This window comes from Ureibacillus manganicus DSM 26584 (assembly GCF_000772945.1).
Taxonomy (GTDB): Bacteria; Bacillota; Bacilli; order Bacillales_A; family Planococcaceae; genus Ureibacillus; species Ureibacillus manganicus.
Window position 1 is genome coordinate 1 of sequence record NZ_JPVN01000006.1, and the last position, 57,671, is coordinate 57,671.

Consider the following 57,671-nt stretch of genomic DNA (forward strand, 5'->3'; position numbering starts at 1 on the left):
ACGGTTTGATGAGGGGGTGGCCATGAAAATGGTCACCCTACTCTATTATTTTGTATCTAAAATTAACTCAAGAAGTTCATCGCGATTAATCAAGTATACATCATTCGATTCTGCTAATCGCTCTGCTTGTTTTGTAAAGTAACTGTTTGTCACAACCCATGCTTGTGTTGCTTCGTACATTTTCAATGCACCGATAACCTCTTGAACAGCTTTGACTCCAACTGTCCCAGAATACCTTTTTGCTTGAACTGCAATTGTATCTTCTGGATCGCTCAATATTAAATCTGCACCGTAATCAGATGATGCTTTCGTATAAGAAACCTTGAAACCTCTTCTTTCAAATAATTCCCCAAGATACTGCTCGAATTCTTCACCTGTCATTTCATCAATATGATAAATGCCAGCTTTTCTAAATTTAGCGGAAGCGCGAGATTTTCTCCATAGCTTGAAAAAGATATATAGGAGCAGTGCAACGACGATGGCAACTGCTATTCCTTCTAATGTCTTTGTGTAATACCAACCGGTACCACCTATGAGAATTAAAAGGAATAGAGGGAAGCGTCGAAACCGTTTTTTTCTATTCACTTTTTGTTTTCGCAAATCTATATACCCCTTTATGAAATACACTAAAGCTATTGTAACATAAAAGGGTACATATGTTTGTATATATTAAATGTAACTGTTTTTTGAACTAATTAGTGCAGATACAAATAATAAAATTGAGACAATAATAAATAAAGTAATTGGTAAAGACCAGCTGTATGTAACATCATGTAGATAGCCAAATAGTACAGGACCAGCTGCTGCTAGTAAATATCCAGTAGATTGAGCGAAGCCCGAAATTTGAGAAGCTTCATATGCTGTCCTTGTACGCAATATAAATAACATCATACATAAACCGAATGATGCCCCGGAAGCAATTCCTAAACTAATCATCCATACTAAAGTTAAATTTGTTATTTTGAAATAAATTCCTATAAAGGCAATAAGATAAAAAATCGAAAACATCCAAACGATGGAGCGTTGTGACTTTAGCTTTTCAGCAAAAATAGGGATTAGAAAAGTCATTGGAATTTGAGAGTATTGTGAAATGGATGTCATCCATCCTGCACTTTCTGCACTAAATCCTTGTGATATTAATATTTCTGGTAACCAAGTTGTTGTACAGTAAAAAAGTAGTGATTGGAATCCCATTGTTAAAGCAATTGCCCATGCAAGTGGTGATCTCCATAACTTTTTATTATTATCTTTAACACTTGTATTATTGACATTATTTAAGTCTATCTTTTTACCTTTTAGTTGCGGAAACCAAACAAGTAAAGTGATTATAGTTAATACAGCGGTAGAAGCAAGTGCACCTTGCCAACCAAACGTTGGATTAGAAGCAATTGGTTGACTAATCCCTAAACCGATCCCTGCTGTAACGTTCATTGAAACTGTATATATCCCTGTAAACAAGCCAGTCTGATTAGGATATTTTAATTTAAGTAACCCCGGAATTAATACATTCCCAAATGCGATAGCTACACCTATTAAGATTGTTCCAATAATAAGATTGGAAGTTGATCCTAAAGAGCGGACTATAATTCCGAATGTAAGCAATATAACAGAGTAGAATAATGTAAATTCCATACTAAGTTTACGGGCTATTTTAGGAGCAAAGGGTGATATAAGTGCAAAAGCAAGTAGTGGAATTGTTGTCAAAAATCCAGCCAGGACATTTGAAATGCCAAGACTTTCTCGAATATATGAAATAATTGGTCCAACACCTGTTAATGGCGTTCGTAACGTTGAAGCGAAAAAGATTATTGCAATAATAAATAATATTGTTGAAAAGGTTATTTGTAGCTTTTTTTGTTGGTTTGTTGATTTATAAGAAGCCATTAATTTCCTTGCCTCCAGAAGAATGATAATAACTATATATTAGAGTACACTTGACCAAATTAATATTACAACCTATTTGTTGATAATGGATAAAATTTATACTAAAACATTTTTCTAATAGTGAAAACAAGTTATAATATTTGTTTGGAAAAATGATATTAACATCATCCAGATGTCAAAAGCTCAGCACAAAGGTGCAAATGCGCATTTGATTTAATGAAAACGTTATACTACTATACATAGGTGACATCAAAGGAGATTACAACATGAGTGAACATGAAATTGGCACAAAAGCCAATCAACCAAAATTAAAAAGAAACTTAAAAAGTCGTCATATTGCAATGATTTCATTGGGTGGAACTATTGGGACAGGCCTATTTCTTGCAAGTGGTGCTTCTATTGCCCAAGCAGGTCCTGGTGGTGCTTTAGTAGCGTATGCCGTAATTGGAATCATGGTATATTTTTTAATGACTAGTTTAGGTGAAATGGCAGCTTATATGCCTACATCAGGCTCTTTTAGCACGTACGCTACGAAATTTGTAGATCCTGCATTTGGTTTTGCAATGGGTTGGAACTATTGGTACAACTGGGCGATAACAATTGCTGCTGAAATAGCAGCAGTAAACTTAATTATGAAATATTGGTTTCCAGATACTTCATCTGCACTTTGGATTGTTCTTTTTATTGCAGTTGTTTTAACATTTAACTTACTATCTGTGAAAGCGTATGGGGAAAGTGAATATTGGTTTGCGATGATTAAAGTAATTACAGTTATTGTGTTTATCATCGTTTCATTTTTGATGATTATCGGTATTTTAGGCGGAAATGACCCTGTTGGATTTGAGAATTTCTTTATAGGAGATGCTCCATTTAACGGAGGATTTCTCGCGATTTTTGGAATCTTTTTAGCTGCAGGTTTTTCATTCCAAGGAACTGAATTATTAGGAATAACAGCAGGAGAAACAGATGATCCAGGAAAAAATATACCAAAAGCCGTTCGTTCTGTCTTTTGGCGAATTTTACTTTTTTACATTTTAGCAATTTTTGCGATTGGTCTATTAATTCCTTATACTGATTCAAGATTATTATCAGAAGATATTGCAGTATCACCATTTACTCTTGTTTTCGATAAGCTAGGCATTGCATTTGCTGCATCTGTAATGAATGCCATTATTTTAACAGCAATGCTTTCTGCAGGGAATTCGGGTCTTTACGCATCTTCTCGAATGCTTTGGCAGCTTGCTGTGGATGGTAAAGCACCTAAGATTTTTGCAAAGTTAAGTAAAAATGGAGTACCGTACTTTGCATTACTTGCAACTTTAGCGATCGGCTGTTTAGCATTTTTATCATCTTTCTTTGGTGATGGGGTAGTATATATGTGGCTATTAAATGCATCCGGCTTATCAGGCTTTATAGCATGGGTTGGAATTGCCATTAGTCACTATCGTTTCAGAAAGGCCTTTATAAAACAAGGGCGAAAACTAGAAGAACTTCCATATATAGCACGATATTACCCATTTGGTCCGCTTTTTGCTTTTATCGTTTGCTTAATAGTCATTGCTGGACAAAATTATACAGCTTTTATTGGCGGTACTATTGATTGGTACGGAATTGCCGTTTCTTATATTGGAATACCACTATTTTTAATTCTTTGGTTTGGTTATAAAATAAAATACAAAACTAAGGTCGTTCCATTAGAGCAATGCGATCTGAATAATGATTAATATAATAAATCAACAAAATTCAAATGATTGGATTTTGTTGATTTTTTTTTGGCTATTCTCATAAGTAAGAAATGAAGTACATGTTTAGGGTTGAACCGCATTTACGTAACATACACTGATGGAGGTACGTAATGTTATAAACAAATGTCACTTGCTATAATATACTTAGGGAAAGTAAGTGTGAATCTTAAGAATTAGATGAATAAAGGATGTTGAGAATATGGCTGTGTCAGCGGGATTTTATAAAAAAATTGAACAGTGGGTACTAAATCCACAGTTAGATGAAATATCGTTCCAACCATTCCAAACAAATGGGAACCCATACAGGTCAAATGTGTTTTTAATCGGTGAAACACCTGAACCATATCTACAAATAGATGCCGATGATTTGGATTTATATGCTCAATCATTGGTGGACCGTGAAGTATTTCAAGAACTTTTTTATGAAGAGTTAAAATCAGCTTCTCGTGAATATAGAGGCTGTATTCATTTTATGGATTGGATGAAGGAAAATTATAATGAAGTTGTTGTTTTCTCTTATTTGAACTGCCTACATGTAGAAGACCCTAACTACTATAAAGAATTAAAAATGCGACAAGATCCTTTGTATGCTAAAGGTATGGAGATTCTACCTGAATTGTTGGATGAATTCGCTCCGAAAATGGTCATTGTGCAAGGCGCTGCGAATTGGAAACAGTTCATTGAACGTTTTGAAGAACAGTTAATTGATGTAACAGATATAAAGCAGTCTGTACAACAACTTGAATCAAAAGGGGTTTTAGCTAAGCTACCTTTAACAAGTGGTGAATCAGTAAGTGTCTTAGCCTGCCGTAGTATGGGTAATTTCGGAAAAACAGGCTCTACTTTTGGAGAATTAAAACAAATAATAAACCAATTATTAAATAATGGTTCGAATTCAGAATAGTTAAAAAGCGAACATTATATAACTACTTTTCACTTATTATTAACAATTTCCGAATGATTAATTAATAATTTTTAAAAATAATGTTGCATTCGACATAATTCTTATTTTATAATGAGTCTCGTTCAGTATAAACTTGTTACAACTAAAATTTAATAAAACACTCATATAATGGCGGGGATATGGCTCGCAAGTTTCTACCGACTTACCGTAAATTAGTCGACTATGAGAGACAATATAAATAGATAGTAGTTTTACTATCTATTAACTTTCGTATATTCACCCGAAAGCTTGTTGACTCATAGAGGAAATAAGCTTTCGGGTTTTTTATATTATTCGGAATTGTTATTAGAAGGGTTGGTAATTTACTTTGAAAATATTGAAAGAACAAATTATGAATGAAGGAAAAGTTTTATCAGACACAGTCTTAAAGGTAGATTCATTTTTAAATCATCAAATCGATCCACAGCTAATGAAAGAAATTGGAGAAGAATTTGCAAATCGTTTTTCAAACGAAGTGATTACAAAAATATTAACAATTGAGTCGTCAGGAATTGCACCTGCAACAATGTTAGGTTTAACAATTGGTGCTCCTGTAGTCTTTGCACGTAAAAGAAAATCTTTAACTCTTTCAGGAAACTTATATTCCTCAAAAGTTCATTCGTTTACAAAAAATGAAACAAATGAAATTTCTGTTTCAAAGGATTTTTTAACTCCAGACGATAATGTCCTAATCGTTGATGATTTTTTAGCAAATGGAGAAGCAGTAAAAGGGCTATTAGATATTGCTGAACAGTCTGGTGCAATGGTTGTTGGTGTTGGAATTGTTATCGAAAAAGGTTTCCAAACAGGTGGACAAATTCTTAGGGAACAAGGAATACGAGTTGAATCATTAGCAAGAATCAAATCGTTAGCAAATCGCCAAGTTGAATTTTATGATACGGAGGATGCTTCTAATGAATAAGGCAAAGGAGTTTACATTAGGTTTACAACATCTGCTTGCAATGTATGCCGGTGCAATACTAGTTCCTATCATCATCGGTGGTGCTTTACAATTTTCGACTGAACAAATGACCTATCTAGTTGCAATTGACATTATGATGTGTGGGATTGCGACCATCTTACAAGTTATTCGAGGGAAAATGTTCGGTATAGGATTACCGGTTGTATTGGGCTGTACGTTTACAGCTGTAACGCCAATTATTGCTATAGGTACCGATAAAGGTGTAGGCGCGGTGTACGGAGCAATTATTGCTTCAGGATTAATTATCGTACTTATTTCAGGTGTCTTTGGTAAGCTAGTTAAATTCTTCCCACCAGTTGTAACTGGATCAGTTGTAACGATTATTGGGATTTCGCTAATCCCTGTAGCTCTTAATAATATGGGTGGGGGACAAGGATCAGAAGACTTCGGTTCTGCCTTTAATATTTCATTAGCTATGATTACATTAATCGCTATTCTATTAATCTATCGATTTACAACTGGTTTTGTACGCTCGATTTCCATTTTATTAGGACTTGTTATTGGCACAGTAATTGCATCATTCTTAGGGAAAATTGACTTTTCACCGGTTGCAGACGCTGGCTGGCTACATATGGTTCAACCATTTTATTTTGGAACACCAACGTTTGATCTAGGTGCTATTATCACTATGACATTAGTTGCTATGGTGTCATTAGTAGAATCATCAGGTGTGTACTACGCATTAAGTGATATTACAAAAAATAAATTGGATTCAAAAGACTTAGCACGTGGCTATCGTTCGGAAGGTCTCGCATCGATTATTGGTGGGATTTTCAATGCTTTCCCATATACAACTTTCTCTCAAAATGTAGGGTTAGTAAAAATGACAGGTGTTAAGTCACGTCGAGTAATTATGATTACTGGTGTTCTTCTTGTAGCATTAGGATTCTTACCAAAAATTGCAGCATTAACTCAAATTATCCCTGTACCTGTATTAGGTGGAGCAATGCTTGCGATGTTCGGAATGGTAATTACACAAGGAATTACGATGTTAGCTCCAGAAATTATTCGTTCTTCTGAAAATGCTATGATTGCTGCTATCGCAGTTGGATTAGGTGCAGGAGTAGCGTTTGTTCCTAATATCTTTGCTATACTTCCAGAATGGGCCTCAGTATTTACTTCAAACGGAATTGTTTGTGGATCTGTAACTGCAATCATTCTAAATATCTTATTTAATATGATCGGACCAAAAAGAGAGAAGTCAACACATACAGAAGTTGTCCCTGTAAAATAAATAAAGAAAACAGGCTGGGAGATAAGTGAAAGGGTACAATCCATCAATTTGGATTGTACCTTTTTGATATAGTGACGTTCGTTTCCGATGCATGCTTCGCTTTCCGCAGGGAAGCCATGAGCCTCCGTGAGCTAAAGCTCTCCGGGGTCTCATGACTGCTTCTACGTCCTGCAGGACAAGGAATGCTTCCTTGAATAATCAGCGCAACGAGAAAATGCTTTAGCATTTTCGAGAGAGTCTTCGCATGCCTCTCCAACGAACGACTTTCTAATATAGCGTTAGCAGATTTTTATTATACGTAATACTGACTCTTGGTTGAAAGCTCTTTTGTCCCAGCCTCTTTCTTTTATTCTGCGTTAGGATAAATCATTTTTTTCGGGTCTACATATTCTTTAAATTGTTCTTCTGTTAGTAGTCCGAGGGCTAGAGCTGCTTCTTTTAAAGTAGTTCCTTCTTTATGAGCCTTCTTAGCAATCTTAGCAGCATTTTCATAGCCGATATATGGATTAAGTGCTGTTACAAGCATTAATGAGTTTTCTAAATTTCTTTCTAACACTTCCATATTTGGTTCAATACCAACTGCACAGTGATCATTAAATGACTCCATTCCGTCTGCAAGTAAACGAGCAGATTGTAGGAAGTTATAGATGATTACCGGTTTAAATACGTTTAACTCAAAATTACCTTGGCTAGCTGCAAATGCAATTGTTGCATCATTTCCCATTACTTGCGTAACAACCATTGTCAACGCTTCGGATTGAGTAGGATTTACTTTCCCTGGCATAATAGAACTTCCCGGCTCGTTTTCAGGAATTGTAATTTCACCAATCCCACTTCGTGGACCGCTCGCTAACCAGCGTACATCGTTAGCAATTTTCATTAAATCCGCGGCCAGGGCTTTTAATGCTCCGTGTGCAGAAACCATTTCATCATGGCTTGTTAAAGCATGGAATTTGTTTTCGGAAGAAGTGAAAGTTTTACCTGTTAAATTGCTAATTTCTTCAGCAACCATATCTCCAAATTTAGGGTGAGCATTAATACCAGTACCCACAGCAGTACCACCAATTGCTAGTTCCTTTAAGAACTCAGTATTCAACTGAATCATTTTTTCGGATTTTACAAGCATATGGTGCCAACCACTGATTTCTTGGCCTAATGTTAATGGCGTAGCGTCTTGTAAATGAGTACGTCCAACTTTAATAATATCTTTAAAACTTTCCGATTTATCTTTTAATGTCTTTTTTAGTACCTGAAGACGAGGTAACAAGTAATCTTCAATTATTTCCACTGCCGCAACGTGTAAAGCAGTTGGGAAGGTATCATTTGAACTTTGTGATTTATTTACGTCATCATTAGGATGAATGCGTTCAGTAGAGCCTTGTTCTTCAAGTAGTTGATTTGCACGGTATGCAATTACCTCGTTCACATTCATATTAGACTGTGTCCCACTACCCGTTTGCCATACAACAAGTGGGAAGTGTTCATCCCATTTACCATAAAGAACTTCATCCGCAGCTGTTACAATAGCATCTGCTTTTACAGGAGCAAGTTTACCTAAATTCTTGTTTGTAATAGCTGCTGCTTTTTTTAATGTTGCAAATGCGCGGATAATTTCAATTGGCATTTTTTCTTGACCGATTTTGAAATTCTCTTTACTTCTTTGTGTTTGAGCACCCCAGATTTTATCCGCTGGTACGCGAACTTCACCTAATGTGTCTTTTTCAATACGATAATCCATTCGATCAACTCCCCTATATTGTTATATATTTAGTTATACATCAATAATGAACACTATATCTAGTGATTTGACTTTCGGAGACCTTGTCCATAGAAAAAGACAAACACCACTTTATCCATATAAGCAGTAGCCCTACAGGAAGAAGCGGTGTTCTAATAAGTATTCAATTAATGTCACCTCATGGTTAAATAATCTTTACATAAAAATCTTTACCGTTATTGATCATCGGAACAATGGAGGAGTTTTCATTTTGATAATAAATTGCAATTGTACGTGCTAATCCAGAATAACCATTCAAGTAAGTTCCCGGCTCAAGTGGCTTTCCGGGATTATGAAAATCAAAATAGAGACGAATTTCTTCGGTCATACAATCCATAATTTCTAAGAAATCTTTCATTGGAATATGGACCCCTCGAATATAACGGCATTCCCTTCTATAGGTATCATGCGAAACGTTAATAGGCTTAGATTCTAGTACGATTTGAACTTTTACCATATAACCAACCCCTTATACATATGTTGAAAAGTACTTTCGACTATTATATCAAAACTATTAACTTATTGTGGAAATATTTTGTAAAAATTGTAAAAACAATATAAGGAATGTTAAAGTTATATAACTTACCAGTTCGACTGTTGCATTTCTTCTGCAATGATTTGAAGATCATATGCGTTTATTGTAATTATTTTATAATTATGATTTTCAACATATTTATCTACTAGCTTTTTTAGATATTTGGGAGAGCCTTCATTTTCCTCATCATAAATTAATAATAGTGCATCAGTATTTTGAATGATAAATTTATCCTTTTCGGAAAATTGCCATGGAGCTTCATAGGGTCTTTTCGTAACAGATGTAACAAAATCTGCTTGGGTTACTATATTAACGTACTTTTGTTGTTTAACTTCATTCCAATTTTTCTCTTGCTCTAAAAATGGTGTAATAACTGAATATTTTAGTTCAGTAAATTCCTTGCGAAGTTCAATAACTACCTCGGCTGCCCAGGTTTCAACCCCTTGTCCGCCACTAATGACAACCCATTCAAGGCCATCATCAAGCAGTTTCCTTAATTCGTTTTCAATAGCTTTTTTAATAATTGGAATGCCTGGATGTTTATCATTAAAAATGCCTAGTTCATGTGCACGGTAACCAGATATGTAAAGGGTTTTAATCATAATAAAACCTCCTTAAATATTTTCTTAACTTTACTATAATTGATTTTAGAACGAAATACGAAAAAGAGGTGATTTGAAATTTGTTCGAATCACCTCTTTTATATTTAATTATGCAAATACTTTTGTAATTCTCTCAAGCGCCCAGTCTAGTTCTTCTTTAGTGATTACTAAAGGTGGGGCGAAACGAATAACGAAATCATGTGTTTCTTTACATAGTATACCTAAATCCTTTAATGCTTCGCAATATTTACGAGCAGGTACAGTTAATTCTACACCTATAAATAAACCTTTCCCACGTACGTCTTTGATAACAGGGTTATTTATTGCACGTAATTGTTGTTGGAAGTAGTTTCCTAACTCTAAAGAACGGTCTGTTAAATTTTCTTCTTCAAGAACTTCTAACGAAGCAATAGATACAGCACAAGCAAGTGGGTTTCCACCAAAAGTTGAACCGTGTGAACCTGGATTTAATACACCTAGGATATCACTGTTTGCACAAACCGCAGAGATTGGCATTACTCCACCACCTAGTGCTTTACCAAGAACGATAATATCAGGCGTTACATCTTCCCATTGGTGTGCAAACATTTTACCTGTACGAGAAAGACCCGTTTGAATCTCGTCAGTGATGAATAATACGTTGTTTTCTTTACAAAGTTGTTCCGCCTGTTTTAAGAATCCTTCTGGTGGAATGACAATTCCCGCTTCCCCTTGAATAGGCTCAACTAGGAAAGCTGCTGTATTCGGTGTGATTGCAGCTTTTAGTGCTTCAATATCACCATAGGGGATCAGTTTAAAACCTTCAAGCATTGGCCCGAAACCACGTTGATAATCGGCTTCTGATGATAAGGAAACTGCTGCCATCGTACGACCGTGGAAGTTTCCATTACAGCCAATGATTTCAGCTTTATTTGCTTCCACACCTTTTACATCATAAGCCCAACGACGGGAAACTTTAATCGCTGATTCGACAGCTTCAGCGCCAGTGTTCATAGGTAAAATCATGTTTTTCCCAGTTAGTTTAGTTAACTTTTCGTACCATGGACCAAGTTGATCGTTGTGGAAAGCACGGGATGTTAATGTAACGCGGTCTGCTTGATCTTTTAGTGCTTGAATAATTTTTGGATGACGATGGCCTTGGTTTACAGCAGAATAAGCAGAAAGCATATCCATATATTTATTGCCTTCAGGGTCTTTTACCCAAACCCCTTGGGCTTCTGATACTACGATTGGAAGTGGATGATAATTGTGAGCACCGAACTTTTCAGTTTGCTCGATTAGGTTAGTAGATGTTGTGTTAGTCAAAGTAATTCCTCCCTATAATTAGTAAATGTCTTGTATCTGAAAATGTTTGGACCCCAAATGAGCCAACAACAGACAAAGCATTAAAGTACCCCTTACTCATTTAGTTCTAAACGGTAAATAAAAAACCCTTTAAAATAATTAAAGGTTATGAAATAAATATCATAAATTGAGTTAAACAATTTACGCACATATAATTCCTATTTAGAATCCAACTGTGGCTTCCTTCCAACAATGTTAGAAATATTACCGATAAAGTTTAATATTTGGTAATGAATTTCCGCTAAATCTTGGACAGTTTTCCCCTCATAGTCTTCCAACCATTCTTGAAAAAGTCCTAAAATAGCAGAAGTGAAAAAAGCCGAAAAGTACTTATTGAATTCTTTTTCAGAAAGAATTGGTGAATATTCGGCTAAACGTGAAACAAGCGTATTTCTTAAGATATCCTTTACCTTATTTGAAAAGGAAGGATCGCCGTGGTTTCCAAGAATGGCTCTTATTGTAACGGCATTATCTAGTACAAATTCATAGATTCCCATAAATGGCGTATAAATCTTTTGTTGTTGAATGGAGATAAATATTTCAGATGGAGCTATATTTCTTATTTTTTCTTGTAGCTCATCTAAAAGCTGATTTTGTATTTTTTCCATACAATCAAATTTATCTACATAATGTAAGTAGAAAGTTCCGCGATTTATACATGCACGTTCTGCAATTTTTTTCACAGATACATTTTGAAATCCTTCTTTATGTACTAAGTCAATAAAACACCTTTGAATTTCAAGCTTTGTTTTCTGCGCCATATGTTCATGAACTGTTCCCATAATTTCGCTCCATTCACTTAACATTAATTGTAATTATGTTTATTGTATTTGCCAATATGCTACTCTAAAATGATTTTATAATCAACACGTTGTTCATTAATTGGTAGAGGATGTGAGAAGATGAATGTAATCAACCTTCAAAACGTTTCAAAAAGCTTTAAAAGGAAACATGTCATCAAACCTACTACGCTAAAAATCGAAGAAAAGAAAATCTTCGGTCTATTAGGACCTTCAGGTTGTGGGAAAACGACATTGATTAAATTGATTGTTGGCATGTTAAAGGCAGATTTAGGTGAAATAACAGTATTAGATAGACAAGTACCTAATGCTTCATTGCTAAGAGAAATTGGCTACATGGCACAATCAGATGCACTTTATACAGCATTAACAGGTGAACAAAATCTTGAGTTTTTCGCTAAATTATTTGGCTTTTCAAAAAGTGAAAGAAAAGAGCGAATCCAATATGCATCTACAATAGTACAACTTACAAAAGATTTAAATGTACCTGTATCGTCTTATTCGGGAGGGATGAAACGCAGGTTATCATTAGCGATTGCGCTTATACAAGATCCAAAAATTTTAATTTTAGATGAACCTACAGTAGGAATTGATCCATTATTAAAAAAGTCAATATGGACTGAGCTAGAACGATTAAAAGATGAAGAAGGTAAAACGATTGTCATAACGACTCATGTTATGGATGAGGCAGAGAAGTGTGATCATCTAGCAATGATGCGTGATGGAGAAATTATTGCGACAGGGAAACCTTTAGAGATAAAAGCACATTACCAAGTACAAAACTTTGATGATGTGTTTCTGAAAATCGGGGGTGGACTGTAATGAGAACACTTGCTTTAGTAAACCGCATCATTCAACAGCTCCGAAAAGATAAGCGAACTTTAGCATTGTTATTTGTTGCGCCTTTATTAGTACTGACACTTATGTATTTTATATTTGACTCAGAAACAAGCGAATTAAAGTTAGTCGTTACCGATATGAATGAAAGAGTAATCGAAATACTAGAAGAATCTGAGTTTGAAATATTCAAAGAAGACTATTACTCAATAGAGCAAATGACAAAAGATAAAGTTGATGGTTGGTTACAAAACGATGAGGATGAAATGGTGCTTACCCTATTAAATGATCAACCCTCACGTTCTAGTGCAGTAAAGATGTTATTAGCTCAAACCCTTAGTGCTGGGAACATGGCAGCAAATCCAAGCATAGACACTGAGTATATTTACGGAAATGAAGAAACAAAGATTTTCGATATTTTTAGCCCAATGTTAGTTGGATTTTTTGTATTTTTCTTCGTATTCTTAATCGCGGGGATTGCTCTACTTAATGAAAGAACAAGTGGAACATTAGAAAGATTACTGGCAACACCAATAAAGCGATATGAAATTGTTGCTGGGTATGTAGTAGGTTATGGTTTGTTTGCTTTAGTGCAAACGATCATCGTTGTTCTCTATTCCGTACATGTGTTAGATATTGTTTTAGAGGGTTCTATTTGGCTTGTATTACTAATCAATATTTTAGTCGCATTTGTTGCATTGTCACTTGGAACATTATTGTCTAGCTTTGCATCTTCTGAATTTCAAATGGTGCAATTTATTCCGTTAGTCATTGTTCCTCAAGTATTCTTTTCGGGTATTTTCCCTATCGATGGAATGGCAGAGTGGCTACAACAATTGGGGAAAATCATGCCTTTGTATTATGCCTCTAATGCACTAAATGGTGTCATGTATAAAGGATTTACCTTTAGTGATATAACTTTAGAATTATTTGTGTTATTCATATTTGCTATCGTCTTTATATCCTTAAATATAATTAGCTTGAAGAAGTACAGATCAATTTGAAGAATATGCTAAAACGGCAAAGGTTTCGCCTTATGCTGTTTTAGCTTTTTTCAATTCGTTGTTTTGCTCCTCGGAGTTGGTCCTGAATAAACAAGTCAATCATTTCAATCATTTTTTCAGGTGTTTCATCCATTTCGCCTAACACCCAACTTTCTACTAAGGAAGCGAGGGAAACTGTGAAAAAGTGGGTTAAAAATGACATATAATCTTTTGGTGCTTGAAATTTTTCCCCAAATTCATAAACGACGCGACCGATGATGCTAGAAATATCGGAATAAAAAAATCTTTTTAAATGACCCCGCCCAAGCGATTTCAATGCGCAGATTGAAATTTCTCGATTCTCATCTAAGTAATGAAACAATTGTAATAGCCCTTCCTGCCATACATCTACACTTTCATGGGCAGCTAATAACTGCAACGCTTCTTGTTGAAATGTCCACTTCAATAGATCATAAATATCCTCAAAGTGATAATAAAATGTTTGGCGATTAACAGCAGCAGTTTCTGTAATTTCACGAATTGTTATCTTTTCTAATGCTTTTATTTTCATTAATTCCTTTAATGAAGAAGCTAGGATTTTTTTCGTTTCGATGCTATTTTTCATTTTTAGAACCTCACAATTTTAAACATATCTCATTGATTGTCTATATTTTAATCTTTTTTGTAGTGTTAGGCTATTTATGTTGATTTAAGACATAGCGTTTAAACAGATAGAAAGGAATAGGTGGTAATCAGTGAGAAATTGGCTAAATGTACGTATAGCGTCAATGTTATTTTGGGTAATTGTATCAGTAGTCATGATTGTAACGATGCCAAATCTTGACCAATTAGTGCGGGAGAAAGGGAAAACAGAAATCCCCTCATACATGCAAAGCCAAGTGGCATCGAAGTTACTGGCGGAAATGGAAGATGAAGGTACAGAGACATACCAGTTTATAGCTGTCTTCAATAGTGGATCAGATAAAGTATTAGATGAAAACCAGTTAAAGGAAGTTAATACTGCAATTGAAACACTTCGAAAAGATAGTGATACTTTGGGTGTTACTAGTATAATCGCTCATACAGATAGTGATGAGACTGCCAAACAGCTAGTCTCTGAGGATGAAACGACCATTTTAACACAAATTGCAATTGATGAAAAAATGGGCACAGTTGAAGAAGTTGCAAAAATATTAGAAGAAAGAACAGAATTAAAGTCTGTTGAAACTTATCTAACAGGTACTGATATTGTCCTCGATGACTTTGCAAAATCATCACAAGAAGGAATACAAAAAACAGAAATCATTGCGATTATTTTTATTTTAATCGTACTTGTATTAGTTTTCCGTTCTCCTGTTGTACCGGTTATTTCATTAATAACTGTTGGAGTTTCCTATATAGTTTCCCTTGGTATTGTTACACAGTTGGTGGATCATTTTAATTTTCCATTTTCAAACTTTACACAAGTGTTTTTAATAGTAATTCTTTTTGGAATTGGTACGGATTATAACATCTTACTGTACACTCGATTTAAAGAGGAACTTGGTAAGCAAGGCCATATTCTTAAGGCAATTACAGAAACGTATCGCACTGCTGGCCGTACAGTTATTTATAGTGGAATGGCAGTATTTATAGGTTTTATGGCTTTATATTTAGCAGAATTTAAGTTATATCAAGCTACATCTGCTGTTGCGATTGGTGTAATGGTTCTTTTATTAGTACTTATTACTCTTAATCCATTTTTCATGGCTGTATTTGGGATCAAAATGTTTTGGCCAGCAAAAACAATAAATGGTCATAGTGAAAACAAATTATGGCATTTCCTATCGAAGCATTCGTTTTTCAGACCAATCGCGGCACTAGCAATAATAGCGATCATTTGTATACCATTTATTTTCGTTTATTCTGGTGAACTTAACTACAATGATTTGGTGGAAATTAGTGATGAATACGAGTCTAAACAAGGTATTACAGTAATTGAAGATCACTTTTCCGCAGGTTTTTCTTCACCTACAAATCTTGTCATTAAAGCTGACGAATCATTAGCAACACAGGATGGTTTGAAAGAAATTGACCAATTAGCAGATACAATTTCGAAAGTAGAAGGTGTATCTGAAGTTTTTTCGGTTACAAGACCAACCGGTGAGAAAATTACAGATTTATATATTGACGAACAAGTTTCTTCATTAAATAACGGTTTAGATAGTGCACAAGAAGGTTTAGGGACGATTAATGACGGACTTTCTGAAGCAGAAAATGAACTTGGCCAATTTGATGAAAGTAGCTTTGATAGTGTAAATGATTTAATAAGCGGTACAGAAGAAATGGGAACCGGGGTAAGCCAACTTGTTGATGCACTTAATCTTATTGTTGGTGGTCTTGAAGATGGATCAGAAGGTGCTAAAGAATTATCAACTAATTTAAGTTTATTAGAAGATAATGTAACGCTTCTAAAAGACTCTGCACTGGAACTTCAATCTGGATATGGCCAGCTTCAAACAGGTTTCAGCTCTTTTACACAACTGTTCACTTCAGTAAATGAAGCGTTAACGAGTATGAATGAAAGCTATGCTTCAATTGAGCAATCTATGAGATCTTTAATACAATCAAAGCCAGAATTAGAAGGGGACAGAAATGTTCAGACTGCCCTTCAAACTGCAGTGGCTGCACAGCAAAATTTAGCGCCACTTATGGAACAATTAGAGACATTAACTCCACAATATAATCTGTCTGTAGAATCATTTAAAGAGGCAAATGAATCATTATTAGCAGTTACAGCAGGCTTACAACAAATTGAAGATGGCGTATCTAAATTGCAAAATGGTGCAGAAGCCTTATCCCAAGGGTTAGAAACTGGGGTCAGCGGCGCAGGGCAAATAGCAACGAAATCTGAGGATTTAGAAACTGGATTGAAAGCAGTAAATGATGGCCAAAAGCAGTTGCAATCAGGATTAACTCAGCTTCAAGAAAAAATATCGCTATTACAGGACGGGTTATCTCAAAGTACGGACGGACTAACAGAAATTAATGACGGTTTAAATGAAGCGAAGGACTATTTGAACGGATTAGGTGCTTCGAATAAAGTATTTTATATTCCTCAAGAAGTATTGGATGGGAAAGACTTTGAAGAAAGTTTAGATATGTATATGTCTCTTGATCGTCAGACAACAAGAATGATGATTATTTTAGATGTAAATCCATACTCAAAAGAGGCAATGACTATTATTGAGGAAATAGATAAACAAGTTCAATCATTTTCAGCAAATTTAAGCTTTGAAAACGCTGAAATTGCACTTGGAGGAAAGTCTGCTGTTAATGTAGATTTACAACAAATGTCGAGTTCAGATTTCACAAGAACAATCACTATTATGTTAATTGGTATTGCAATTGTGCTATTAATAATTACAAGATCCATTTGGCAACCTGTTGTAATTATTGCATCTCTTATCGTTGCCTACTTTACAACACTGGGTATTACGGAACTAATCAGCGAATATATTTTGGGTCAAAGTATATTAAGCTGGAATGTACCATTCTTTAGCTTTATTATGATCGTTGCCCTTGGTGTAGATTATAGTATTTTCTTAATGATGAGATACCGTGAAGTGGAAGGAAAAGGTGCAGAGGGCATTGTTGAGGCCGCAAAACATATTGGTGGTGTTGTATTATCAGCAGCACTAATACTAGGCGGAACTTTTGCAGCACTAATTCCATCTGGAATAGTGACATTAATGCAAGTAGCTATATTTGTCATTGTAGGTTTAGTTCTATTGAGTATTATGATGTTGCCAATCTTTATGCCAGCTATTATGGGTGGTTCAACAAAGATTAGAAATGTATTTAAGAAAGAAAAATAAAAATACAAACGATTCCTATCGGACAAAAAGTCCATAGGAATCGTTTTGTTTTCTAAAATTCTTTTAAAAAACGAAGGATACCTATTAGCGGAGGTGTTCTAATAGGTATCTCCTTTAGAGGTGAATTTTTTTAAATGGTTTATGTGGTAGCAATCAACCTATTTGAAATTCAAACTACTTAAACTTTTTATAAGAATCTGCTTTTCTTTTAATCTTCTTTAAAGGAATTCCTTTATAGTAGTATTCCTTTGTATATTCGTATTTATCATTTTTATGATTGTAACTTTCTTCCCAATGTTTTCTCCTATTGCAATTGCAAGTTGGTTTGTTTGGGTGATGTTTACTTTTGTTCAATTGATCGAACAAGTTATCAAGATTTAATAGATTATGTTTATAAAGTAAAGATAGTACATCTGCTAACCAAATTTTGTCTGGCATTTCTGGTTCGTTTTTATGATTGTAATGTTGTTGCATTTCTTCCGAAGATGATGAATCTAACTCAAAATGGAAGTTTTTACGTTCATGACTTTTAAAATTTTCGTGTTTATTCATCTCTTTTTTAAAGTGATTGTATTCGTATTCAAAGCTAGAAGAAAAATCTGATAAAAAGTCTTCGTAGTGTTTAGATACTTTGGAAGAGTCTGGTTCTAATTCGAAATGGCGATATTTTTTTCCAGGTTCATTCTTCTTGCAATCACACTTATGCTTGGAAGAACTTTCATCATGCTTGTCGCCGTGTTTCCACCAGTCATGATTCTTTTTAGGGTGATTTTTACATTTACACTCATGCTTAGAAGAACTTTCATCATGCTTGTCGTCGTGTTTCCACCAGTCATGATCCTTTTTAGGTTTGTTTTTGCATTTGCATTCATGTTTGGAAGAACTTTCATCATGTTTGTCGTCATGTTTCCACCAATCATGGCCTTTTTTAGGTTCGTTTTTACATTTAAATTCATGTTTGGAAGAACTCTCATCATGCTTGTCGTCGTGTTTCCACCAATCATGGCCTTTTTTAGGTTCGTTTTTACATTTACATTCATGTTTGGAAGAACTCTCATCATGCTTGTTGTCGTGCTTCCACCATTCATATTTATCTTTATCTTTATCTTTATCATGATGATCCTTACACTTGCATTCATGCTGAGGGGCTTTAGGTTCTTTCTTCTCTAATTCAAATTTATTAAATAAAGTGATTAAAAATAGGAATAAACTTTTCATAGTTTGTGGGTCAGCCATAAGACTAGAAAAATCAAAGTTATTGAAAATTGTTTTTTCTTCTGCTGGTTTTGCTACCGGTTTTGGATCAACTTTCTTTCTCTTACCGCATGAAGTGCAAAGTGTATGATCGTGGTGATTTGAGTGATAACTAGAACTCATTTCTTCACCTCCTTTTCGTAATCATCATATTCACTTAATAGAGTGTGTGAATGGACGATAGCCACTGTAATAAAAATGTGCTATTGACTAATTGGGGGTTTTGAGGAAATAGTCTATTATTTAATTCTAATTAGAAGGAACTTTAAAATTAAAGAGTTTAAGTTAGAGACATTGAAGAAAGATAAAAAAATACAGCTAACTAAAAGAGCAGCTGTATTGGATAATTATTCATTTTGTAATTTTGTAATAGCACTTGCCTGCTTTCGATCACTAAAAACTTTTCCAAAAAGTAAAGTCGCAAGTGCAAAGATAACGATTATACCCGCAAATGTTAAAGGCGCTTTATAACTTTTAAACATGAATTCGAACCCACTTGCTAAGATCGGACCAACAATTTGTCCTAGAGCATAAGCGGTTGTTAAAACTGATACAACTGCACCGCTTTGCTTTGGAAAAAGTTGTCTAGCATAAGCTGTAGATAAAGAGACAATTCCAACAAAAGTAAAGCCAAAAAGTAATGCGGACAGAAGGACACTCCAAGCGGTTTGCGAAAATACAGGAAGTAGGATACCGATTATTTGTAAGATATAAGCAAAAGATAGAACTTTTACAGTAGACATTTTAGAGATCATTGCCATCCAAATGGGTGCTGCTGGTGTAGCGGCGATTCCGGCAATGACCCAACTGAAGCTTGCATAGCTTCTTAAACTTTCAATATTATAAATAATATCAACTAAAAATGTACCAGTAATAATGTAGCCTAACCCTTCTAGTCCATATGCAAGAACAAGCCATGGCATGAAACCTTTAAAAATTTTTGTTTCATTAGTTCTTTCAACTTTTTCCCCATCACGTATAGTAACTTTTCTCCACAAAGTCAAAGTAGTCATTAAGAACAATGTGGACAAAACTCCAAGCCCAATCCATGTGCCTTCCCAAGAAAACGAAGCTTCAATATAGGGAACGAGTAAGCCCGATATAGCAATCCCAAGCCCAATCCCTGAAAATAAATAACCTGACCAACGACTAAGAGAATGTTTTGCTAAGTAATCCATAATAATACTAGATGTTAAGACGAAAATATAACCAGCTGTTACTCCAGCAATAAAGCGTAAAATAATCCATATTAAATAAGAATGTGTGATCCCCATGCTTAAAATTGAAAATACATTTAGTACAACAGTAATAAGTAAAAAATTCTTTTTATGACGATAAATAAACCCTGCACCAAGTGCTCCGACAAAGTAACCGATATAATTACTAGAAGCTAAATATCCTGCTGCTTCAAATGACAAGCTTTCATCAATCCGCATAAATGGCAAAATTGGTGTAAATGCAAACCGACTAATCCCCATAGCAACAACTAATAATAGTACGCCCCCAAATATCACCCCAATATGTTGCCTTGACATAATACACCCCTTTGTAATAATACCATTCCAATTTTTGAATTATTCTATCATTTTATCACTATATTAAGATGAGGCAAGTTATTTAGAAAAAAGGAAAAGTACAAAATAGTATTGAGTGTTAATGTACAATGTAAAATGAGAAAAACATACACAATATGTATTTGTGATAAAAGAAAACATATCTATATAAAAGGGGCGCAAAGTTTTGAAAATAACAGAAATTACAATAAGACATTTAACAATGCACTTAAAAAACCCATTTACCACAAGCTTTGGAACATTTAAAGATAAAGAATTTTTATTAATAGAAACAATTGATGAAAAAGGAACAGTTGGCTTTGGAGAATGTGTTGCTTTTGAAACACCTTGGTATACAGAAGAAACAGTAAAAACGTGTTGGCATATGTTAGAGGATTTTTTAATTCCATTGGTATTAAATAAAGAGATTTCCCACCCAGATGAAGTGAGTGAAATATTTAAAAGTATTCGTAAAAATAATATGGCCAAGTCAGCAATAGAAGGTGCATTTTGGGATATTTATGCACAGCAAACAAACCAAACATTAGCGCAAGCGCTAGGTGGAAATAAGAAAAAGATAGAGGTAGGTATTAGTATAGGGATACAAGAAACCGTTGAAAAACAATTAGCAGTAATTGACCAAGCTATTAAGAATGGATATAAGCGAATTAAAGTAAAAATTAAGCCTGGTTGGGATTTAGAACTAATTCGTATTATAAGAGAACACTTTCCAAAGGTGCAACTAATGGCAGATGCTAATTCCGCTTATACATTAAATGACATCGAGTTATTTAAACAATTAGACCAGTACAATTTAATGATGATTGAACAACCATTAGCAACAGATGACATCATCGATCATGCAAAACTTCAAAAACAAATTACAACACCAATTTGTCTTGATGAGAGTATTACTTCTTTAGAAGATGCACGTAAAGCAATTGAATTAGGGAGTTGTGGTGTCATCAATATAAAAATTGGACGAGTTGGAGGCTTAACAGAAGCGAAGAAAATCCATGATTTATGTGAAACAAATGGTATACCTGTCTGGTGTGGAGGGATGCTTGAAGCTGGGATTGGTAGAGCACACAATATCGCCCTGACATCTTTATCGAATTTTGTTTTACCTGGTGACACAGCAGGTTCAAATCATTATTGGGAAGAAGATATTATTACGCCAGAAGTTGTCGCTCAAGACGGTTACATAGCAGTCCCACAAACTAGTGGAATTGGCTATAAACCAAATCGTGATGCAATCCAAAAATTTACGATTTCAACGAGACATTATAAATAAAATAACTAGTCCCTTAAATGATTTTGCGAAGATCTATTGAAATGAGGGAATGAATGAAAAACAGCTTTCGAATTGGACTAGCTTTTGTTGGTTTAGTAGTTGGAGGTGGGTTTGCATCTGGGCAAGAAATGATGCAATTTTTTACGAGTTTCGGAGTCTACAGTATCTTCGGTACGATATTAGCGACGATTGGATTCGCCTTTTTAGGAATGAACATTGCCCAGATTGGTTACCGATTAAACACATCTTCCCATAAAGAAGTTGTCTATTTTCTTTCAGGACGTACGTTAGGTTCTATTTTAGATATATTTATTACAATTTTTTTATTTTGTGTAACTGTTGCTATGTTTGCCGGAACTGCCTCTGCATTTAGACAAGTTCTAGGTTTTGACCCAGTCATCGGAAGCGCATTTATGGTGATTTTAACAGTACTTACTTTAATGTTAAATATTAAAAGTATTATTAATGTGATTGCGTTGGCAATCCCCTATTTACTAGGACTTATGTTAATAATTTCAGTATTTTCTATTCTAACTACCGACTTATCCTTAGCAGAACAAACTGTTTTGGCCGAACAACAGCGTTCCGCCGCTCCGAACTGGATAATGGGAGCATTACTTTATGTCTCTTACAATATTGCCTCTGGTGTAGCGATGATGACTGTTATTGGAAGTACAGCGTCTAGCAAAAGAGTAGCTGGCTTGGGTGGAATTTTAGGAGGACTTATACTAGGGGTACTGATTTTGTTAGTCAATATAGCTTTATTTGCCAAAATGGATGTGATCACGGGCAAAGATATGCCGATTGTAGAGATCGCTTTTAACATACACCCAATCATCGGGGTTTTAATGGCTATTGCTTTACTTGCGATGATTTATAGTACAGCTGTTGGGATGATGTACTCATTTATCGTGCGATTTATATCTCCAAAGGATAAAGTCTACCGACCAACCGTCGTATTTTTTGGGATTCTAGGATTCTTAGCGAGTTTTGTTGGCTTTACGACATTAGTAGGAAGCGTCTATTCACTAATGGGTTATTTAGGTTTTGCAATTATTGCTGCAATTACTCTTACGTGGCTGACAAAAAGAAATTAACTCCGGAAGTAATATACTTCCGGAGTTTTATTTTTTATACATTCGGCACATTTCTTAGGTCATAATCATTAAATAAAGTAGGTAATAAATCAGGGGCTAATCTACTAATTAGAAAGGGGAGTACAATGAATAACTATTGGCAACCTAGTGTAATGCCTCCTTTGTATATGCAAATTCCAATGGGACAAACAATTGTTACTTATAAATTGGGCGATGTGACAGGTGATGGTTTTCAAGACTTAATATATATAACAGCCGATAAGCAAACAGATAGTCCAATTTTTTTAATGAATATTAAGTTATTTGTAAGATACGGTAGAACAAATCGCACTGAAATGTTCCGATTACCCGAAAATGCCGGATACAATCCAACAATTTGGTTAGGTGATGTAACTGGAGATGGAATAAATGATATTTTGGTAGTCATAGATTCGGGTGGTAGTGGAGCAATTATCTTTGCATATATTTATTCAATGCAGAATGGTCAATTATCGAATATATTTGATTCAATTAAAATGAATGAACAACATCCATATAAGGTTCTTTATGCAGATTATTATAGGGCTAATGTATTTAGCGTGAGTCCACCTAAAAAATATACACTTGACCTTCAATATAAAGGTGAAGAGTATTTAAATGAAATTTATAATAGCGATGGAACATTAAAACAACCAATAGAAGGATGGGTAGATCCTATAAGTAGCCTAAATCCTGTTGATTTAGCGAGGAACGGTAAATATGATTTGCTTGGAATGCAGCAAATTGCAGGTAGATACCATGCAGATGGATTAGGGTATGTAGAAAATTTATACCATTGGAATGGAAGAAAGTTTGATATAGTTCGCCAAACAGTTTCCATTTATGGTGAAGAAATCATTAAATAATTATTGAAATAGAAAGATGAAAGATAGACGAAAAAACCGATTTTTAATAGAATCGGTTTTATTTTCTTTCTATTAAACGTATGATGGTGTAAATCTAACAATAATTAGAAATGAGGGCACAATATGACGATCGTTTACCCTGTCCTTACAAGTCAAACTACAATTGGCGTAACAGCCCCGTCATCAGGATTATACAAAGAAGAATACACACTCCTTGAAAGAGCCATTGAGAACATGGAATATAAAGGGTTCAAAGTTAAAGTTGGAGATACAAGCTGGATGCAATATAAGGCGAAATCAGCTCCGGCTAAAACAAGAGCATTTGAGCTAAATAGTATGCTTCAAGACGATTCGATTGGCTTCATTTTTCCTCCATGGGGAGGGGAATTATTAATCGAGATTTTGGAACATCTTGATTTTGAAAATGTGAAGCCTAAATGGATTCTGGGTTATTCAGACACTAGTGTACTATTACTAGCAATCACTCTGAAAACAGGAATTGCAACTGCACATGGAACAAATATAGTAGATTTGCGCGGTAGATTTTCCGACCCTACAACAGCAATGTGGGAAAAGGTGTTAACGACGAAAAAGGGGGAGGAAGTGGTTCAATATTCTTCAGAAAAGTATCAATTGGAATGGCAACATAATAATGAAAGTGACTATGTGTTTCATCTAACTGAAAATACAAAGTGGAAAACGATATCTAATAGCCCAATGTATGTGAAAGGTAGATTACTAGGAGGATGTATAGATGTAATTCGACATTTAATAGGTACTCCTTTTGGAAATGTCAGGGCATTCCAAAAACAGTTCATAAACAATGAACCTATTATTTGGTATTTTGAAAATTGTGAGCTTCATACAACAGATTTAAGACGGACATTAGTTCAAATGAAACTAGCTGGTTGGTTCGATCATACAAGTGCTATTCTATTTGGTAGAAGTCCAGTAAATCGGTCGATAGAAGATTATCATGTGATCGACGTGTATATGGAATTGGCAGAAGAATTAGAAATCCCAATTGGCTATGATATCGATTGTGGTCATTTGCCTCCGCAAATAACATTTGTTAATGGGGCTTTTGCAGAAGTAAGGATATATAATAATGCAGGAATGGTTACGCAGAGATTTATAGATTAGACAAAGATTGTCGGTGAGTTCTGCTTGCCACAGTCTTTTTTTATAAAACTTTTTATTATGTGTTTCTACTATAGTAAATTAATTGATTTTATATAATGCTTGATGTTATTATTTAGCTATTGTTTTTTTCAAATTATTCAATAATTTTTTTAGCTTTAAAACCTAGTTTTTACATAGGTATAACTGTTTTTAGTTTAGTAAAGTATGGAGTGTTGAATGTGGCTATACTATTTAAAGAAAGTTTGAAAGAATTAAAGTCTTATAAACCTGCAAAAATAATCCAAGACATAAAAGATGCTTATCAAATTAATAATGTAATTAAGTTAGCTGCAAATGAAAATACCTTTGGGGTTTCACCAAAAGCACTTGCTGCTCTTTCGGAAACGAATAATGATTTGTTTAGTTACCCTGATGGAAAGTCCCGTCTACTCCGTAAAAAATTATCACAATTGCAAGGTGTACCTGAAGAACGTTATTTCTTTGGAAATGGCTCCTTTGAAATTTTAGGCTTACTATCAAAAATTCTATTAGATGAAGGCGATGAGTCGATTGTTCAGGAAACAACCTTTGGATGGTATAAATCTGTAACAAAGATATCAGGAGGAAAAAATGTTATTGTTCCTCAAGAGAAATTAGAAAACAATCTACAAGGGATGCTAGATGCAATAACAGACCGTACAAAAGTGATTTGGATTTGCAATCCGAATAACCCAACCGGTAATTATATTACCCATGATGAATTGGAGGAATTTTTAAGTAAAGTCCCAAATCATATAGCTGTGGTTATTGATGAAGCATACGCTGAGTTTGCGACTAATGAAGATTTTCCTCGAACAAAGGAATTTATTAATCTCTACGATAATCTTATAGTATTACGAACTTTCTCTAAATTTTACGGTTTAGCTGGGATTCGTATCGGTTATGCAATTGCTGATCCGGCTGTTATTCATGAATTGTTTAAAGTGAAAATGCCGCATAATGTAAATACATTAGCGCAAAGAGCAGCAGTGGCAGCATTAGAAGACGCCCGATTCCAAGAGCAGTGTCTTAGAAATAATACAGAAGGACGCAAATTTTATGAAGTGGCGTTTAAAGAGCGTGGCCTAGAATTTATCCCTTCATCCGCAAACTTTATTTTAGTAAATATTAATAATAGTAGCCAACTTGTTTGTGAGGAATTACTGAAGCGCGGTGTATATATCCGACCTGGAGCAGAATTTGGTCTAGATCATTACGTAAGAATTTCTATTGGTAAGAAGGAAGACAATATAAAAGTTATTGAAACTCTATTTGCTGTATTAGATGAATTAGAACAACAATAAGTAGTCAATTTAGCGTAAGTAGTTTAAAACCATTGCAAAAGTAAATAAAAATAAAACTAAGTTAGTTGGTATTATTTAAAGGGAGTCATTAGGATGGTACAAAAATTTGATGAAAAAACTTTTCCATATTCATTCGAAGAATTGGAAAAAACTGCAGCAGATAATGTTTCTCCTGAAGCTTTTGATTATATACAATCTGGTAGTAGTACAGAACAAACATTACGATCTAATGTTCAAGCATTTAGTAAATATGCATTTAAACCAAGAGTTTGTGTGGGTGCGAAAACTAATGACAGTGGGGTTACATTATTTGGTAGAAGTTACCCGTATCCCATTCTTTTTGCGCCAATTGGTAACCAAAAAGTTGTCCATCCTGAAGGTGAGTTAGCTTCTGCACGCGCAGCAACTAGACTTCAGGTTCCATACATAGCAAGTACTGTTTCAAGTCATACAATTGAAGAAATAGCAGATGCAAGTGGCGATGGGGAAAGATGGTTTCAGTTGTATGCTACAAAAGATCAAGAAGTGACTTATAGCTTATTAAAACGTGCAGAAAATGCTGGTTATACTGCGATTGTGTTAACAGTTGATATGGCATCAAGCTGGCGCATTAAGGATATGAGTAATCGATTTTTACCATTTTCACGTGGGCAAAAACCGTATCCTTCCATCGTAAGTGATCCTGTATTCCAGGAAAAATACGGAGCTGCAGTTACTGAAAAAGGTTTAGAACCAACGATTCGTAGCATCTTTCCGAATCCTCAATTTTCATGGGAAGACCTTGCAGAGTTAAAAAAAGTAACAAAATTACCTGTAATCGTAAAAGGTATATTAGATGAAGAAGATGCATTAAAAGCAATTGAACATGGGGCTGACGGACTTGTAGTGTCAAACCATGGCGGACGTATGATTGATGGATGTATTCCATCGATTGAAGCATTGCCAAGCATCGCAGAAGTAGTTAACAAGTGTATACCGATCTTTTTAGATAGCGGAATTCGTTCTGCAAAGGATATCTTCATCGCCCTAGCTTTAGGGGCAGATGCTGTATTGTTAGGTAGACCGTTCATCTATGGTTTGGCAGTTGCTGGTGAAGAAGGTGTTTATAAAGTGTTCGCTAATCATTTTGAGGAATTTAGACGTATGATGGTTCTATGTGGTACGAATACTATTGAAGACATAAAAAAACTAAAAATAGTAGAATTGAACTAAAATAAATAAGTTGATGTAATTCCTAGTTTTCTGATAAGATAAATATAGAATTTTAAGGAGATTAATATTATGCCATCCCATGTTATAGATATGATCATGTTAAAAAACAACTTTGGTACAGAACAAATGCGCCAAGTTTGGTCAGATGAAAATCGTCTACAAAAACATTTTGACGTTGAAATAGCACTTGCAAAGGCTGAAGGCGAGCTAGGATTAATTCCTAAAGAAGCAGCTCAGTTAATCGCACAAGCAAAAACAGATGACGTTAGCATAGAAGAACTTGCTGCAAATATGGCAAAAGTAAAGCATTCATTAATGCCTACTATTACTGCGTTACAGGAACGAAGCGGTGAAGGTGGAGAATTTGTTCACTATGGTGCAACAACACAGGACATCGTAGATACTGGAACAATGTTACAGTTAAAGGAAGCGCATCAAATTATTCGTGCTGAATTGATTGATGTTGCGGCTGGATTAGCTAGATTAGCAAAAGAACATCGTTTAACTCCAATTGCAGGTCGTTCACACGGTATGCAAGGATTACCAACAACATTTGGTTTTAAAATGGCTGTCGTTTTAAGTGAGGTTCTTCGTCATTTAACACGTTTAGACGAAGTAAGTGGTCGAGTTTTTGTTGGGAATATTAGTGGAGCAGTTGGCACTTATGCATCATTTGGACCAGAGGGAATTGAAGTAGAAAAACGTTCATTAGAACTTTTAGGTTTAGGTGCTCCAGAAATCGTTTGGCATTCATCACGTGATCGTTTAGCTGAATACGCTAGCGTACTTGGTTTAATCAGCGGAACTCTTGGAAAACTTGGTAATGAGTTTTATAACTTAATGCGTACTGAGATCGATGAGATTGAAGAACCGTTTACAAAAGGTAAAGTAGGATCATCTACAATGCCACACAAACGTAATCCAGCGGCATTTGAAGGTATCGCAAGTTTGACTCGTCCAGTGCTACAAAATGTATCATTAATTCAACATTCATTAATTGTTGAACATGAACGAGATGCAATGTCATGGCGTGCAGAATGGATTGCGATGCCAGAAATATGTATTTACCTATCTTCACAACTAGCAAGTACAAAAGGTGTACTTGATGGGTTAATTGTTAAAAAGGAAAATATGTTAAGAAACCTAGATTTATTAGGTGGATTGCTACTATCTGAACGTGTAATGTTCGCGATTTCTGACAAGGCAGGAAAACAAACAGCACATCATATCATTTATGAATTATCTATGGCGTCCTTTGAAGAAAAAGTGCCATTTAAACAAAAATTAGCTGAAAATGAAACAGTGAAAGAATTGTTGTCTGAAGAAGAATTAAACGAACTATTCAATTACGAAACTTACTTAGGGTTGGCTCCGGAAAAGGTTGATGAAGTGTTAACCAACTATTATAATAGCCCATATGCAAAAACAGAGGGGAAATAATATGACATTTCATTTTCGACAAGCTACAGTCAATGACGCAAAAGCTTTACAAGAAATACTAGTGAAAGCTTATGCGGAAAACGGTAAATTAGGCATTAAGTTTGATGCGGTAAATGCGGATATTGAAATGACAACACGTCATTTGCAAAACAATATGTGTTTCTTTATGGAATATGAAGGAAATGTAGTCGCTACAATTTCACTACGAATGCCTTGGAGTCCTAACCCTGGACCGGAGAAGGTGCCGCATATTGGTTGGTTTGCAACAGATCCTGATAGTGGTCAAAAAGGTCTTGGGTCAAAACTTTTAACTTGGTTAGAAGAAGACGTATTGAAAAAGCAACTTAGAACACCTTTCGTAACATTAGGAACAGCAGATAAGCACCCTTGGCTAATCCAAATGTATGAAAGAAAAGGATATCAAGTTTTCGGTCAAAAGGACCTAGGAAAAGGTCATATCACAATCTATATGAAAAAAGAATTTAACTTGGAGGATTAACAAATGAAAAAGATTTCATTTTTACTAATACTAACTTTAGTGGTTGGTATACTAGCGGCTTGCGGTGGCAATGAAGAAGGTACAACAAACGAAGGTTCAAATCAAACTGAAGAGAAAAAAGTAATCCGTGCTGGAGCAACAGGTGTAAGTTATCCAAATAGCTATAAAGAAAATGATAAATTAATCGGTTTTGACGTAGAAGTATTAGAAATTGCAGCAGCAAATTTAGGATATGAAGTTCAATGGGTAAACTCTGATTTCAGTGGTTTACTAGGCCAACTTGAAACTGGAAAAATCGATACAATTGCTAATGCTGTAGCAGTAACAGAAGAACGTAAAGGGAAATATGACTTTGCTGATCCATATTCTTATTTAGGTATTACAATCGTTACTCATGAAGAAAACGATCAAATCAACTCATTAGAAGACTTAAAAGGTAAAACAGTATCAGGGGTATTAGGTTCAAATAACGTTAAAAACTTAGAAGCATATGACAAAAATGGTGAAATTGGTATTCGTACGTACGAAACACGTGACGGTGCGATGAATGACGCTATTAACAAACGTGTTGATGGATATGTAAATTCAAAACCAGCATTACTAGCGGAAATTAACAAAGGTAACTTGCCTTTAAAATTTGTTGGCGACCCATTTGTTTATGAAGCAGTTGCCTTCCCATTCGTAAAAGGAACTAATGAAGAATTACGTGAAGCTCTTAGCGCAGAAGTGCAAAAATTACACGAAGATGGTACAATTACTGAGCTTTCAATCAAATACTTCGGTGAAGATGTTTCAAAGAAAGACTAAGTCAAGATTAGCTGATAGGTATTTATACATTTATCTAGCTGTTTAAGAAAAACACTAACTAAAAATGACTAAAGATGTGTTTTTCTAATAATATAAATGGCCGTCTTAAAAGTAATAATACTTTTTAAGACGGCCTTTTTTCACAATATAGAACAAGGAGATGATAATTGCGATGAATTTTGACATAGGTTATATGTTTTCTCTTATTCCTGAAATAATGGAGTATATTCCAATCACATTATTTATGGCTATATTAGCTATGATTTTAACAATCATCATTGGTTTATTATTAACTTTCATGCGTAGTAGTAAGCTGAAAGTATTAAATTATATAGCTACCGTATACATTTCATTCTTTCGAGCGATTCCGATGCTCGTACAACTATTTTTAATTTACTATGGTTTACCCCAACTGTTCCCGGTGTTTACGAAAATGGACGCAGTTACTGCTGCAGTAATTGGTTTTGGGTTTAAACAAGCAGCTTTTGCATCAGAAATTTTCCGTGCTGCTTTTCTGTCTGTTGATAAAGGACAAATGGAAGCTTGTTTAGCAGGGGGAATGACAAAAGTTCAGGCGTATCAACGCGTGATCATTCCTCAAGCATTCCGAAATGCATTACCAGCTACGGGTAATACGTTCATCTCTTTAATTAAAGAAACATCGTTAGCATTTACATTAGGTGTAGTAGAACTATTTGCAGAAGCAAAAATGCAAGCTTCCAATACATTACGATTTTTTGAGGCATATTTAGCCGTTGCACTTGTATATTGGGCAATAGTAGTTATCTACTCATTCCTACAAAGTAAACTTGAACGTCTATTAGAGAAACCTTATCGGACATAAGGAGTGTGAAAGAATATGATTAAAGTAAACCAACTTAAAAAATCTTTTAATGATTTAGAAGTGCTAAAGGATATTAATTTTGAAGTAAAACGTGGAGAAGTTCTTTCCATTATCGGTCCATCTGGTTCTGGAAAATCAACATTATTACGTTGTTTAAACTTTTTGGAAACTCCAAATGCAGGAACAATAACAATTGATGGACTAACTGTTGATGTTGAAAATGTAAAAAAGCAGGATATTCAGCAACTAAGAAAGAAATCTGCGATGGTATTTCAAAACTACAATTTATTTAAAAATAAAACAGCATTACAAAATGTAACTGAATTATTAATCGTTACAAAAAAAATGCCTAAAGCAGAGGCTGAAAAAATAGGAATGGAATATTTGGCACAAGTTGGTCTTGCAGATAAAGCAAACAAATATCCAGTAACGTTATCTGGAGGTCAACAACAACGTGTAAGTATTGCACGGGCATTAGCATTAAATCCAAGCGTTATATTATTTGACGAGCCAACTTCTTCCCTTGACCCAGAGCTAGTATCGGAAGTTTTACAAGTTATAAAACAAATTTCTACGAAAGATACAACAATGATTATAGTTACACACGAAATGGATTTTGCTCGTGAGGTATCGGATAACGTTATTTTCATGGCAGATGGGTATATTGTCGAAGAAGGTCATCCAAGTCAATTGTTTGGTAATCCACAACAAGCTCGTACAAAATCGTTTATACAACAATTAAACGAAAAACATTAATGAAAGAAGGAAGTTGTACCATGAGTACTACAGAAAACTTACAATCAAAACTTATTGCATATCGTCGTGAATTACATGAAAATCCAGAATTAGGGTTTAAAGAAGTTGAAACTACAAAGCGAATTCGTCGCTGGTTAGAGGATGCAGGAATTACAATTCTAGATTATCCATTAGAAACAGGTCTTGTAGCAGAAGTTAAAGGTGAACTAGAAGGTCCAACAATTGCATTACGTGCAGATATTGATGCATTACCAATTGTCGAACAATCTGGCGTAGAGTTTTCCTCTAAAGTTGAAGGTGTGATGCATGCTTGTGGTCATGACTTCCATACTTCATCAATGATTGGAGCCGCTATTTTATTACAATCTAGACGTTCGGAGCTAAAAGGAACGGTACGTATTATCTTCCAACCTGCCGAAGAAATTGCTCAAGGTGCAGTTTATGTTGCTGAACAAGGTGTATTAGATGGAGTATCAGCCATCTTTGGAATGCACAACAAACCTGAACTACCAGTTGGAACAATCGGTGTACGTTCTGGCTCGTTAATGGCAAGTGTAGATCGTTTCGAATTAGATATTATTGGTGTCGGTGGTCATGCAGGAATTCCAAATGACGCTATAGATCCAATCGTTATTGCGAGTCAAATTGTATCTGCTTTCCAAAGTATCGTCAGCCGTAATATGGATCCATTCCATAACATTGTTGTTTCGGTAACAAAACTGCAAGCAGGAAATACATGGAATGTCATTCCTGAAAAAGCAGAACTTGAGGGTACGGTTCGTACGTTCCAAGAAGAAACGCGTGAAGTAATTTCTAATCGTATGCGCGCTATTGCTGAAGCAATTGCAGAAAGTTTTGGTGCACGTGCTGATTTCAGATGGTTTTCATATTTGCCAGTAGTTAACAATGACAGTAGATTCACAGAAATCGCAGCTGAAGCAGCAACGAAAGCTGGATACCAAGCAATCGAAGCTCAACAAGTTCCTGCAGGTGAAGATTTTGCATTTTATCAAACAAAGATACCAGGCTATTTTGTATGGATGGGTGTAGATGGACCGAAAGCTTGGCACCATCCTGAATTTACATTAAAAGAGGAAGCATTAGAAGTTGCTGCTAAGTATTTTGCTGAACTATCAATTCAAGCTCTTAATAAGCCGGAGCTACTTAAATGAAACTAACCGAAGAATTTGTCGGTAAAATATACAATGCAATCCCTACTGAAGAAGCAATTGAAAGTGCTAAATTAGGTGTTTTAGATTTCTTAACTTCGAGTTACGCTGGTAAGGATGATCCCGGAGTACTCAAGCTTCTTCAACTTATAGAACTTGAGGGTGGATTAGAGATAACGCCTCTAATTGGTCAAAGTCGAATGGCTACACCTCAACAATCTGCTTTAATCAATGGCTTTTTAGCCCATGCATTGGATTTTGATGATGTTCATGTCGAGGTACGTGGACATCCTAGTGCAGTTCTACTTCCAACTTTAATCGCATTAGCTTCAAACAATGAAGTTTCAGGGAAGCGCTTTTTACAAGCTTATGTGGTTGGAGTAGAAGTAATGGCTAGAATTGCTCGAGCAATTTCAGATCAGCATTATGAAAAGGGTTGGCACAATACAGGAACAATTGGTGTACTGGCCGGTGCACTAGCAGGGGGCTACATGCTTCAATTTTCTCGTAAACAACTTGCGCAGGCGCTTGGTTTTGCAACGACTCAATCAAGTGGATTACGTATTCATTTTGGAACAGAAACAAAACCACTTCATGCTGGATTGGCTGCTCGAGCAGCAGTTCTAAGTGTTCAGATAACCATGGTTAACTTTTTAAACAATACGAGCAGCTTTGATGATAAAGGAAACTACTTTGATGTTTATGGTGTTGGTACAGAAGGAATTTCATCCATTCTATTAGATGGATGGAATGAGGGGTGGAAAATCGATTCACCTGGATTGTGGTATAAAATTTACCCTTTTTGTTCAGCAGCTTTCTTCGGAGCGGATGCTGCATTACATATAGGAAAATTGAATTTGGATGAAATTAAAGAAGTAGTAATTACATTTTCAAACAATACCGATGCTGCGTTAATTCATCGTCATCCTAAAACGGGTGAAGAAGGTCGTTTTAGTATCGAATATATTGTCTCGCTTATATTACAAGGTAAGTCATTAGATTTTCAACAATTCGATTCAAAACCAATTGATTCAGTATCCGAACAGCTAATATTAAAAACTGCAAGGCAAAACGTTAAAGAGCAACCTAGTATAGCTAGATATACAAAGGTAAAAGTAATATTAAACAATGGTGACATAATTGAAAAGGTTTCTACCACACCAAAAGGTTCACCTCAAAATAAAGTGACAAAACAGGAACTGATTGATAAGTGTAAATCTATCGTTAAGAGTTGTGAGTTAGAAGATAAATGGCTAAATACAATATTTTCTTTAGATCAACATAAAAACATGTCGTCATTTTTATCATTGCTGTAACTAAAAGGGTGCAATCCATTTAGGATTGCACCCTTTATATTATTTTACAATCAATGCTGGACAATTTACTCGTTTCATCACTTTATGACTCACACTTCCAAGGATCATTTCCTGTAAACTGTTAAGACCACGACTACCAATGACAACTAAGTCTACTTGGTGTTCGTTTGCGAATTTTACAATTTCAGGACCAGGGTTGCCTATGAGAATCGATGTTTTATATTTTACATTTGCTTCATTTAGAAATTGTAAAACTTTCGAATTCTTTTTTCGACGTTCAATTTCTAGAGCGATACTAGAATTAGAATGAAGTACATCAGATTTTGCCTTATCAAAGTCTACAACGTACACAACTTCTATAATAGAATCAGGTGTACAAGAAGCAATTTTGACAGCCTCTTTTGCAGCACGAACAGCATTCTCAGAACCGTCAGAAGCAAGTAAAATATGTTTATACATAAAATTCCTCCTAATTAGATGAAGACATGCCTTGCAGTTTTGAAATGATTTTTTTACTAGATGTATCTAGTTCTAAAACTACAACCGAAATTCCTCTATCTTCAAGCATTTCCTCAACTTTTATAAGTGAAGCAACACCTGAATCGTCCCAAATTCGACTATTTGAGAAATCAATTTGAATCTGTTTAGCATCTATGTTTTTATTTTTAAAATAGTTGATAAACCCATCTGAAGATGCGAAGAATAATTGGCCATGGACGATAAAACGATTGTCTTCTTGAACAATTTTTACTGTAGATATTTTAACAACAAAGAATATAGCACTTAAAACTACACCTGCAATTACTCCTTTGGATAAATCATGTGTCCAAACTACAATAATCACAGTCACTAACATAACAATTGCATCAGTTCGTGGTGCTTTTACTATATACTTAAACGAACTCCAATCAAATGTCCCAATACACACCATAATCATGATTCCTACAAGAACAGGCATTGGAATTTTAACAACTAAATCCCCTAACACAAGTATTAAGAACATTAAAAATAAACCTGCAACTAATGTTGAAAGACGGCCTCGTCCACCTGATTTGACATTAATAACGGATTGGCCGATCATTGCACATCCTGCCATTCCACCAAAGAAACCATTTACAAAGTTTGCAATCCCTTGTCCTCGTGCTTCTTGGTTTTTATTACTTTCTGTTGCAGTCATATCATCTACAATTCTAGAAGTTAATAAAGATTCAACTAGTCCAACAATGGCAAGTGAAAGTGAGAATGGAAAAATAATTTTCAATGTTTCAAATGTAAAAGGGACGTCTGGGATGATAAAGGAAGGTAAGGTTTGTGTAATATTCCCTAAGTCACCGATTGTTCTCAACTCAATTCCACTAAATATCGCAATTGCAGTAAGTGCGACAATCGCAATTAAAGGAGCAGGTATCACTTTTATAAATCTTGGTAATGTATAAACAAGTATTAATGTAATTGCTACAAAGACATAGGTCATGTTTGAAATACCTAAAAAATGAGGTACTTGGGCCATAAAGATTAATATAGCTAATGAATTTACGAACCCGATCATAACTGCATTCGGAATAAATTTCATGAGCTTTGCAATTTTTAAAGTACCGAAAATAATCTGAATGATTCCCGTAAGGATTGTTGCGGCAAATAAGTATTCAATTCCATATTCACGTACAAGTGGAACCATTACTAGGGCCATTGCCCCTGTAGCGGCGGAAATCATACCTGGTCTACCGCCCACAAAGGCGATTAAGACTGCTATAGTAAATGATGCATATAACCCTACCATAGGGTCGACGCCTGCAATAATAGAAAAGGCGATTGCTTCTGGAATAAGTGCGAGTGCAACCACAATACCCGATAAAATATCGCCTCGTATGTTGCCAAACCACTGTTGTTTTAAACTTTGCATGAGTAACTCCTTAAGTATGATATAAACTGTTGGTAGTAGTATGATTAGTATTAGTTAATATATATTGAAAATGCTTTAGTAATCATAACATCGTTTTTCCTATAAGGGAACCCTTTTGGGAAGGTGATTAGGAGAGGTACTATGAATTATGGATATTTAAGACCACTATATAATGACGAATATGGTGAAAAACAATTAGAGAAGTTAAAAGACCGTTGTGAATTTATATATAGTGAGTTACATGGAACGCCTAAGAAAAGAATTGAACTTGAAAATCTTCTTCTTTATTTAAAAGAGGGAGACACGGTTATAGTTGAAAGAATGTTTGTGTTGGCAGATACTACAAGGCACTTACTTGAACTATTAAAAATTTGTGAGAGAGATCAGGTGAATATAAAATTTCTCAATGAAGATTTAGACAGTAGTGAGCTTTTAATGTTAAATCTTCATGAAATGATTGAAAAATTAATAGATTTTCAATCAGATATTGTTAAACAATCGACTATGATTGGTTTATCAAATGCAAGGGCACAGGGAAAACCAATCGGTCGACCAAAAAAATCCGATGATAAAATAATTCAGGCGATTTCGATGTACCATTCAGGAAACTATACTTTAATAGATATTAAGAATGAAACGGGAATTAGTAAATCCACCTTATATCGTTATTTAGAAGATGACGGTTTGACGAAATAGTTAAACGAAAGGGCATAGTCACTTAGACTATGCCCTGATTATAAACGTTGGTATGGATTGTAAGGCTTCTTTGGCACTTGAAAAGGCTGGACCAATTAGAAGTAATCGCTCTATATAATTTTGTACCTCTTTAGGTAGTTTTAACTCCTCTTGCCAACTGCGTTCTTTGCGACTAGTGGGAGAGTAATTTGAATAAATCAAAAATAAAAGAAAATGACCGATGAAATATAAATCACTTCGAGGATCTTCTAACTTTTTTGGATTATTAATCTTTTCAATAAAAGCATTTTCTGTAATGTAAGAAGCTAAACCGAAATCAATGATATAAATTGTTTCGTTTTTTATTAATATATTAGGAGTTCTTAAATCTCTATGAACAATTTTTTTATCGTGAATTTTGATTACGACATCTAACAGTTTCTTTAGAATAGTAAATGATTCTTCTAAAGAAAAGGATTTACCCTCTTGAAATATTTCTTGTTCGAAGGTATGGCCATCTATAAGATCCATTATATAAAAAGGGATGCCTTCAATTTCGCCTTCAAGAATGACATTTGGGATATTTGGAAAATCTAACAATTTTAACATTTCAATTTCTTGTTTGAATTTCAGTATGGATTGTTTCTTCTTCTTAAACTTTGATTTCATCCTTTTAAGTACGTACTGTTCTCCAGTTTCTTTATGAACTAATACGTACGCAATACCGTACGAGCCCTTCCCAAGAAACTTTTGAAATCGAAAGGATGTTTCTTTCTCAATATAGTTATTTAAAAGACGTTTGATTTTTGTCTCACTTAACATTTTTAGCTACTGAAGAAACTGCCACTTCTAGAACCGAAGAATCCGGAACTAAAACTTCTACGTTTTCTTTTGTAGTGTTTGTGGCCATAATATTTATCTTTATGGGAATAACCTCTACGACTTGAAGAATAGGAATACGAACGGTGACTTTTTCCAAATAGTGATTTCTTGAATTTATCAAACATAAAAATGGTTTCCCTCCAAAAGAGTTTAATTATAATTGTTATAATATATATACGATAATAAACGTAAGATGTTTCGTTATCTAATAATAATATAAATAATTTTTTTTCGTATGTACACAACTTTCTGAAGATTATAAATAATTTAGGAATCACTTGGGCAATAAAGGTTTTCGCGAGGAGAATCTACTAATAACATGATGAATAATTTAAAAACAAGCTTCCGAACTAAGTCGGAAACTTGTTGTTATATTCCAATTACTCGTTCATGTGAACTTCGCCATCTTTGTAAGTCATTTGTTCTGGATAACGTAAGTTCGTTACATAATCTTGAATTTCTTGTTTAGGTGGTTTTGTTGATAATGACACGATGATGTTTGCAGCAAATGCAGCGAGCGCTCCGAATACACCTGCACCTGTATCAATAATACCTAAAATTGTAAAGCCACCATATTTAGCTGCGAAGATATAAGATAATGTAACTGCTAAACCAATGACCATACCTGCAATTGTACCTTTTGCATTGCCACGTCTCCACCATACACCTAATACTAATGCAGGGAAGAATGTACCGGTTGCGATAGCAAATGCCCAAGCAACAATTTGTGTAATGGCACCAGGTGGGTTAAGAGCAACGATACCAGCAAGAACTGTTGCAACCACTATTGTAATACGTCCCACATTTAAACGTTGCTTATCTGTAGCAGTTGGTTTTAAGATTCGATAGTAAATATCATGAGCGAATGCAGAGGAAATAGCGATTAATAAACCACCAGCTGTTGATAATGCAGCAGCCATTGCACCAGCAGCGACTAAACCGATTACAAATACACCTAGGTTAGCGATCTCAGGTGTTGCCATTACGACAATATCATTTTTTATTACCAATTCTACCCATTGAAGTATACCATCGCCATTTTGGTCGGCAACACTTAATAATCCTGTATCTACCCAAGTTTTAGTCCAAGCAGGTAGTTCAGCAATTTTACTTCCAGCTACTTGCGTCATTAATATGAAACGAGAGAACGCAGCATAAGCAGGTGCAGAGAAGTATAATAACGCGATGAATAATAACGCCCAAGCAGCAGACCAACGAGCAGCCTTCATTGTTTTAACTGTATAGAATCTTGCAATTACGTGAGGAAGTCCCGCAGTACCACACATTAACGTAAACATAAGTGCAAGGAATTGCCATTTCGTCCCGTTCTCAAATGGAGCAAAGTACTCGGATAATCCAAGTGCTTGATCAAGCGCTCCTAATTCACTAACAATATGACCGTAAGATAACCACGGAAGTGGATTACCTGTAATCTGTAAAGACATGAATATAACTGGAACTAGGTAAGCAACTATTAGTACGATGTACTGTGCTACTTGTGTCCATGTGATCCCCTTCATACCACCGAAGGCTGCATAGATGGCGATTAACACTACCCCAATCATTGTGCCAATTCCAGCATCAATTTGGAACAAGCGACCAATTACTACTCCAGAACCTGATAATTGTCCAATTGAATATGTGAAGCTGATGATCATTGTACAAATCGCCGCTATAATAAGTGCAGTTTTACTTTGGAAGCGGTCTCCGATAAATTCAGGAACAGTATAACTTCCAGACTTTCTTAGTTGTGGTGCGAGTAAAAAGGCTAAGAATAAATATCCTCCTGTCCAACCCATAATATAGGCTAAACCATCGTACCCTAAAACCATGATTGTACCAGCCATACCGATGAAAGATGCAGCACTCATCCAGTCGGCAGCAATTGCCATACCATTATATAATGGTGGAACGCCGCGGCTGGCAACATAGAAATCCGAAGTTCCCTTCGCGTTATTAAAAACGGCGATCCAAATATACAATGCAAATGTTGCTAAAATAATTGCAAGCGACACTATAAACTGTGTATCCAAAAGCAGTCCCCCTTTTTACACAAAATTTCATATTAATGGTTTTGAGTCGTTTTACTTCCAATTTCCTCATTCTTACTTTCATTAATGCCGTATTTTTTATCGATCTTATCCCCAACGATGGCATTTACGAAAAGTAAAATAATGAATACAGCCAATGCTCCTTGAGCGCCCATAAAGTAGTGGAATGGGAATCCGTTAAATGTAAATTGACTTAACGGTTCTACAAAAAGAACAACACCATATGAAACGATTGCCCAGATAATGAAATAGATAATCATATACGTTGTTTTCTCACGGAAGTAAGCATCTGCAACACTCTTATCAATTTTCTTCACAAATTTCACCCCTATTTAAAAAATTTCCCCATTATCCATACGAGTTACAGAAGCGATTGATTTACCGCTAATTCCTCCTTTCAAACTATCATCTAAGGATGATTACCCAAGTTCTTTAGGTAAGTTTATATTCACTTTGTCCTGTAATGGGACAAAGAAAATAACTCTTTCCAAACGGCAGATTGCCATAATACTAAAAGGATTATTGTAGGCTAAATATAAACTTGATAGTGTCTATAAAGGGAAGGGGTACTAAAGCAACTTGAACAATAAAGTAGACGATGAAGGCGATTACAGGAACGGTTAAATAGAGCATTTTTTTTGTTTTAAATGCAATAAATAGACAGAGGCCAGCTAGAATAATAAATGCAATAAACATTGGATTCCTCCTTTTAATATGTGTTGTGTAGAAATTGTTTTTTAAAATTTATGATAATATGAGGAACTTTATAATCAATTGAATAGAAAAAATGTCATAAAAATATAAGGAATAATAATGAATTGTTAGTTCTAAAAAAGATTAAAGTTAGTGTAATTAATTCGATTAGTTCTAAAGGGTGGGTGAAGTAAGTTCAAGATTAATAGAGCATTTGTCCTATCTTTGTTACATATGGAAATAGAAAAGCCTCTTCAAAAATAAGAAGAGGATGAATTGTGTTTATAACAAAAATGCTAATCAAGGAATTTAATAAAATACTCTGCCATTTGTTCCTGCGATATTTTCAACTTTTTAATAATGCCTGTGCAATTTGAAAGAATGATGTCAGAGCCTTCTGATTGCACTAGTTGAACATGATAGTTCGACTGAAGCATCTTGGCAAACTCCCACTTTTCTGTGGAAAGACATTTGTCCCCATTATGGAATCGACCCATTTCAATATATAAATCTTTAAAAAAGGGTTCGAAAAGTTCACTTTTGTTAAGAAGCCTGCGATAACTAATTGAATTAGTTGGTGCTCCTTTTACATATATGTCTTTAAATACAATTTGGATGATTTCTTCTGGATCAATAATCTCATAATCTGTTTCTTCAATTTCCAAGATTGGACAAGTAAAAAGAGAATGAGTATGGAGGGTTTGTTCCTTTTGTATTTCGTTACTAGAGAATTTTTGCAATATTACACCATCATCAGACACATAAAGAACTTCAAATTCACAAGTTCTATGAATACCTGGTTCATATTCTTCCTCTAAAATGGCATAGCTTTCACCATATAATTGTTCTGTCATCATCATAATAGGTTCATTGTTATTACAGAGGGGGTGCTTCTTCTCTAAACTTAAATAGCGAATATAAAGATTGAAAATATCCTTTTTTTCAGGATTTACTAAACAAAGACTATAGTTTTTTTTAGGAATTACAAATTGAAGGATCTTCATCACTCCTCATGATGTTTTTCGAAAATATGCAAGCAATGGAAGGTGCTCAAAAGTAAATATGAAAAATCACTGACTATAAATACATATTCGAGTTTTAGAGCAATATTCGTTATCAATTGAATTTTAATTATTGTAAAACTAGGTTTTATGTATTGATAAAACGAACTCTAATAGTGAGATATACATTTTACAAAAGTAACTAAATAATGAAAAATAGGCATTTTCTAAAGGGCATTTACCCTTACTAGGCAATTGTTTTCTACATACATTGTAGGTAGTTTATAAGGAAAGGGGTTAGATGTGTTGTATCCTTTTGATTACGATGATGATTATTTTTCTCAGTTTAATGATGACAACCAGGGACGAGGTCGTGGCAGAGGTCGTGGCAGAGATGATGATTCACCTTCATTCCGTGGCGGTTTTCCAGGAGGTTTCCCCGGTGGAGCACCAGGTGGATTCCCGGGAGGTTTTCCAGGCGGAGCACCAGGTGGATTTCCAGGAGGTTCTCCGGGAGGTTTCCCAGGAGGTGGTGGATTCCCTGGAGGTGGCGATCAGTTAAGACCACCAACTGCACCACCACCAAGCTTTACACCACAAACTTTTTCGGCAACACAACAACAAGAGTTTGGTAGACGTGGCGGAGTTGGCGGTATTAGACGTTGTATGTTCCGTAATACATTCATTTGGATGAGAAATGGGAACAGCTTTTGGTTCTACCCAATGTTAATTATGGGGAATTCAATCGTTGGTTTCCGTTGGCGAGGCAATAGAGGTTGGGTATTCGATTCAATCAACCGCAACAATATTATCTTCTTCCAATGCTACTAATTTTGATAAAAAATATTACTTCGTAAGACTTTAGGGCGAGAAAACTTCTCGCCCTTTTTACTTGGAAAAAATTCTTTTCTTCTAATATCCTTATCTATAGAATAAAAAATAATATAGAGGGGGTGTCTGTTTGGAACATAACTTAAAAGTAAGGGAAGAATTATTACAAGTAATTGAAGGTCTGACAGATGAACAGATTAATGAGGTTGTTGAAGATGGTAAATGGACAATCGCACAAGTATTAGAACATCTATATTTAACAGAAAAAATAGTTGTTCGTAGCTTTTCAGGAGCACAGCACATTACTGCAGAAAATCCTGTGAAATTGAGAAAGGTGCATTTGACTCAAGATCGATCACAAAAAGTGAATGCACCAAAATTTCTTGTGCCATCTAATGAATACCAGACAGTAGAACAATTGAGTGAGAAATTAAAGAAATCAAGAGAATCGCTTCAAGCGTTTATGTCAGAAGTAAGTGAAAATGATTTAAACGGAAAATTTCTACCTCACCCATTTTTTGATAAATTAACACTGAATCAATGGGTAGAATTCCTTGGATATCACGAAAAAAGACATATTGCACAAATTGAAGAACTTAAGATGGCGCTTGGACGATAGCGATTACTAGGAAGGGGTTATATACTCCTTTCTATTTTTTTTGAATTTGCAAATTACGGGAATATCAATGAAATTAATATATAATGTAACGGATATGTAGTTCTAACATTGGAGGATGGATTCTATGTGTGGTCGTTATACACTATTTGCTTCGTTTGAAAAAATTTTAGAAGAGTTTGACATTCAACAAGCTATTAAAGAAATATTTTATGAGGCAAGCTACAATATTGCTCCATCGCAGCATGTATTATCAATCATTAATGATGGACAAAAGAATCGAATGGGGTTTTTGAAGTGGGGTCTAATCCCATCTTGGGCAAAGGATGAAAAGATGGCTTCAAAAATGATTAATGCTCGTTCGGAAACGGTAGACGAGAAACCAAGTTTTAAAAAATCCTTTTATCAAAGGCGCTGTTTAATTCCAATGGATTCCTTTTACGAGTGGAAGAAAGAAGGAAAATCAAAAACCCCAATGAGAATTACAATGAAAGATAATTCTCTTTTTGGTGTAGCAGGTCTTTGGGATACTTGGAAGACGCCTACAGGTGAAGCTATTCATACGTGTACAATTTTAACGACAGAGCCCAATGAATTAATGAAGGATATACATGATCGAATGCCTGTTATTTTAAATAAGAAACAACAATTAACATGGCTTGACCCCAAAAATCGCGATAAAGAACAGTTAAAATCCTTATTGGTTCCATTTGATGCGGAAAAGATGATAGCATATCAAGTGAGTGATATGGTCAATTCACCAATAAATAATTCAGAGCAATTAATCATGAGAATTGGTTAGGATATTTAATAAAGCAAATAGTAAATAACAACTTCTAGCGAGGTGTATTCCAATGACTAACATCCTATTAATATTATTGTTGCAGTTAATCTATGTCCCACTATTAACACTTCGGACAATCTTTTTAGTAAAAAATATCACCTTCTTAGCAGCGTTAATTGGCATAGTAGAGATGTTAATTTACGTATTTGGTCTGTCTCTTGTTTTTGGTGGCGATCAAAGTTTATTAGCAATGGTAGTTTATGCAGTCGGCTTTGGACTTGGGATATTCTTAGGAACGAGAATTGAAAATAAGTTAGCCATTGGGTACGTGTACATTACGATTAATACACAAAGCAAAAACCAAGAATTAATAGAGACCATTCGGTCACATGGTTTTGCCTTAACAACTTATATTGGAGAAGGACGAGACAGTGACCGCTATAAATATGAAATTTTGGCAAAACGAAATCGCGAAAAGGAATTGTTCCAGTTAGTGGAGTTTATTGAACCAAAAGCATTTATCATCTCATATGAACCTAAATCATTTAAAGGTGGATTTATGTTAGATCGAATGAAGAAAAACAAAAAAAATCAACAGTGAAGATAGTGGATTGAAGTTCAATAAGAAAAAAGGGGGTTAATTGAAAGTATGCTTTCAATAACTCCCTTTTAACTTTTAAACCTTTATACGCTGTTTAAATTTATCATTGTAGGCGCTTACTAATTGCTGTAAACGTACTGCTTTATCAGGGCCATTCGGACATGGATGAAAATATTCATTTTCCTTTGACAACACACCGAAGTAAGGGACTTCACTATCAATAATGAGCTCCAGCCACTTTTCCTTTTCTTGCTCAAAGTGAATCCAACTTTTCTTTTTTTCCACTCCCCAACCAATCATAATCCATGGATGTTGCTGCATTTCATAAAGGTTAGGTGGAATGATTGTAGGGTACTTACCAGAGACTTTCAAATGTTCAAAAAGTTCAATGGCATCTCTACTTTTCGTCTGCTTTACATAAAACAAGTTGTATATATGCAACCTTCCATCCAATTTTTTGTGGGTTTTTTTCATGAATTGAATGAGCTGTCGCATTGTTTCATCGATTGATGTTTCGTCTGTATGTGATCCGTTCATAAAGAGTTTCTTTCTTGCTTCTCCCTGTAGCTCGGAAGATCCAGGGTTTAGCATGACAACTGCACCTAGGGACTTTCTTTCTGTACCGAATTGAAGAAACGTGTTTGTTCGGTAAATTTCATCGCCTACTAACTGAAAAGTTGCGATTGCTTTAACACTACCCAACCAATTACCCCCAATTTATCTGTGTTGTCGTATATATTTATTCGAGATGTTTGGGAAATAGTAGTTAGATGCAGTTTCTTTTTTTTACTATTCCGCGAATAATAAATTAGTCTATAGGAGTAAGGAAATTTTGAGTAAAGTACGAATCATAAGAGCCGATTCCAAGATGAGTATAGGACGTTTTTAAGATTGTTTCTCGGTGATGAAGGGAGTTCATCCAAGCCTCCATTACAGTCATTCCATCTGAATAACCGAATGCAATGTTTTCACCTGCACTAGAGTATGCAATACCATCAAGTTGAATTCGATCAAATGGGTCGTTGCCTTTTAAGTTTGTGTGGCTGAAATATTTATTTGAAAACATATCTTTACTATGTTTATAGGCTATATTAGCAATTTTATTATTCCATTTCAGTGGGGATTGCCCAAAGATTTTCCGATAACTATTTGTAATTTCAAAGATGAAAAAGTTGTTTATGTCATTAAGTTCTGTAGTTGTTGTATCAGTTAAATTCCAGCCACTCTGTTTTATTTGAATGGCTCTAACATGATTTAAGTTAGTTAATGTATCGAAGTAAAAAGTAAGTGAATATTCATCGGTAGTTACTTCGGTTGCCATGTCTGTTCTCTCTATCTCAAAATAGTCATTTACTATTTGTCGATCTTTTAAGGAAATATCATCTTGTCTGACCGTAAAAATTTCTTGGTTGGTATATAGCATGACTGCCTTTTTGTCTTTATCAAATCCAGCAACTATAAAGTCTTCGTAATCATTATGATAATACGTATGTACCGTAAGGCTATTTACTTTCGATATATTTTTAGGTACACCGTATAACTGTTCAAACTTGCTTTGGTGATCACCAAGTTCAAACCCATTGATTGAAACATCGTTCGATGATTGCTCAATAACCTTTAATGACTTATTTTCTAAATTGTGTTGAATGTTATACAAGAAAACGACAGCATGAGCGCGGTTTAACTTCTCATTTGGATGGAAAGATTCATATGTTCTAGGAGGTATATCATTCCCATCTAGATACCCTATACTTATTTCGTTATCATACATCCACTGTACCGCTTCTTGCTCTGTCAGTTTTTTGCCAGTTAAACCTTGTGCTAATAATTTTGCTATTGTCCCTCGACGAATTGGTTGATCTCTTTTCAATATAGTAATGTAGGATAATTCAAAATTATAGTTTTGCGCTAACTGATAATAGGGAGAAGACCAATGTTCGCCTTTCTTCGAGCCAACTTTTAAATTGGATTGTAATTCATTGATATTTAAAAAGTTTAAAAGCATTACCGTCATTTCAGCTTCTGTAACAAATTCGGAGGGTTTCAGCTTTTTTTCTTCAGGATATCCACTAATGATGCCTTCGTTAATCGCCCATTTCATGGGTTCTGACCAATTAGTATTACTTTGATAGTCTATAAATTCGATTGCAGATAGCTTTGAAGCATTTGTTGGGATAGTTAGTACCATGCACAAGATGCCGATGAATAAAAATGAAAATAGTTTTCTCCTCATAGTCCCCACCTTTCATTATTGAAAGTCTATGAAATAGAGTAGGTTAAATATTATTAAAAATACTAAAGATCTTCGTTAAATAATGTTCGGAGGCGATGTAATTTCATAATTTTTTATGTCGTTTCATTCTAACTTAGAGCATGCATTCCACAGAAAAGAGAAAATAACATTTTTTTGAAAATAGTACATGTGAAGTATATATTAATTGGAAGATATCTAGTATTATATGGATTTGTGGTCTAGGACTTGAGGAGAAGTGTATTGCAGATTAAACGGTGGATAAGCAACCTAATAATCTTAAAAAGTGCTTATGATTTGAAAAGTTTAAATAATTATTAAAGATGGAGAATAAGATGCAAAATAATCAGATGTCGTTAACAAAATCAATGATTTTCTTTTTAATACCTGTTGCACTTTCGAGTGTGTTGCAATCGGCAGGACAAATCATTTCTACGATTGTTGTTGGTCAAACTTTAGGAGAAGACGCGCTAGCAGCAATTGCCGCTTTCTTTCCATTATTTTTCCTTTTAGTATCTTTTGCGATTGGGGTAGGGTCAGGAAGTTCGATTTTGATTGGTCAGGCTTTTGGTGCTAAAAATATGGAGAAACTTAAAGAAATTGTAGGAGTTACAATCGCTGTAACCTTAGTGATTTCTGTAGTAGTTGCATTAGTTGGCGGCCTTTTTTCAGAGGGTATTTTAAGGTTGATGGGTACTCCTGAAAACATTTTAGAAGAAAGTGCTAGCTATGCTCAAATTTTATTTGTTACATTGCCTATTATGTTTTTATATATGTGTTATACAACCTTTATCCGTGGATCTGGTGATTCCAAAACACCTTTAGTTTTCTTAATCATTAGTATTGTTCTAAATATTGCATTCTTACCGATATTTATGTTCGGTTGGATTGGATTCCCAGCTTTAGGGTTGAATGGTGCGGCTTATGCAAATGCTGTTTCCTTCTTGATCACATTTATATGGCTACTTCTTTATTTGCATAAAAAAGATCATGTAGTTAAATTAGATAAAATTACTATAAAAAATATTAAAATCAAAGGGGATTTGGTAAAGAGTTTACTTAAACTTGCCATTCCTTCAAGTATTAGTATGGTTGCCATTTCACTTGCGGGGATTGCTGTAATTTTCTTTGTAAATAGTTATGGTTCAAACGCAACTGCATCATACGGTATAGTAAACCAAATTGCAAGTTACGTACAAATACCAGGTATGTCTGTAGCTATAGCGACATCAGTATTTGTCGCACAGGCAATAGGCGCTGGCAGACAGGAAGACTTAAAAGTAATTACTGCATTAGGATTAAAGTTGAGTTACCTATTTGGTGGAATACTTGTAATCATCGTTTACTTGTTTGCTGAACCAATTCTTAGAGTATTCTTAACAAATCCAGATACGATTTCTATGGCAAAAGGACTTATGTATATATCGTTTTGGAGTTATTTATTATTAGCACATGTTCAAGCAATCTCTGCAACAATGCGTGCAACAGGAACGGTTTTCTGGCCAACTGTAATTTTAATTTCCACAATTTGGATTATTGAAGTACCAGCAGCTTATCTTTTATCAAAATATACACCACTTGGTATAAATGGAATATGGCTTGCATATCCAATCTCGTTTGGAATTAATCTAGGCTTACAATATTGGTACTATCGTTTTGTTTGGAAGAAGAAGACGATAAAAGCATTGGTGCCATCTGCAAGTGAATAAATATTAAAAAAAGGACTTCTAATGTAGGAGCCCTTTTTTAGTATTTGTTATTTCAATTACCAGATCTGCTTAAATCGACCAATAACATTTTGAGTTGAAATGACAGAGATAAACGCATGTTCATCAACACTTTTTATAAGCTTTTTCAATTGTGTCACTTGTCCTTTTACAGCAACACATAGAAGAACAGTTTTTTCATGATGAGTATAACCGCCAGTTGCTTCCCACATCGTAGTACCCCTGTGTAATTCACTATTAATGGCAGTATTAACGTCTTCACCTATTTCTGTAACAATTAAAATCGTTACTCTGTTTACGTGATCTAATACCACTTCATATGTTTTCATTGAAGCAAACATTGAGATAATCGTATACAGAGCAATTTCACTCCCAAATAAAAAGCCAGATGCAATAACAATCATGACGTTTACAGTAAGATTTGCTTTTCCTACAGAAACATTAGAATATTTTGCGATAATTCTCGAAAGAATATCGATTCCACCTTGGGACCCGCCGCGACGTAATATGATTCCACAGCCAATTCCATTTAGCACACCGCCAAATATAGCAGCTAATAAGATATTATCAGTCCACATAAGTTGAACGGGAAAAAAGTATAAAAAACTAGAAACTAATGTAATAGAAATTATAGTATATATACTGAACTTCTTACCAAGGAAAATATAAGCTGCAATCATTAAAGGGATATTTAAAATAAAAAAGAACACCCCAACACTAATGGGGAAAAAGTGATTGATAAATTGAGCAATTCCTGTTGTTCCACCAGCTAAAAGTCCAGAAGGAATCGTTAACATATTTAGCGCGACAGCCGATAAGGCCGTTCCAGCAAGAATAGTGAGTAAATCAATGAATATATTGGCCTGTTTCTTTTCTTTTTCTGTAATATGCATATGCATTGTAGTTTACCTCTTTATTATTAATAGATTGAAAACATAAGGCATTATAGTGTAAGGCATAATGAAAAACTTGATACAATCTCAGCTCCATTTTGGTCAAAATACCACAAATTCATAAAAAAACTTGAACTAAACAATTCAGTTCACTGATGGTCGATTCATTTTAAACATCTTAAACGATCATTAGCAATATAATTTCTTTGAAAACTGATATAATTTAATCTTTTACGTCATAAATGTGAAAAAATAAAATTCTTAATCTGTAAAATATTACTTGTAAATAATGGTTGTCCTCCTATAGGTTTAATATCATAGAACCTTGGAAGGGGATTCGTTTAATTTGAAACGATTGCGCTGGTTTTTAATCTTAGTCATCTTTATTTTGGCTGCTTGTGGAAATGATTCAGTTGAAAAGCAAACTAATGAGTCGAAAGAAGCTTCGGGTGTTAGTGTAGATGAAACAACAGAAGAAGTAACAGCAGAAGAAACAACAGAAGAAGTATCAGTTGAAGGTGAAACGTTAGAGGAAATCGAGATACTTGATAATGGTTGTTATAGTGATGAAATTTATATAGAACATGAACAAACTTGTATTAAAGAAATTGAATGTACAGATTACGAATCCTGTATTGAGTGGGGAAATCAACTTATAAGTAACTTGGAATATGACTATGGGTCGCTTGTTGCTGAAGAATCAGTAGCAACAGATGAAGAAGGGTTAGAAGTATTAGTAACGTATGATATAGATCTAGAAACCGAAGAAATTTCAACGTTAGCAAATGTCACCGATGAAGAATTGGAGTGGCATGGGGACCTATGGTTTAGTTTTAGTTGGCTAATTCCTGAGGAATACCGAGAAGCATTTAATAAATTTGATGTATTTGAAAGTGGTAATACACTTGCGTATGTTGTAATAAACGATGATTATGCTGAATATTGGACTTTAGGTATGAACAATCAAAACATTGAACTTGCTTCGGAAACGTTAGTCACGTATTTACATGAATATGCACATTATTTATCACTTAACGACAAAGAGGTAGACTACTTTACAGATGAAACAGGATGTAATTCTGTGTATATTGAATCAGGCTGTTTATTTGAAGATGCATATATATTAGATTTTTATATGCAATTTTGGGCAGATGGGAGCTATGATGAAATAGATAGCTACTATGTTTCTGGCTATGCTATGACTTCACCAGAAGAAGATTTTTCTGAGTCATTTGCTCATTTTGTACTAACCCAGACACCTGAAGCTAATACCATCGCAGATGAAAAAATATTATGGTTTTATCAATATGAAGAATTTGTTCAATTACGTACAGAAATATTATCTCGTGTAGCAACATGGATGGTACGTAGCGTTGCAATGGAATAAATAATGGTACCCACCGCAAACTAAATGCGGTGGGTTTTAATTTGGAATATTATTTAGCTAATCCATCTATAAATGCTTCAATTTCTTCTTGCGTTTTACGATCCTTACTTACGAAACGACCCACTTCATTTCCATTATTATAGGCAATAAAGCTTGGAATTCCATATACATCTAACTCTCCACATAAATCAATAAATTGATCTCTATCTATTTTGACAAATGTATACTCAGGATAGTTTGCTTCAATTGCTGGCAAAGCTGGGTCGATAAAACGGCAGTCACCGCACCAGTCAGCTGTGAACATAAAAATGACACGTTCTTCATCTGTTTTAAATTTTTCAAATTGTTCTATGGTTTGTAAGTTTTCCACAACAAATCCTCCAATCTATAAATCTTCCATTTAATTCTACCATATTGTTCGAAAATTATAAAAAGTGTGAGTTGGTTAATGATTTGAATTTAGACTTCAATAGTAGTTTCGCCCAATTTAATCTCAATATGTAGACATTACACATGGTTTATAAAAATCCGGTTATTCTAATTTAGAACGAAAGGAGGTTTATTTTTGAATCAAATGTTTATTCCCTTAATAGGTTTAACATTGTTTTGGAGTACGATTTTTACTTCAGAAGCAGTAGCAAATACACAAGAACCATCTAGGGAAGAAATTATGAATAGTCGGATGGATTACTATGCAAAATACAACGATATGTTCGTTACCTGGCATTACTTAGCAGCAATTGACCAGTATGAAAGAAATATTCAAGCAGTAAGAAAGGATATCCCAAAAAGAGAAGGGGTAATTGCTTTACAATTTTCAAAGGAATACTGGGCTGGAGCTCTCAATCCAAATCAAGATGATACATCCATTGAGTCAATTCAATATTTTGGTGGTATGGGTCTTGATGGAGATGGCGACGGTAAAGCTGACTTAGCAAATGATGATGATGTTATGTACACAATGAAAACATACTTAAGCCAATACGGACATAGTGAAGAAGACTTTAAAATTGCCTTATGGGAATATTACAAAAACGAAAAAGTAGTTAATCAAATTATATCCATAGCGAAACTTTATAAACATTTTAATACTATAGATTTAGATACCCATGTGTTCCCTGTACCTGTTCGTGGTTTTAATTATAGTTATCGTGGTACTTGGGGGGCTAGCAGGGGTTGGGGCGGAAGACGTATCCATGAAGGTACTGATATATTCGCAGGCTATGGCACGCCTGTAGTTTCCACATCCTATGGAGTAGTAGAAATCATGGGCTGGAACGAGTTTGGTGGATGGCGTATAGGGATTCGTGACAATCATAATACGTATCATTATTATGCACATCTTGCGTACTTTAACAAAGATCTTAAAGTAGGAGATATTGTAGAACCGGGTACACTAATTGGCGGTGTAGGAAGTACAGGTTACGGGAAGGAAGGTACTTCTGGTAAATTCCCACCTCATTTACATTATGGAATGTATAAATTCAATGGGCGAACTGAGTGGGCATTTGACCCATATCCTTCTCTAACACAATGGGAAAAAGAATCAAGAAAGAAAAAGTAAGATGATCTTGTTTAGGTTGTTCCAAATTATTGGAGCAGCCTTTTTATTTTGGAAATAGGGATTTATGTAAATATTAAATTTATTTATGAAAAATTTAAATTCTCCTGTTGACACTACATAGTAAAGTATGTTAAATTTATCTCGAATTAAAGATAATGTACTTCGAACTAATTGTAAATCGAATGTACAAAATTTGTTTGTGTTTTGTAAATGTTTTGAAAGTAGTACTTCTACTTTCAGTATTTTTTTCTTATATATCTCGAATGCGAGATAAAAAATTAATTAAATTCGATGGGGGAATATTAAAATGGCAAAATTTACAGTGGATCAATCACACTCACAAGTAGGATTTGAAGTTAAACACATGATGGTATCAAAAGTAAAAGGTCAATTCGATGCTTATACTGCAGAAGTAGAAGCTGAAAACCTAGAAGATTTAACAACTGCACAAATCGCTTTCTCTTTTGACGTTGCATCTATTAACACTCGCAGCGAAGACCGCGACAATCACTTAAAATCAGGCGACTTCTTTGATATCGAAAAATACCCTGCAATTACTTTCAAGTCAACAAACATTGAAAAAGATGGAGATGACTACAAAGTAACTGGTGACTTAACTATTAAAGATGTAACAAAACCTGTAACTTTTGAAGTTGAATTTGGTGGTAAAGGTAAAAACCCATGGGGCGTAGAAGTTTATGGATTCGAAGCAGAAGCGAAAATCAACCGTGAAGAATTCGGATTAACTTGGAACGCTGCTTTAGAAACTGGTGGCGTACTTGTTGGGAAAGACATTAAAATTAAAGTTGAATTAGAAGTAAATCCAGCAGCTTAATTTTATATATTATTGAGAAGTCAATTAGTGCAGTTTGCATTGATTGACTTTTTTTATTTCAAAGAATTGACAAGTGCTTCTATTGATGATATTATTATCTCGAATTAGAGATATCTAATTTCGAATGAATTTTGACTTATTTTAATGAAATACTAAAGATAGTGTGGAACTATCTTTTATTTTTAAAAATATATCTCGATTTCGAGATAATAATATATGGAGGATTTAAATGAACGAATTAAAAGGATTACATCACATAACAGCAATCACAAGTAGTGCAGAAAAAATTTATGAGTTTTTCACATATACATTAGGGCTTCGCCTAGCTAAGAAAACAGTCAACCAAGACGATATTCAAACTTACCACCTATATTTCACAGATGATGTTGGTAGCCCAGGAACAGATATGACATTTTTCGATTTTCCTGGTATCCCTAAAGGAATTCATGGAACAAATGAAATTTCAAGAACGTCATTCCGTGTTCCAAACGATGCTGCGTTAGATTACTGGTTAAAACGCTTCAACCGCTTAGGAGTAAAAAACTCAGGGATCAAAGAACATTTCGGTAAAAAGGTGTTACCTTTTGTAGATTTCGATGACCAACAATATCAACTAATATCAGATGAAAAAAATGTTGGTGTTGCAGCTGGAACACCTTGGGAAAAGGGACCAATTCCAGTAGAGTTCGCTATAACAGGCCTAGGTCCAATCTTCGTACGTACATCTTACTTGGATTATTTTAAAGAAGTATTAGAAAAAGTGTTCTTAATGAGAGAAGTTGCAAAGGAAGATTCATTCCATTTGTTTGAAATGGGAGAGGGCGGTAACGGTGCACAAGTAATCGTTGAATACAATACAGTTCTTCCACAAGCTAGACAAGGCTTTGGTACTGTCCACCATGCAGCATTCTGTGTTGAGGACCGACAAGAATTAGACGCATGGCAGGAACGCCTTTCAGGATTTAGATTACCAAACTCAGGATTTGTAGAAAGATATTATTTTGGCTCTTTATATTCAAATGTAGCGCCACAAATCTTATTTGAACTTGCTACTGATGGGCCAGGATTTATGGGCGATGAGCCGTACGAAACTCTTGGGGAGAAACTATCGTTACCACCATTCTTTGAACCAAAACGTGATGAAATTGAAAAATTAGTTAGACATTTTGATACTGTTCGAAGCACAAAGGTATTTGAAAAAGAATACGAATAAATCATAACTATCATTGAAAGTCTGCAAAATCAATAAATATTATAATCTCGGAGGAATTAACATGGAAAAACATACAACAGGTATTCACCACATTACTGCAATTGTTGGCCACCCACAAGAAAATGTAGATTTCTATGCCGGTGTTTTAGGATTACGTTTAGTGAAAAAAACGATTAACTTTGATGACCCGGGAACTTATCATTTATATTTTGGTAATGAGGGCGGCAAACCTGGCTCAATTATTACATTCTTCCCTTGGGCAAATGCATATCAAGGAAGAATTGGTGATGGCCAAGTAGGTGTAACAACTTATGCTGTACCCGTTGGAACGCTTGAATTCTGGAAAAAACGCTTAGAGAAATTTGATGTGGAATATGCTGTAGTGGAGCGATTCGGTGAAACATTATTACAATTTGACGATCCACATGGTTTACATCTTGAACTTGTTGAACGTGAACAAGGGGAGTTAAATCCCTATGTATTTGGCGGAGTTACGAAAGAGGTTGCTATTAAAGGTTTTGGTGGAGCGATTCTTTATTCTAGTCGACCAGAAGATACAACAAAGGCTTTAGTAGATGTGATGGGTCTGGAAATTGTGGGCACAGAAGGTGATTATACTCGATTTAAAGCTTCAGGTGATATCGGTAATATCATTGATCTTAAAATGACAACTGGGGCAAGAGGAACAATGGGTGTAGGAACTGTCCACCATATCGCATGGCGTGCAAAAGACAATGCAGATCATCTTGAATGGCAAGAGCATGCTTATAATAATGGAATGCATGTAACAGATGTAAAGGATCGTAACTATTTCAATGCAATCTACTTCCGTGAACATGGGGAAATCTTGTTTGAAATTGCCACTGATCCACCAGGATTTGCCCATGACGAATCTCATGATACTATGGGTCAACAATTAATGTTACCATCACAGTATGAACATTTACGTGATCAGTTAGAAGTGAGATTAATTCCCATTGAAGTACGCCCACTTGACTAATGAAAGGGTGAATATGTTTGATTCCCATTAATCCTAAAGATATAAGTGAACGAGACAGCTATAAGTTAATGATTGGTACCATTATTCCTAGACCAATTGCATTTGTAACAACGAAATCTGAAGAAGGTGTCATTAATGGCGCACCATTTAGTTATTTTAATATCGTTTCTGCAAATCCGCCAATGGTTTCATTAGCTATTCAAAGACCAAATGGCCGATTAAAGGACACAGCTAGAAATATCTATCAGTCAGGTGAATTTGTCGTTCATATTGTGGATGAAGAAAATGTGAAGAAAATCAATGAGACAGCTGCATCTTTACCACCTAACGAGAGTGAATTAGAGATAGCAAACTTAACTCAAGTAAGTAGTAAAATAGTGAAAGTACCGGGGATTTCTGAATCTAAAGTGCGATTTGAATGTAAGCTTGTGAAAGCGATCCCGTTAAAAGATGAAAATAATCCAGGTAGTGATTTATTTATCGGCGAAGTTGTATTATTTCATATCGATGACTCAATTTATGAAGAAAATGGTCGAATTAATGTTCAAGAACTTAGTGCCGTCAGTCGTCTAGCAGGTTCTGACTATGCAACTATTGGGGACATATTTTCAATTGAAAGACCAAAGTAAGTACAAGGGGAGTGGAATCCATGCAACATATATTTAAAGCAGGAACAGACACAAATAAGCCAGTATTATTATTACTACACGGTACTGGTGGAAATGAAAATGACTTATTACCATTAGCAGATATTGTAGACCCTTCTGCTTCGGTTCTGAGTGTTAGAGGAAATGTATTAGAAAACGGCATGCCACGTTTTTTCAAACGACTTGCCGAAGGTGTATTTGATATCGAAGATTTAATTTTCCGTACGAATGAATTAAATCAATTTTTAGACGATGCAGCAAAAGAATATAAATTTGACCGTAACAATATTGTAGCGATTGGTTATTCAAATGGTGCAAATATCGCAGCAAGTTTGCTATTCCATTTTGCAGATGCATTGAAAGGTGCAATTCTACACCATCCAATGGTTCCAAGAAGAGGAATTGATTTGCCGAATTTAGATGGTAAAAACGTATTTATCGCAGCAGGTGTAAATGATCCAATTTGTCCTCAACATGAATCGGTAGATTTACAAGCGTTGTTAGAAGGTGCAGGGGCAACTGTAGAAATCAAATGGGAAAACTTTGGTCATCAGTTAACGATGAGCGAAGTGCAAGCTGCAAAAGCTTGGTATGAAAGTAAATTTAAATAAGTTTGAAAGAGGGACTACATCCGTGAATAATAGGGTGTAGCCCTTTTTTAGTTAGCGTAAATTTATTTAGTAAAAATGAAACTATTTTAATAAGGTAACCGTCTATTTAAAAATTTGAAGGAGGGGTGTTAAGTGAGTACAGACATAGAGCAGGAATTGCGCTTGCATTACTTAACCCTTATAAAACTTGCTTTTATATATGTGAAAAATAAAGAAATGGCTGAAGATATTGTACAAGATGTTTGTGTAAGAGCCATCGAAAACAAAAATCGATTTCGTGGTGATGCTACTTACAAAACGTACTTAATGAAAATGACAATCAATCGAAGTTATGACTACTTAAGAAGTTGGACATATCGTCAGGAATCAGTTAAATCCTTTGTTCACCAACTATTTAATGGTGAATCGGTTGAGCATCAACTATTAAAAAAGGATGAACGTGCCCAATTAGGTTTTGAAGTGTTTAAGCTAAAGCCGAAGTATAGAGAAGTATTAGTCTTGTATTATTATGAAGATTTTAAAATACACGAAATTGCCTCTCTGTTAGACATCTCAGAAAATACGGTGAAAACACGTTTGAAACGTGCGCGGGAGCAGATGAAACAAACACTTGATATGAAAGGTGTGAATCTTGATGGATAAAGAACTCAAGGATAGTTTAAATTACATTTTCGAAAAGGAAAAATTACATGGAAGTCAAATTTCATTTAACGGCAGAAGAAAGCCAGATAGAAATAAAAAGTGGATTCCTACATTTGCATCAATAGGTATAGTAGTTATCGCTATGTTATTATTCTTTCCCTTTGAAATGGATAGCCCTTCGAATGTGAATCATGGAAGTGATGTGCCTGGGACTAAGGTGGAAGAATCGGAAATATTTAAATTGAAAGGTGCGTATATTGGAGATGCTTCATCAGTTGGACAAATAAGTAAGTATGGTTTAGGGGATCAATCGACTTATGGTAATGGGATACAATTATATACCTCAAATGAACCTTACGGAATGCGCATTTTCCTGTTAAAGAAAATGGATCCTACAACAGATGTCGAAACCATTTTTACTACAGCATCATATCTTTTCACACTTATCCGTAATATTGAATTTGTTGAGTTTGAGTATGAAGACCAAGTTTATTCGATTTATAAATCTGATTTAGAAATGACGTTTGGCCTGAACTATTATTCATATGAAGATGAGGAATTATTGCGATCTTTCATTTCTGATATACTTTCGAATGAACAGACAAAAAATGCAATCTACCAATTAATAAAAACAACTCCTTCCTGAATGATTGAAACCGTACCTATTGCAAGGTACGGTTTCTAATTATCTCCATTTGGATAATTTTCTTTAACAAATAATTGAAAGCTTTTATTAAATAAATCAAACTGG

General features: G+C 34.9%; 56 protein-coding genes and 1 riboswitch. Of the genes, 35 read left to right on the forward strand and 21 right to left on the reverse strand.

The features are described 5' to 3' along the window. Positions 1–45: 45 nt before the first annotated feature. Both CD29_RS05895 and CD29_RS05900 read right to left on the reverse strand, forming a co-directional pair. On the reverse strand, positions 46–600 hold the full coding sequence (locus CD29_RS05895) for a restriction endonuclease (RefSeq protein WP_036184127.1): 555 nt from the start codon (positions 598–600) through the stop codon (positions 46–48). A 69-nt stretch (positions 601–669) separates the two neighbouring features. After that, entirely contained in the window at positions 670–1,884 is a 1,215-nt protein-coding gene (locus CD29_RS05900; protein WP_036184130.1) for a CynX/NimT family MFS transporter, read from the reverse strand. A gap of 266 nt (positions 1,885–2,150) precedes the next feature. On the opposite strand from CD29_RS05900, the gene CD29_RS05905 reads away from it, so the two are divergent. The 4 genes from CD29_RS05905 to CD29_RS05920 all read left to right on the forward strand — a co-directional run bounded on the left by CD29_RS05905 (position 2,151) and on the right by CD29_RS05920 (position 6,788). Continuing rightward, on the forward strand, positions 2,151–3,608 hold the full coding sequence (locus tag CD29_RS05905) for an amino acid permease (protein WP_036184132.1): 1,458 nt from the start codon (positions 2,151–2,153) through the stop codon (positions 3,606–3,608). A 220-nt stretch (positions 3,609–3,828) separates the two neighbouring features. Further along, on the forward strand, positions 3,829–4,533 hold the full coding sequence (locus CD29_RS05910) for a hypothetical protein (protein WP_036184135.1): 705 nt from the start codon (positions 3,829–3,831) through the stop codon (positions 4,531–4,533). Positions 4,534–4,674: 141 nt separating this feature from the next. Next, positions 4,675–4,776: riboswitch (purine riboswitch) on the forward strand. A gap of 124 nt (positions 4,777–4,900) precedes the next feature. After that, complete coding sequence (locus CD29_RS05915) at positions 4,901–5,494, forward strand: xanthine phosphoribosyltransferase (RefSeq protein WP_036184139.1); 594 nt, start codon at positions 4,901–4,903, stop codon at positions 5,492–5,494. Further along, positions 5,487–6,788: a nucleobase:cation symporter-2 family protein gene (locus CD29_RS05920; protein WP_036184142.1), complete on the forward strand. Its 1,302-nt coding sequence runs from the start codon at positions 5,487–5,489 to the stop codon at positions 6,786–6,788. The genes CD29_RS05915 and CD29_RS05920 overlap by 8 nt, the downstream gene beginning before the upstream one ends. A gap of 346 nt (positions 6,789–7,134) precedes the next feature. On the opposite strand, the gene fumC is transcribed toward CD29_RS05920, so the two are convergent. The 5 genes from fumC to CD29_RS05945 form a co-directional block, all read right to left on the reverse strand. Next, positions 7,135–8,526: a class II fumarate hydratase gene (gene fumC / locus CD29_RS05925; RefSeq protein ID WP_036184145.1), complete on the reverse strand. Its 1,392-nt coding sequence runs from the start codon at positions 8,524–8,526 to the stop codon at positions 7,135–7,137. A gap of 184 nt (positions 8,527–8,710) precedes the next feature. After that, positions 8,711–9,022, reverse strand: coding sequence for a hypothetical protein (locus CD29_RS05930; protein WP_036184149.1), 312 nt, complete (start codon positions 9,020–9,022; stop codon positions 8,711–8,713). Between the two features lie 125 nt (positions 9,023–9,147). Continuing rightward, positions 9,148–9,702 carry a DUF1273 domain-containing protein gene (locus tag CD29_RS05935; protein ID WP_036184152.1) on the reverse strand — a complete coding sequence of 185 codons (555 nt, stop codon included), beginning with the start codon at positions 9,700–9,702 and terminating at the stop codon, positions 9,148–9,150. A gap of 108 nt (positions 9,703–9,810) precedes the next feature. Continuing rightward, positions 9,811–11,007 carry an ornithine--oxo-acid transaminase gene (locus tag CD29_RS05940; protein ID WP_036184155.1) on the reverse strand — a complete coding sequence of 399 codons (1,197 nt, stop codon included), beginning with the start codon at positions 11,005–11,007 and terminating at the stop codon, positions 9,811–9,813. A gap of 197 nt (positions 11,008–11,204) precedes the next feature. Beyond that, the gene (locus tag CD29_RS05945; RefSeq protein ID WP_036184159.1) at positions 11,205–11,828 is read right to left on the reverse strand and encodes a TetR/AcrR family transcriptional regulator; all 624 of its coding nucleotides are present in this window, start codon (positions 11,826–11,828) and stop codon (positions 11,205–11,207) included. 120 nt (positions 11,829–11,948) lie between these two features. On the opposite strand from CD29_RS05945, the gene CD29_RS05950 reads away from it, so the two are divergent. After that, a complete protein-coding gene (locus CD29_RS05950; protein WP_036184161.1) occupies positions 11,949–12,668 on the forward strand; it encodes an ABC transporter ATP-binding protein in 720 nt (239 codons plus the stop codon). Next, positions 12,668–13,687, forward strand: a complete 1,020-nt coding sequence (locus tag CD29_RS05955) for an ABC transporter permease (protein ID WP_036184164.1) — start codon at positions 12,668–12,670, stop codon at positions 13,685–13,687. The genes CD29_RS05950 and CD29_RS05955 overlap by 1 nt, the downstream gene beginning before the upstream one ends. 40 nt (positions 13,688–13,727) lie before the next feature. Here CD29_RS05955 and CD29_RS05960 read toward each other — a convergent pair whose 3' ends face one another. Further along, positions 13,728–14,291: a TetR/AcrR family transcriptional regulator gene (locus CD29_RS05960; RefSeq protein ID WP_036184166.1), complete on the reverse strand. Its 564-nt coding sequence runs from the start codon at positions 14,289–14,291 to the stop codon at positions 13,728–13,730. 163 nt (positions 14,292–14,454) lie between these two features. Here CD29_RS05960 and CD29_RS05965 point away from each other — a divergent pair, with 163 nt between their 5' ends. Further along, entirely contained in the window at positions 14,455–17,523 is a 3,069-nt protein-coding gene (locus tag CD29_RS05965) for an MMPL family transporter (RefSeq protein ID WP_052124035.1), read from the forward strand. A gap of 174 nt (positions 17,524–17,697) precedes the next feature. Here the strand turns inward: CD29_RS05965 and CD29_RS05970 are convergent, their stop codons facing one another. After that, on the reverse strand, positions 17,698–18,900 hold the full coding sequence (locus tag CD29_RS05970) for a hypothetical protein (protein ID WP_036184170.1): 1,203 nt from the start codon (positions 18,898–18,900) through the stop codon (positions 17,698–17,700). 224 nt (positions 18,901–19,124) lie between these two features. Next, positions 19,125–20,312 carry a YbfB/YjiJ family MFS transporter gene (locus CD29_RS05975; RefSeq protein ID WP_036184172.1) on the reverse strand — a complete coding sequence of 396 codons (1,188 nt, stop codon included), beginning with the start codon at positions 20,310–20,312 and terminating at the stop codon, positions 19,125–19,127. 205 nt (positions 20,313–20,517) lie between these two features. Between CD29_RS05975 and menC the strand changes: the two genes are divergently transcribed. The 13 genes from menC to CD29_RS06040 all read left to right on the forward strand — a co-directional run bounded on the left by menC (position 20,518) and on the right by CD29_RS06040 (position 34,113). Continuing rightward, the gene (gene menC / locus CD29_RS05980) at positions 20,518–21,624 is read left to right on the forward strand and encodes an o-succinylbenzoate synthase (protein WP_036184176.1); all 1,107 of its coding nucleotides are present in this window, start codon (positions 20,518–20,520) and stop codon (positions 21,622–21,624) included. Positions 21,625–21,677: 53 nt separating this feature from the next. Next, complete coding sequence (locus CD29_RS05985; RefSeq protein ID WP_036184179.1) at positions 21,678–22,721, forward strand: YkvI family membrane protein; 1,044 nt, start codon at positions 21,678–21,680, stop codon at positions 22,719–22,721. Between the two features lie 125 nt (positions 22,722–22,846). Further along, on the forward strand, positions 22,847–23,605 hold the full coding sequence (locus CD29_RS05990; RefSeq protein WP_235801786.1) for an FG-GAP repeat domain-containing protein: 759 nt from the start codon (positions 22,847–22,849) through the stop codon (positions 23,603–23,605). Between the two features lie 123 nt (positions 23,606–23,728). Further along, positions 23,729–24,748: a S66 family peptidase gene (locus tag CD29_RS05995; protein ID WP_036184182.1), complete on the forward strand. Its 1,020-nt coding sequence runs from the start codon at positions 23,729–23,731 to the stop codon at positions 24,746–24,748. Positions 24,749–24,966: 218 nt separating this feature from the next. Further along, the gene (hisC, locus tag CD29_RS06000) at positions 24,967–26,070 is read left to right on the forward strand and encodes a histidinol-phosphate transaminase (RefSeq protein WP_036184185.1); all 1,104 of its coding nucleotides are present in this window, start codon (positions 24,967–24,969) and stop codon (positions 26,068–26,070) included. Between the two features lie 93 nt (positions 26,071–26,163). Further along, positions 26,164–27,282, forward strand: coding sequence for an alpha-hydroxy-acid oxidizing protein (locus CD29_RS06005; RefSeq protein ID WP_036184188.1), 1,119 nt, complete (start codon positions 26,164–26,166; stop codon positions 27,280–27,282). Between the two features lie 69 nt (positions 27,283–27,351). After that, the gene (gene purB / locus CD29_RS06010; protein WP_036184191.1) at positions 27,352–28,722 is read left to right on the forward strand and encodes an adenylosuccinate lyase; all 1,371 of its coding nucleotides are present in this window, start codon (positions 27,352–27,354) and stop codon (positions 28,720–28,722) included. Position 28,723: 1 nt separating this feature from the next. Beyond that, complete coding sequence (locus CD29_RS06015) at positions 28,724–29,221, forward strand: GNAT family N-acetyltransferase (protein WP_036184194.1); 498 nt, start codon at positions 28,724–28,726, stop codon at positions 29,219–29,221. 3 nt (positions 29,222–29,224) lie between these two features. Continuing rightward, positions 29,225–30,028, forward strand: coding sequence for an amino acid ABC transporter substrate-binding protein (locus tag CD29_RS06020; RefSeq protein ID WP_036184197.1), 804 nt, complete (start codon positions 29,225–29,227; stop codon positions 30,026–30,028). 172 nt (positions 30,029–30,200) lie between these two features. After that, a complete protein-coding gene (locus CD29_RS06025) occupies positions 30,201–30,872 on the forward strand; it encodes an amino acid ABC transporter permease (protein WP_036184199.1) in 672 nt (223 codons plus the stop codon). 15 nt (positions 30,873–30,887) lie between these two features. After that, a complete protein-coding gene (locus CD29_RS06030; RefSeq protein WP_036184202.1) occupies positions 30,888–31,628 on the forward strand; it encodes an amino acid ABC transporter ATP-binding protein in 741 nt (246 codons plus the stop codon). A gap of 20 nt (positions 31,629–31,648) precedes the next feature. Further along, a complete protein-coding gene (locus CD29_RS06035) occupies positions 31,649–32,800 on the forward strand; it encodes a M20 peptidase aminoacylase family protein (protein WP_036184205.1) in 1,152 nt (383 codons plus the stop codon). After that, positions 32,797–34,113 carry an MmgE/PrpD family protein gene (locus CD29_RS06040; RefSeq protein ID WP_036184207.1) on the forward strand — a complete coding sequence of 439 codons (1,317 nt, stop codon included), beginning with the start codon at positions 32,797–32,799 and terminating at the stop codon, positions 34,111–34,113. Before CD29_RS06035 ends, CD29_RS06040 begins: the two co-directional genes overlap by 4 nt. 39 nt (positions 34,114–34,152) lie before the next feature. Here the strand turns inward: CD29_RS06040 and CD29_RS06045 are convergent, their stop codons facing one another. Both CD29_RS06045 and CD29_RS06050 read right to left on the reverse strand, forming a co-directional pair. Continuing rightward, positions 34,153–34,572 (reverse strand): universal stress protein, encoded by a 420-nt coding sequence (locus CD29_RS06045; protein ID WP_036184210.1) that lies wholly within the window; start codon positions 34,570–34,572, stop codon positions 34,153–34,155. A 10-nt stretch (positions 34,573–34,582) separates the two neighbouring features. Further along, the gene (locus CD29_RS06050; RefSeq protein WP_036184213.1) at positions 34,583–36,016 is read right to left on the reverse strand and encodes a SulP family inorganic anion transporter; all 1,434 of its coding nucleotides are present in this window, start codon (positions 36,014–36,016) and stop codon (positions 34,583–34,585) included. A 141-nt stretch (positions 36,017–36,157) separates the two neighbouring features. On the opposite strand from CD29_RS06050, the gene CD29_RS06055 reads away from it, so the two are divergent. Beyond that, positions 36,158–36,712 (forward strand): recombinase family protein, encoded by a 555-nt coding sequence (locus CD29_RS06055; protein ID WP_036184216.1) that lies wholly within the window; start codon positions 36,158–36,160, stop codon positions 36,710–36,712. Positions 36,713–36,739: 27 nt separating this feature from the next. Here CD29_RS06055 and CD29_RS06060 read toward each other — a convergent pair whose 3' ends face one another. The 5 genes from CD29_RS06060 to CD29_RS06085 form a co-directional block, all read right to left on the reverse strand. Next, complete coding sequence (locus tag CD29_RS06060) at positions 36,740–37,513, reverse strand: protein kinase domain-containing protein (RefSeq protein ID WP_036184219.1); 774 nt, start codon at positions 37,511–37,513, stop codon at positions 36,740–36,742. A gap of 440 nt (positions 37,514–37,953) precedes the next feature. Beyond that, on the reverse strand, positions 37,954–39,606 hold the full coding sequence (locus CD29_RS06070) for a sodium:solute symporter family protein (RefSeq protein WP_036184226.1): 1,653 nt from the start codon (positions 39,604–39,606) through the stop codon (positions 37,954–37,956). Between the two features lie 32 nt (positions 39,607–39,638). After that, positions 39,639–39,941 (reverse strand): DUF4212 domain-containing protein, encoded by a 303-nt coding sequence (locus CD29_RS06075; protein WP_036184229.1) that lies wholly within the window; start codon positions 39,939–39,941, stop codon positions 39,639–39,641. 202 nt (positions 39,942–40,143) lie between these two features. Further along, positions 40,144–40,320 carry a hypothetical protein gene (locus tag CD29_RS20445; RefSeq protein WP_036184232.1) on the reverse strand — a complete coding sequence of 59 codons (177 nt, stop codon included), beginning with the start codon at positions 40,318–40,320 and terminating at the stop codon, positions 40,144–40,146. Between the two features lie 293 nt (positions 40,321–40,613). Further along, positions 40,614–41,321, reverse strand: coding sequence for a hypothetical protein (locus CD29_RS06085; protein WP_036184235.1), 708 nt, complete (start codon positions 41,319–41,321; stop codon positions 40,614–40,616). Positions 41,322–41,621: 300 nt separating this feature from the next. Here CD29_RS06085 and CD29_RS06090 point away from each other — a divergent pair, with 300 nt between their 5' ends. From CD29_RS06090 to CD29_RS06105, 4 genes are all read left to right on the forward strand, one after another. After that, positions 41,622–42,149 (forward strand): hypothetical protein, encoded by a 528-nt coding sequence (locus tag CD29_RS06090; protein WP_036184237.1) that lies wholly within the window; start codon positions 41,622–41,624, stop codon positions 42,147–42,149. 130 nt (positions 42,150–42,279) lie between these two features. Continuing rightward, positions 42,280–42,768, forward strand: coding sequence for a DinB family protein (locus CD29_RS06095; RefSeq protein WP_036184240.1), 489 nt, complete (start codon positions 42,280–42,282; stop codon positions 42,766–42,768). A 124-nt stretch (positions 42,769–42,892) separates the two neighbouring features. Next, on the forward strand, positions 42,893–43,567 hold the full coding sequence (locus tag CD29_RS06100; RefSeq protein WP_036184242.1) for an SOS response-associated peptidase: 675 nt from the start codon (positions 42,893–42,895) through the stop codon (positions 43,565–43,567). Between the two features lie 52 nt (positions 43,568–43,619). After that, complete coding sequence (locus CD29_RS06105; RefSeq protein WP_036184245.1) at positions 43,620–44,150, forward strand: DUF2179 domain-containing protein; 531 nt, start codon at positions 43,620–43,622, stop codon at positions 44,148–44,150. Between the two features lie 75 nt (positions 44,151–44,225). On the opposite strand, the gene CD29_RS06110 is transcribed toward CD29_RS06105, so the two are convergent. Together CD29_RS06110 and CD29_RS19580 are read right to left on the reverse strand one after the other, a co-directional pair. Continuing rightward, complete coding sequence (locus CD29_RS06110) at positions 44,226–44,852, reverse strand: DUF1643 domain-containing protein (protein ID WP_036184247.1); 627 nt, start codon at positions 44,850–44,852, stop codon at positions 44,226–44,228. Between the two features lie 106 nt (positions 44,853–44,958). Further along, complete coding sequence (locus tag CD29_RS19580) at positions 44,959–46,338, reverse strand: CAP and S-layer homology domain-containing protein (RefSeq protein ID WP_169716159.1); 1,380 nt, start codon at positions 46,336–46,338, stop codon at positions 44,959–44,961. A 398-nt stretch (positions 46,339–46,736) separates the two neighbouring features. Here CD29_RS19580 and CD29_RS06120 point away from each other — a divergent pair, with 398 nt between their 5' ends. Beyond that, positions 46,737–48,110, forward strand: coding sequence for an MATE family efflux transporter (locus tag CD29_RS06120; protein ID WP_081976162.1), 1,374 nt, complete (start codon positions 46,737–46,739; stop codon positions 48,108–48,110). 56 nt (positions 48,111–48,166) lie between these two features. Here the strand turns inward: CD29_RS06120 and CD29_RS06125 are convergent, their stop codons facing one another. Continuing rightward, the gene (locus tag CD29_RS06125; protein ID WP_052124022.1) at positions 48,167–49,027 is read right to left on the reverse strand and encodes a YitT family protein; all 861 of its coding nucleotides are present in this window, start codon (positions 49,025–49,027) and stop codon (positions 48,167–48,169) included. A gap of 340 nt (positions 49,028–49,367) precedes the next feature. Here CD29_RS06125 and CD29_RS06130 point away from each other — a divergent pair, with 340 nt between their 5' ends. Beyond that, a complete protein-coding gene (locus CD29_RS06130; protein ID WP_036184250.1) occupies positions 49,368–50,408 on the forward strand; it encodes a hypothetical protein in 1,041 nt (346 codons plus the stop codon). A 49-nt stretch (positions 50,409–50,457) separates the two neighbouring features. On the opposite strand, the gene CD29_RS06135 is transcribed toward CD29_RS06130, so the two are convergent. Next, positions 50,458–50,778: a thioredoxin family protein gene (locus CD29_RS06135; protein WP_036184252.1), complete on the reverse strand. Its 321-nt coding sequence runs from the start codon at positions 50,776–50,778 to the stop codon at positions 50,458–50,460. A 204-nt stretch (positions 50,779–50,982) separates the two neighbouring features. Here CD29_RS06135 and CD29_RS06140 point away from each other — a divergent pair, with 204 nt between their 5' ends. The 8 genes from CD29_RS06140 to CD29_RS06175 all read left to right on the forward strand — a co-directional run bounded on the left by CD29_RS06140 (position 50,983) and on the right by CD29_RS06175 (position 57,566). After that, positions 50,983–51,972: a M23 family metallopeptidase gene (locus CD29_RS06140; RefSeq protein WP_052124037.1), complete on the forward strand. Its 990-nt coding sequence runs from the start codon at positions 50,983–50,985 to the stop codon at positions 51,970–51,972. 307 nt (positions 51,973–52,279) lie between these two features. Next, positions 52,280–52,807, forward strand: coding sequence for a YceI family protein (locus CD29_RS06145; RefSeq protein WP_036184253.1), 528 nt, complete (start codon positions 52,280–52,282; stop codon positions 52,805–52,807). Positions 52,808–53,036: 229 nt separating this feature from the next. Next, a complete protein-coding gene (locus CD29_RS06150) occupies positions 53,037–54,020 on the forward strand; it encodes a ring-cleaving dioxygenase (protein WP_036184255.1) in 984 nt (327 codons plus the stop codon). A 61-nt stretch (positions 54,021–54,081) separates the two neighbouring features. Then, positions 54,082–55,020: a ring-cleaving dioxygenase gene (locus CD29_RS06155; RefSeq protein ID WP_036184257.1), complete on the forward strand. Its 939-nt coding sequence runs from the start codon at positions 54,082–54,084 to the stop codon at positions 55,018–55,020. A gap of 17 nt (positions 55,021–55,037) precedes the next feature. Further along, positions 55,038–55,649 carry a flavin reductase family protein gene (locus tag CD29_RS06160; protein ID WP_036184258.1) on the forward strand — a complete coding sequence of 204 codons (612 nt, stop codon included), beginning with the start codon at positions 55,038–55,040 and terminating at the stop codon, positions 55,647–55,649. 20 nt (positions 55,650–55,669) lie between these two features. Next, positions 55,670–56,278 (forward strand): alpha/beta hydrolase, encoded by a 609-nt coding sequence (locus CD29_RS06165; protein WP_036184261.1) that lies wholly within the window; start codon positions 55,670–55,672, stop codon positions 56,276–56,278. A gap of 132 nt (positions 56,279–56,410) precedes the next feature. After that, a complete protein-coding gene (locus CD29_RS06170; RefSeq protein WP_235801787.1) occupies positions 56,411–56,920 on the forward strand; it encodes an RNA polymerase sigma factor in 510 nt (169 codons plus the stop codon). Then, positions 56,913–57,566, forward strand: coding sequence for a DUF4825 domain-containing protein (locus tag CD29_RS06175; RefSeq protein ID WP_036184264.1), 654 nt, complete (start codon positions 56,913–56,915; stop codon positions 57,564–57,566). Before CD29_RS06170 ends, CD29_RS06175 begins: the two co-directional genes overlap by 8 nt. Positions 57,567–57,671 lie beyond the last annotated feature (105 nt).

What these genes read in the sequence shown, in the direction of transcription:
- CD29_RS05900 (WP_036184130.1), bottom strand. Translation starts at nt 1,884, where the DNA reads ATGGCTTCTTATAAATCAACAAACCAACAAAAAAAGCTACAAATAACC.
- CD29_RS05905 (WP_036184132.1), top strand. Translation starts at nt 2,151, where the DNA reads ATGAGTGAACATGAAATTGGCACAAAAGCCAATCAACCAAAATTAAAA.
- CD29_RS05910 (WP_036184135.1), top strand. Translation starts at nt 3,829, where the DNA reads ATGGCTGTGTCAGCGGGATTTTATAAAAAAATTGAACAGTGGGTACTA.
- CD29_RS05920 (WP_036184142.1), top strand. Translation starts at nt 5,487, where the DNA reads ATGAATAAGGCAAAGGAGTTTACATTAGGTTTACAACATCTGCTTGCA.
- fumC (WP_036184145.1), bottom strand. Translation starts at nt 8,526, where the DNA reads ATGGATTATCGTATTGAAAAAGACACATTAGGTGAAGTTCGCGTACCA.
- CD29_RS05930 (WP_036184149.1), bottom strand. Translation starts at nt 9,022, where the DNA reads ATGGTAAAAGTTCAAATCGTACTAGAATCTAAGCCTATTAACGTTTCG.
- CD29_RS05935 (WP_036184152.1), bottom strand. Translation starts at nt 9,702, where the DNA reads ATGATTAAAACCCTTTACATATCTGGTTACCGTGCACATGAACTAGGC.
- CD29_RS05945 (WP_036184159.1), bottom strand. Translation starts at nt 11,828, where the DNA reads ATGGGAACAGTTCATGAACATATGGCGCAGAAAACAAAGCTTGAAATT.
- CD29_RS05950 (WP_036184161.1), top strand. Translation starts at nt 11,949, where the DNA reads ATGAATGTAATCAACCTTCAAAACGTTTCAAAAAGCTTTAAAAGGAAA.
- CD29_RS05955 (WP_036184164.1), top strand. Translation starts at nt 12,668, where the DNA reads ATGAGAACACTTGCTTTAGTAAACCGCATCATTCAACAGCTCCGAAAA.
- CD29_RS05960 (WP_036184166.1), bottom strand. Translation starts at nt 14,291, where the DNA reads ATGAAAAATAGCATCGAAACGAAAAAAATCCTAGCTTCTTCATTAAAG.
- CD29_RS05965 (WP_052124035.1), top strand. Translation starts at nt 14,455, where the DNA reads ATGTTATTTTGGGTAATTGTATCAGTAGTCATGATTGTAACGATGCCA.
- CD29_RS05970 (WP_036184170.1), bottom strand. Translation starts at nt 18,900, where the DNA reads ATGAGTTCTAGTTATCACTCAAATCACCACGATCATACACTTTGCACT.
- CD29_RS05975 (WP_036184172.1), bottom strand. Translation starts at nt 20,312, where the DNA reads ATGTCAAGGCAACATATTGGGGTGATATTTGGGGGCGTACTATTATTA.
- CD29_RS05985 (WP_036184179.1), top strand. Translation starts at nt 21,678, where the DNA reads ATGAAAAACAGCTTTCGAATTGGACTAGCTTTTGTTGGTTTAGTAGTT.
- CD29_RS05990 (WP_235801786.1), top strand. Translation starts at nt 22,847, where the DNA reads ATGAATAACTATTGGCAACCTAGTGTAATGCCTCCTTTGTATATGCAA.
- CD29_RS05995 (WP_036184182.1), top strand. Translation starts at nt 23,729, where the DNA reads ATGACGATCGTTTACCCTGTCCTTACAAGTCAAACTACAATTGGCGTA.
- CD29_RS06005 (WP_036184188.1), top strand. Translation starts at nt 26,164, where the DNA reads ATGGTACAAAAATTTGATGAAAAAACTTTTCCATATTCATTCGAAGAA.
- purB (WP_036184191.1), top strand. Translation starts at nt 27,352, where the DNA reads ATGCCATCCCATGTTATAGATATGATCATGTTAAAAAACAACTTTGGT.
- CD29_RS06015 (WP_036184194.1), top strand. Translation starts at nt 28,724, where the DNA reads ATGACATTTCATTTTCGACAAGCTACAGTCAATGACGCAAAAGCTTTA.
- CD29_RS06020 (WP_036184197.1), top strand. Translation starts at nt 29,225, where the DNA reads ATGAAAAAGATTTCATTTTTACTAATACTAACTTTAGTGGTTGGTATA.
- CD29_RS06025 (WP_036184199.1), top strand. Translation starts at nt 30,201, where the DNA reads ATGAATTTTGACATAGGTTATATGTTTTCTCTTATTCCTGAAATAATG.
- CD29_RS06030 (WP_036184202.1), top strand. Translation starts at nt 30,888, where the DNA reads ATGATTAAAGTAAACCAACTTAAAAAATCTTTTAATGATTTAGAAGTG.
- CD29_RS06035 (WP_036184205.1), top strand. Translation starts at nt 31,649, where the DNA reads ATGAGTACTACAGAAAACTTACAATCAAAACTTATTGCATATCGTCGT.
- CD29_RS06040 (WP_036184207.1), top strand. Translation starts at nt 32,797, where the DNA reads ATGAAACTAACCGAAGAATTTGTCGGTAAAATATACAATGCAATCCCT.
- CD29_RS06045 (WP_036184210.1), bottom strand. Translation starts at nt 34,572, where the DNA reads ATGTATAAACATATTTTACTTGCTTCTGACGGTTCTGAGAATGCTGTT.
- CD29_RS06050 (WP_036184213.1), bottom strand. Translation starts at nt 36,016, where the DNA reads ATGCAAAGTTTAAAACAACAGTGGTTTGGCAACATACGAGGCGATATT.
- CD29_RS06055 (WP_036184216.1), top strand. Translation starts at nt 36,158, where the DNA reads ATGAATTATGGATATTTAAGACCACTATATAATGACGAATATGGTGAA.
- CD29_RS06060 (WP_036184219.1), bottom strand. Translation starts at nt 37,513, where the DNA reads ATGTTAAGTGAGACAAAAATCAAACGTCTTTTAAATAACTATATTGAG.
- CD29_RS20445 (WP_036184232.1), bottom strand. Translation starts at nt 40,320, where the DNA reads ATGTTTATTGCATTTATTATTCTAGCTGGCCTCTGTCTATTTATTGCA.
- CD29_RS06085 (WP_036184235.1), bottom strand. Translation starts at nt 41,321, where the DNA reads ATGAAGATCCTTCAATTTGTAATTCCTAAAAAAAACTATAGTCTTTGT.
- CD29_RS06100 (WP_036184242.1), top strand. Translation starts at nt 42,893, where the DNA reads ATGTGTGGTCGTTATACACTATTTGCTTCGTTTGAAAAAATTTTAGAA.
- CD29_RS06105 (WP_036184245.1), top strand. Translation starts at nt 43,620, where the DNA reads ATGACTAACATCCTATTAATATTATTGTTGCAGTTAATCTATGTCCCA.
- CD29_RS19580 (WP_169716159.1), bottom strand. Translation starts at nt 46,338, where the DNA reads ATGGTACTAACTATCCCAACAAATGCTTCAAAGCTATCTGCAATCGAA.
- CD29_RS06120 (WP_081976162.1), top strand. Translation starts at nt 46,737, where the DNA reads ATGCAAAATAATCAGATGTCGTTAACAAAATCAATGATTTTCTTTTTA.
- CD29_RS06125 (WP_052124022.1), bottom strand. Translation starts at nt 49,027, where the DNA reads ATGCATATGCATATTACAGAAAAAGAAAAGAAACAGGCCAATATATTC.
- CD29_RS06140 (WP_052124037.1), top strand. Translation starts at nt 50,983, where the DNA reads ATGTTTATTCCCTTAATAGGTTTAACATTGTTTTGGAGTACGATTTTT.
- CD29_RS06145 (WP_036184253.1), top strand. Translation starts at nt 52,280, where the DNA reads ATGGCAAAATTTACAGTGGATCAATCACACTCACAAGTAGGATTTGAA.
- CD29_RS06150 (WP_036184255.1), top strand. Translation starts at nt 53,037, where the DNA reads ATGAACGAATTAAAAGGATTACATCACATAACAGCAATCACAAGTAGT.
- CD29_RS06155 (WP_036184257.1), top strand. Translation starts at nt 54,082, where the DNA reads ATGGAAAAACATACAACAGGTATTCACCACATTACTGCAATTGTTGGC.
- CD29_RS06165 (WP_036184261.1), top strand. Translation starts at nt 55,670, where the DNA reads ATGCAACATATATTTAAAGCAGGAACAGACACAAATAAGCCAGTATTA.
- CD29_RS06175 (WP_036184264.1), top strand. Translation starts at nt 56,913, where the DNA reads ATGGATAAAGAACTCAAGGATAGTTTAAATTACATTTTCGAAAAGGAA.